We start from the raw sequence: 57,671 nt of genomic DNA, 5'->3' as shown, positions 1-57,671 counted from the left end.
AACAGACCGGTCTGATGGTCGAGGAGGACGATCACGGTATCGTCAGGGTTGAAAAGAGCGCTCTTCATATCGACTTACTCCTGTGCTTGGTGGCTATTGAATCCAAGTCAAAGAGTGCGCCCTGCCGGCTGCTGGGCCATACCCCGTTTCAGGGGTGGATCCCTACCTAGGATCAGCTAGCTTTATGCCTGAGCGCCGAAGTCCGGAAGCTGCATGCCGGACCGAAGGCGTGGCTGCTTCACGATCGCCAGGTGTAGCTGCACAACGAGTCGTTGCTGAGCGCCTGGCTTTGCTGCCTGTGCCTTGCGCAACATCCGCCTGTCCCGGCGGCGACCGCAACCTAGCTGATTTCTAGCGAGGTCCCCCCGGTCCGGAGTGGCATTCGGGTTCGCACGAAAGAACAAGTCTCTGGCGGAGTTCTCCGGGAAACTTGCTATCTGGCCACTTGTTGGGGACCGACATGCTGAATAGATCCGTGGAGAATTTCGGGATGCCGTGGGAGCGGGCCTTTGGATACTGCCAGGCCGTCAGGGTGGGCCAAACCATCTACTTGTCCGGGCAGCTGGCACACGATCAACACGGCAATCTCATAGGGCCGGCAGTGCTGGACGACCAGGGACGCATTATTGATGGGTCCAATAGCGCGATCCAGATGAAAGCCACCTACGCCAACGCAGCGGCGCTTCTGGGGCGCTATGGGCTAACCCTGTCCAATGTCGTTGAAGAAACCATCTACGCGGTGGACTTCGTCGCGGCGTTCGCCGCGGCAGGAGACATCAGGAGGGCAGCTTACGAGTCGGACTGGCCGCAATGCGCGAGTACGATGGTCGGCACCACACGACTGGCACTGCCTGAGCAGTTGATCGAGATCAGCATGACCGCGATCGTTCCGGACTGATCGTCACCGAATGATTCCGCTCTTGAGGGCTTTCGTCACTGCATGCGTCCTGTCGTGCACCGAAAGCTTCTCCATTATGTTTCTCATGTGCGCCTTGACCGTTTCCTCTGCGATCCCCAGTTTTCCGGCCACGACCTTGTTGGCCATTCCCTGTGCAACGCATTGAAGCACTTCGAGTTCGCGCTGACTCAATGATTCGTCGAGCAGATTCTCGGCAATCTGTATGGCGGCATCCGCGGGCACGAATCTTCTTCCGGAATGAACAACCCTGATTGCCTGCAGAAGATCCTTCCTGACAGAGCTTTTCAGCAGGAAGCCGGCCGCTCCGGCTTTTAGCGCCCCGGACGCCTGGGCGTCGCCCGGATATGTAGTCAGTACCATGATGCACGCCGATGGGGTGCCACTCCGGATCTCCCGTATGGCATCCAGTCCGCTCATCCCCGGCATCTGCAGGTCCATCAGCGTGATGTCTGGATGCATGCTTCGGAACAACGTCACCGCCTCATCACCTCGGGTGGCCTCCCCTACCAGGACCATGTCGGGCTCGGCGTTGACAACGGCAGCGATCCCGGCGCGGAGAAGGGGGTGGTCGTCCACAACGATTATCCGGATCCTGGAAGAGACTTCGGACATCACTCGCATCTCCTGGTCGGAATGACTGGTGTCTGACCCGTGGATACCGCACAGGACAATCGGCCGGGCCGCCTGGAAAGGCGTCACGCATACCCCGAATACGGGAGTCAGGGACCGCACGAACGGGGGTGACGCCGCAGAGAGGCAACGCCGCAGCATGGTGGCACCGAAGACGAGGTGCCTGCAATGCCTACCGATACCGCCAACCCGTCAGCACGAAGCATAAGACCACTCTGTGACCGGTCCTGGACCGCGGTAGAAAGATGCATGGACGCCAATCCGGGCGCGGCGCTTCGCCTTCACGAAATGGCCGGAGCCGCCTGCACGAGTCGGTTCCACTTTGCCCGCAAATTCCGGGCGCGTACGGGCAAGAGCCCCATGAAATATGTCATGGAGAAAAGAATCGAGATGGCCAAGGAGGCGCTCGCCTGCAGCGGCTGCACGATCTGCGCGGTGGCCCAGGACCTGGGCTTCCATGACCAGAGTCACTTCTGCCGGACCTTCTCGAGATGGGTGGGCATGAGCCCGCGCGATTTCCGCCTTCTATCGTCCGTCAGTTAGTGAATCAAGGGGAAGTCCATGGGATATCGATTCCTTGAAATAGCCATGACGCCGGGTGTCCAGGCAGCGCAAGAGGAAAATGGCAGCGCAAGCCATTTCAAGAACTTTTCCGGTCATCGGGATTTCGATCGATTCACTTCGCAGGAAGAGAGTTTCATCGAAGCGAGGGACAGCTTTTATCTCGCCACCATTTCAGCAAACGGCTGGCCCTACGTGCAGCACAGGGGCGGTCCGCCAGGATTCCTGCGCGTGATAAACAACCGCACCCTGGCGTGCGCCGACTTCAGAGGGAACCGGCAGTACATCACCGTGGGCAATCTCGCCACGGAGGACCGTGCCTGCATGTTCCTGATGGACTATCCCAACCGGCGACGCCTCAAGATTTTCCTGACCGTGGAGCTCCAGGATCTGGCGGACGATCCCGAACTTGCGGGAAGACTGACGATGCCGGGATATCGCGCCCACATTGAGCGCGCTTTCGTATTCCGGCTAGCTGCTTTCGATTGGAACTGTCCGCAGCACATCACGCCTCGGTACTCCCGGGCGGACTTGGCCAACCTCACTCTCGATGCATAAGGGGCTACCGTGAAGATCTACCTCATCGCGCTTGGCGCCGGTCTGCTGGTGGGACTCGTCTACGGCTTGTTGAACGTTCGCTCGCCCGCACCTCCGGTCGTTGCCCTGGTCGGATTGCTCGGCATCCTGCTTGGCGAACAAGTGGTTCCCCTGGCCAAGCGGCTGACGCAAGGCCATGGCTTCACGGTGGAACTCCTTCGAGACCAGTGTGCCGACCACGTTCTGGGGAGCTTGCCCGGATGCAAGGATGCTTCCCGCGTCCACTCCACCCGGATGGACGATTAATCCAGGTTCGGTGGAGGTCCGGCGGTTCCTCACCTGATCAACAGTCACCTCTGCATCATCCGAGGCGGATTGAACTGCAACTTCGATCAGGATCGTGTCGCTCAAAGCGACCTCAGGAAATCCACCAGCGCCCGCCGGTCCTCCGCGCTCATCGCCTCGAATCGCTGCTTGGCGGCGGTGCCCTGCCCTCCGTGCCACAGCACGGCTTCTTCCAGCGTAGCGGCGCGACCGTCGTGCAGGTAGCGGACGTTGGGATCGATCGCGGCGGCCAGACCCAGGCCCCACAGCGGCGGTGTGCGCCACTCGCGTGCGGTGGCGCGGCCCTCGATGTAGGTGTCGGCCAGGTCCGGGCCCATGTCGTGGAGCAGCAGGTCGCTGTACGGACGGATGGTCTGGTAGCGCAGTTCCGTGAAGCGATGGTGTCCGGTCTGCAGCGTCGGCGTGTGGCAGGTGCTGCAGCGGGCCGCCTCGAACAGTTGTGCGCCGCGCTTGACGCGCAGTTGCCGGGCACGCGCCTGTGCGTCCTGTTCCAGCGGATTGTCGAAGTCGCGCCGCGGCGGCACGCCGAGCAGACTGAGGTAGAGCGTGGTCTGGTGGATGTCGGACGCGGTCAGCTTGGCGCTGCCGGTATCGACCTGCGCGCAGGCCGTGCCCTGGCTGCCACGTGCGCATTCCAGTGACGGCATCTGCGGCGAGGTCACGCCCATGTCGGTGTTGAACGCCAGCGACGCCTGCTGTTCCAGCGTGGCGGCGGCGGCCTTCCAGCCGAAGCGGCCCACGCGGCTGACACCGGCGTCGCGCGGATCGGCGACGATCTGCAACCGCCCGGCCACGCCGTCAGGATCGCCGCGCTGCGCGAGCGCCAGACGCTCCAGCTGCTGTTCCGGTACCGCTTCCAGCAGACCCAGGCCGATCAGCGACGGCGCCACCCGCACCGACAACGCGGTCGGCAGCGCCAGCGGCTGGCCTGCGCGATCGCGCAGCGCGTAGTTCGGCCGGCGCAGCACATAGCCCGTGCCGTCCGCATAACGGCCCGGCAGCTCGGTGTAGCCGGTGAGCACGAGTTCGGCTTCGCGCCCGTCGATGTTCGCACCGGCCTCGCGATATGTGCCCTGTTGCAGGCGCAGCCCGAAGCGCGCGTCCGGCGCCTGCCCCCCTGCCCCGGCGACGCCGACGAAGACGCCCAGCCGGTTCAGCGGTGCACCGACCACGGGCGAACTGCGGCCGTTGCCGGCATGGCAGTCCACGCAGCGCGTCTGCGAGAAGCGCGGTGCGGTCTTGCCCGCATGCGCGGTGAAGACGGTGTTGCTCTCCTCGGAATGGCGACCGCTGGCGAACGAGGTGTGGATCAGCCGGCGCCCTTCCGCCCACGGCTGCATGTTGTAGCCGGCGATGTTGTGAGACGCCTGCTGCAGCATGCGGAACGGTTCGCTGGACGTGTCCTCGTGCAGCGTCATCCACGGACCGGCGCTGAGCGCCTCGCCCGGCATGGCGAGCGAATCCAGCGGACGTTGCACGCCGTAACCGGGCCCGCGGAACCACGACACGATGCCGTGCGACCCGGCGCGGTAGACCAGCGCCTCCGCGTAGTAATTGAAGCGGCCGATCACGTCCGGATTGCCCGCCAGGAAGATGCCCAGCTCGAACTCCACCAGGTCGCCCTTGCGCAGCGGCCGATGGGACTCGTTGGCGGCAGTGCGGATCTCCTTCACCAGCACGAAGGCGTTGCCCGGCGTGCCGGCCGGTGGCGTGTAGTTGCTGTTGGGGTCCTGGCCGAACTGCGCGTAGTTGGCGATGGGCGTCTGCGCCACCACGCCACCGGGCAGCACCTTCATGCCGCCGTTGTCCGCGTACAGGGCCACGGAGGTGGGCTCGAGCGGATCCTCGCTGCGCCGGCCGATGTAGCCGTGGCGGAAGTTGGTGCCGTACCAGTAATGCTGCGGCTTCACCACGACGGTCAGGATGCGCTGTTCGCCGGAGGTGCCGGGCACGGCGTCATCGTGGATGACGATCTCGTGCGTGCGCCGTTCGAAATAGTGCGGCGGGAACACTTGGTAACTGTCGTCGACGATGGGCTCGCGCGCATGCCGGTCGCGTACGCGGCCGCCGACATGCGTGACCAGCGTGCCGTCGTCCTGCGTGTAGTGGATGGGCGCGGCATCGTCCGGCCACAGCAAGGGCTGGTAGGTGGCCGAGGGCGGCACCGGCGGCGGTGGCGGGATCAGCGGTTGCGCCCCGTTCTGCCGCACCGGCTGCGGCTCGCCCGCGCCCAGGCGGAACTGCTGCGCGGCGACCGCGGCGCAGGTGATCTGTTCGACGCTGGCACCAGCCGTCGTCGATGCACCCACGATACCCAGGCACTTGCCGCTGTTGACGTTGACGATGCGGTAGCGGTCGCTGGTGTCCACCCGCTGCAGGCGGAAGCGTTGCGCGCCGCTGCCGTTGTCGTCCCACTGCTGCACGATCACGTGATCGGCACCGGAGCCTGCAGGAATGTCAGCCGACTTCTGCGTGGCCAGGTTGCGCAGGCGGTACTGGCCGGTGGTGGTCTCGCCGATGTCGAAGAACTGACGGTGCAGCGTGGCGTCGCAGGCCGATTGCACCAGCGGGGTGCCGTTGGCCGAGCTACCCTCGCGGATCTCGATGCACAGCCCGCTCGATGCGCTGGCGATGCGGTAGCGACCGGAAGGCACCGGGTCCACGTTGATGTTCTGTGGTGGCGCGACCTGCGCCTGCGCCGCGGCCGCCGTGGCGCCATTGCCCATGGACAGGTGCGGCAGCGCGGACGAGGCGCTGGTCGGCCGCGTACTGCTCCAGAACGGTGCATCGCGCGCCTCGTCGGTCTGCGCGGTGCAGGCGGACAGGGACAGGACGGACAGCAGGACGAACACCACCGGCACGCGGCGGCCGCGTTGAAGGGCAAGGGGATACATCGGGGACCGACTCCGTGGGGACGCGTGGGGAACGCCGGCGACGCTTCCGCTTCATTCCCCAAGCGAAGGCGTGCCATCCGAAGACTGCAGGCGGTATGGTCGCAGAGGCTCGTTACGCTTCACTGTGACCCAGGGCGCATAACCCGTGCGTGCGCACGCATCTACCGTCGCCGGATCGCGTATGTCATGTATTCGTGCCTGTCCTTCGTCGTGCAACGACGCGGCTACCGCGCCGGCGGAACGGAAATGCCGGCCTCCGACTGCACCACCGGCTTCATGCTGCCGTCGGCGTTGTACTGCAGGTGCTCGACCGTGACCGCACGCCGGCCGATGGCGCCGTGCTGGTCGCCGATGGCGAGTGCGGCGTTGTGCAGGAACAGGTACCAGCGTCCCTTGAACTCGGCGATGCCCGGATGGATGGTGAAACTGTACTTGCCCGAGCCGGTCAGTTCGCCGCGATACGTCCACGGGCCCGGTAGCGATGTCGCCGTGGCGTAGGACACCTTTTCGTCGCGGTGGGTGGCGCGGTCGAGCGAGGCATAGGTGAGGTAGTAGAGGTCGCCGCGCTTGTGCAGCCACGGGCCTTCCTCGAAGTGCGGTGGCGTGATCTCGGTGATCGGGCCGTCGATCTCGATCATGTTGGGCTTGAGCCGGGCGATGTAGCACTGCCGGTTGCCCCAGGCGATCCACGTGGTGCCGTCGTCGTCGGTGAACACGGTGGGATCGATGTCCTCCCAGCTGTGCGTGCCTTTTGGCGTCATCGCGTTGGTGATGAGTGCGAAACCCTTCGCATCGACGAACGGACCGGTCGGGCTGTCCGACACGGCGACCGCGATGGCCTTGCCCGGCTGTGTGTCGTCGTGCTCGACCGCGGCGTAGAACCAGAACTTCCCGTCCTTCTCGATGGCCTGCGAGGCCCAGGCATCGGCTTTCGCCCAGGCGAAATCGGCCACCTTCATGATCGGCCCGTGGTCGATCCAGGTCGCCATGTCGGTGGTCGAATAGACCAGCCATTCGCGCATGTTGAACATCTCGTCGCGCTGCGCCTGGTCATGTCCGACATAGAGATACAGACGATCACCGACCACCAGCGGCGCCGGATCGGCAGTGAACTTGTCGCGGATCAGCGGGTTCGAGCGAGGCGCGGGCGGAGCAAGCGCCTGCCCGGCGGCGGCACTTGCCCATGCCAGTGCCAGCAAGGCGACAAGAAGTCGGGCGAACGCGGTGCGACGCGATTTCATGGTGCTCTCTCCCTGATGTTGGCGCGTTGCGCCTCCCCTGCCCGTTCCAGCCAGCCGTGCATCTTCATCCAGCTCGCGAAGGCGTCGAACCAGCCGGTACTCGTCGTCGGCTTCGCGTACATGCCGAAGCCATGCCCACCCTGTTCGTACAGATGGAACTCGACCGGGCGGCGCGCGGCGCGCCACCGTTCGACCAGGCCGAATCCGCCATTGGCGAACAGGCCATCGTCGGCGGCGATCGCCACGAACAGTGGCGGTGCATCCGCCGGCACGTCCAGCGGTGCCAGCGGACCGTAGATGTTGCCGATGAAAGCCGGTTTGGCGTCTTCGCCTGCGAGCGTCGTGGACAGCGTCAGCATCGCGCCCGCAGAGAAGCCGACCATGCCGATGCGCTGCGGATCCACGTCCCACGTTTCCGCGCGGGAACGCACGAGCGCGAACGCGGCCCTTGCATCGGCGATCTGCGGGCCGAGCCGGGCGATCGATGCCGCAGGATCGATCCGGTGCGGCGGCACCGGACCGGACAGCATCTCGCGCATCGAACGCGCGAAGCCTTCGAGGTCTTCCGGCGTCGGTTCCAGCCGGTACTTCAGCACGAACGCGGCCACACCACGGTCGGCCAACGCGCGTGCCACGTCCCAGCCTTCGTTCTGCATGGAAAGCGAGCGGAAGCCACCGCCCGGCGCGACGATCACCGCCGTGCCGGTAGCCTGGTCGGGATCGGGCAGGAACGGCGTGAGCGTGGCCACGCTGACGTTGCGCGCGAACACGCTGCCGTACTGGCGATGCCAGGCTTCGGCATGCCGCGCCGCCGGCAGCGGTCCGGTGCCTAGCACGATCGCCATGGGCTGGTCCGGCGTGGCGATGGCGGTCATCGCATCGTCCTGCGCACGGATCGGACCCGCACTCAGCCATGCCATCGCCACGAGCGCGATGCCCTGGAAGGGCTTCAGTCGAGAGCGGTTCGGGCGCATCGTCATTCTCCAGCGGCAGGAACAGGCAGCGCGAGGTTCACCATGTGCCCTCCCCTCACTCGTCGTCCGTCTGCCAGGCGAGATCGAAGCAAAGCCGGTGCTGTTGCCCCGGCGGCAGCACGCGCGGCGCGAGCGTGAAGGCATCCGGCGGCCCGGTCTGCGGCTCGACGCAGGTCGCATGCGCGGCGGCGTCGTACATGACCCAATGATCAGTGTCGGCGGTCAAATGGAGACGCTGGCCTGCGCGCCTCAGCGCAATCTCGCCACCGGCAATGAAACAGTCGTCCCAAGGACCGGACACGGGCGCCACGCACGGCAGCGTGGCGATACCCTCGCCGTCGCGCGGATACATCGCCGTGGGTGTGAATTCCAGCCGCTCGGGTTTGCGGAACCAGGGATGCCAGCCCAGCACCACGGGCATCGCCTGATCGCCCGCCTGCACGGCGAGCTCGAGATGCAGGCGATCGCCCAGCAGGCGTACCGATTGCGTCGCGGTGCCGCCGAACGGCCAGTAGGCATCGCGCGGAAGCGCCAGTGACAGCGTGGCGCTGTCGGCGTCCAGCGTTTCGATCCGCCACGGCCGCGAGAAGCCGACACCATGGATCGCATGCCCACCGAAGTTCACCGGCAAGGCATGGGACCTGCCATCGAAGTCGAAGCGTCCGCCGCGCACGCGTCCGGCCCACGGCACCATCGGATAGCACCCCCAGGCGATGGTCGCGCGCATGCCGTCGTCCGGTCCGATGAGCCAGTCCACGCCGTTGTAGCGGATCTGCGCGATGCGGCCACCGGCGTCCGGGGCCAGCGCGACCTCCAGCCGCCCTGCCCGCAGCCAGTGCAGCGGGCCGGCCGGCATCGGTGACAGCGCGTCGTCGCGCGGCGAAATCAGCTCAGCCGCCATACGGATCGATGGTGCGGATGCGGCCGTCGGTCTCGTGGTGCAGCGGCGTGCACTTGACCGATCGCAGGTGCGTTACCCCGCCTGACAACAACGCGTCGTGGTAGAACAGGTACCACTGTCCGTCGAACGCGCAGATCGAGTGATGCGTGGTCCAGCCGACGACAGGCTCAAGGATCACGCCGCCGTAGGTGAAGGGACCGTACGGGCTGTCGCCCACCGCATAGCACAGCAGGTGGGTGTTGCCGGTCGAATACGACAGGTAGTAGCGGCCTGCGTACTTGTGTACCCACGGCCCCTCGAAGAACCGGCGCGCGTGGTCGTCGGCGCGCAATGGCTGGCCGTGTTCGTCCAGGATCACGATCTCGCGCGTGGCTTCGGCGAGCGTCGTCATGCCGGCGTCGAGCCGGCCGACGCGCGGTCCCAGAGCAGGCGCATCGTCGACCGGCTCCTCGTGCGCCGCGTCGTACGCATTGTCGCGGTACTTCTGCAGCTGCCCGCCCCAGATGCCGCCGAAGTACAGGTAGTGCGTGCCGTCGTCGTCCTCGAACACGGCCGGATCGATCGAGTACGCCCCGTCGATGGGCGTCGGCTCGGCCGTGAACGGGCCTTCCGGTCGTTCGGCGACCGCCACGCCGATGCGGAACAGGCCGCCACCGTCCTTGGCGGGGAAATACAGGTAATAGCGACCATCGCGACAGGCTGCATCCGGCGCCCACATCTGCTTGTCGGCCCACGGTACGTCGCGCACATGCAGGGCCATGCCGCAGTCGGTGGCCTCGCCGTCCGGGCTGTCCATCCGCAGCACGTGGTAGTCCTCCATGCCGAAGTGACCGCCTTCGTCATCGAAGGCACCACCGCTGTCGATGTCGTGCGAGGGATAGATGTAGAGCCGCCCCTCGAACACGTGCGCGGAGGGATCGGCCGTGTAGATGTGGGTGACCAGCGGTCGGGAGATGGCCCGTTCCGCCAGTTGTGCGAGCTCGGCTTCGCTCGGCAGGGCTTCTTCTTGGATGGCAGTGTCGTTCATGGTCGAAGAGGTAGGGGTCACGCGGCCGCACCGGCGGCACGGCGACGCTGGTCGAGGTCGTGTTCGATGCGCGTCTCCATCCGCTTGTCGATCTCGTAGATGAAGAGCAGCGCCACCGCGACCAGGAAGGGAATGGAGCAATAGACGCTGACGGTCATGCGGATGCCGTCGACGACGGCCGGGGACTGCTCGGCGGCGCCGGCCTGGTAGCCGTAGTGCGCCAGGATGCCGGCGACCAGCGCGCCGCCGACGCTGAGCCCGATCTTCAGGCCGCACAACATGGCGGAGAAGATGATGGCGGTGGCGCGACGATGGTTCTTCCACTCGGAATAGTCGGCCACGTCCGCGATCATCGCCCACAGCAAGGGGATGGTGATGCCGTAGCAGAACCCGTGCAGCATGAAGGCGCCGAACGCCAAGGCTACCGCGGTCGGCGGGAACGCATAGAACGCCAGCAGGAACAGCGTGGACACCAGCAAGGCGCCGCCGAACACGTCGCGCTTGCCGAAGCGGTCGGCCAGCCGCCGCGACATGCCGATGCCCAGGATCATGCAGAGGATGCCGCTGCCGTTGAACAGGCTGAAGGTTGAGGTGGCCGGATCCTCCGGCCAGGTGAAGCCGGCCAGGCCCGCACCGGTGAGCGCGGCATTCACGGCGGCGATGAAACCGTTGAAGCCCGAATTGTCGAGGAAGGCCGCAAGCGCCGCCTCGCTCATGTAGTACTGGAAGTAGTAGATGTAGGTGCCGCCCTTCAACGCCAGGTTGATGAACACCAGCACCGTCAGCGCCAGCATCACCTGCCAGGGTCGGTTGCGCACCAGGTCGGCGAGGTCCTGCAGCACCCCGCCGGACTGTTCCTTCGTGGGCACGATGCGCTCGCGGGTGGTGGCGAAGGTGATCAGGAAGAACACCGTGCCCACCACGGCGAACAGCGTCATCACGCGCTCGAAGCCCTGCACGCGGTCACCGTCGCCCAGGATCAGCACCAGCGGCATCAGCAGCACCTGGATGATGAACTGCGCGATCATCACCGCCACGAACCGGTACGCCGACAGGCTGTTGCGCTGGGCCATGCTGCCGGTCAGCACGCCGCTGAGGGCGGAGTACGGCAGGTTGTTGGCCGCGTAGACCAGCACCAGCAACGTGTAGGTCGCCAGTGCGTAAACCACCTTGCCGCGCTCGCCGAAGTCCGGCGTGCTGAAGGCCAGCAGCGACAGCACGCCGAACGGGATCGCCGTCCACAGGATCCACGGCCGGAACCGGCCCCACCGGGTCGCCGTGCGGTCGGCGAGGATGCCGATGATCGGCGTGAACACGAACGCACCGAGCAGACCCACCACGAAGATGATGGTCGCCGCCGTCGCCGGGGGCAGCCGGTAGACGTCGGTGTAGAAGAACGCCAGGTAGGTGATCAGCGTCTGGAAGATCAGGTTCGCCGCCAGATCGCCCAGGCTGTAGCCCAGCTTTTCCCGGATCGACAACGTGTGGTCAGTGCTGGACATGCGTCAGGGATCCTGGGCGAAGGAGATCGGCGGGAAGGCGGTGGCGCATGCGCTGCGGGTCGCTCATCGCGCCTCCACCTCGAACGTCGCGCGCACGCGGGCATCGGCACTCGAGCCGCCCACGCGCACTTCGTAGCGGCCCGGCGGCACCGTGTAAACGCCACGTGCCTCGTCGTAGCGGCGCAAGGCCTGCTCCGGCTGCAGCTCGAAGGCGACCGTGCGGCGTTCCCCCGGCGCCAGATGGACACGCTGGAAGCCGCGCAGTTCCTGCTGCGGATCACCGGGGCCGGCCTGCAGCGGACGCACGTAAAGCTGCACAACTTCATCGCCCGCGCGCTTGCCGGTATTCGCCACGTCGACCTGTACGCGCACGCGGCCGTCGGCGCGCACCTTGGCCGCGTCGGTACGCAGCCCGCTGTAGTCGAAGCGCGTGTACGACAGGCCATGCCCGAACGGATACAGCGGCGTACCGCGGAAGTAGCGGTAGGTGCGGCCTTCCATCGTGTAGTCATCGAAGGCCGGCATGACCTGGTCGGCCGTGTAGAACGTCACCGGCAGGCGACCCGCCGGGTTCGCGTCGCCGAACAGCGTCTCGCCCACGGCGGTGCCACCGCGCTGGCCCGGATACCAGCTCATCAGGATGGCCGGCAGGTTCGCCTGCGCCCAGTCCACCGCCAGTGCCGAACCACCGGTCAACACCAGCACCACCGGCTTGCCGGTGGCGTGCAGCGCTTCCAGCAGGGCACGCTGCGTGGCAGGCAGGCGCAGGTCGGTGCGGTCGCCACCGGCGAAGCCGGGATAGTTGACTGTCATCTCCTCGCCTTCCACGTCGCCGGTCAGGCCACCGACGAACACCACCACGTCGGCGTTGCGCGCGATGTCGATCGCTTCCTCGAACGGCGCCTTCGCGCCCGGCATGCGCCAGGCCAGCCGCACGCCGGCATCGCGCTCGGCGTCGTAATACTCCAGTCGCAGGTCGTAGGCACGGCCGGCCTGCAGATCCAGTTCCACACCATCGCTGCGCAGGCGGTCGCTGTTGGTCCAGTGGTCGAGCACGCGCTTGCCGTCCACATACAGCCGGTAGCCGTCGTCCGCAGCCGCCTCGATCCGGTAGCGACCGGATACCGGCGGCAGCAACTGGCCGCTCCAGCGGATGCTGAAGCGGTCGTTCGGCACGCCCTGCCCCGGACCCGCCTCGCCGCGCGCCTGCAGGTTGTCGGTCGGCGAACCGCGGTCCCAGCGGAAGCCGATCTGCGCATCGGTGCGCACCAGCGCGGGTGCGCCGGACAGATCCTGGGTGCGGAAGTATTCGCCGCGCAGACCGCGCTCGGGAGAATCGGCGGACGGTCGCAGGTAGGCCGCCTCGATCAGCGGCGTCGCGGCCGGATCGTCGCGCCCTTCCACCAGGTCCACGCCGCGTGCGTAGCTCACCTCGATGCCCTTCGCGGCGTCGCGGATGCCTTGCAGGATCGTCACCGGCGCGGCCGGCGTACCGAAGTAGTTGCCGAGCAGCGCCATGGTGTCATCGGCGGTCGGGCCGACCACGGCGATGCGCTTCAGGTCGCGCGACAGCGGCAGGATGCCATCGTTCTTCAATAGCACCAGCGAGTGGCGCGCCGCCTTCAGCGCCAGCGCATCGTGCGCCGGCGCCTGGTTGACCGAGTACGGGATGCGCGCCCAGCGCACCCGCTCGGGCGGATCGAACATGCCCAGCCGCATGCGCGCGGCGAACAGGCTGGTGACGGCGTCGTCGATCTCGGCTTCGCTGATCAGACCCTGGCGCACGGCAGCGGGCAGCGTGGAATACTCCTCGCCGCACTCCAGCTCGGTACCGTTCTTCACCGCCAGCGCGGCGGCTTCCTCGCGGGTGGCGACGATCTTGTGGTTCTTCCAGATGTCGACGATGGCCCAGCAATCGGAGACCACATAGCCCTTGAAGCCCCAGTCACGACGCAGCACGTCGCGCAGCAGGAGCTTGCTGGCACTGGCGGATTCGCCATAGACGCGGTTGTAGGCGCCCATCACCGCATCCACGTCGCCCTCCTTCACCAGCGCCTCGAACGCCGGCAGGTAGGTGTCGTACAGGTCGCGCTTGCTGGGCTTCGCATCGAAGTGGTGGCGGTCGGCCTCGGGACCGCTGTGCACGGCCAGGTGCTTGGCGGTGGCGTCCAGCTTGCGGTAGACCGGATCATCGCCCTGCAGGCCGCGCACGAAGGCCACGCCCATGCGCGCGGTCAGGTACGGATCCTCGCCGTAGGTTTCCTGGCCCCTGCCCCAGCGCGGATCGCGGAAGATGTTGATGTTCGGCGACCAGAACGTCAGGCCCTGGTAGCGGCCGTGCTGGCCGTCGCGGACGAACTGGTGGTGCTTGGCACGTGCCTCGTCGCTGATCGTGGTGGCCACCTCGCCCATCAGCGGCACATCGAAGGTGGCCGCCAGGCCGATGGCCTGCGGGAACACCGTCGCCTGCCCGGCGCGCGCCACGCCGTGCAGCGCTTCGTTCCACCAGTCGTAGGCGGGAACGCCCAGGCGCTCGATGGCCGGCGCAGCGTTTTGCATCTGCGCCGCCTTTTCCTCCAGCGTCATCTCCGCGACCAGCGCAGCCGCGCGCGCCTCGAAGCTGCGTGAGATGTCGAGCCACGGTTTCGCGTCGGCCGCGTACGCGGAAGGTGCCGCCCACGTGGCCACACAGAGGGCCAGCATGCACAGGCCGGGCGCGATGCGCCGGGCGATGGAAACGGAAGGCTTCGTGGTCATCATTTGCTCCTCGAAGCGCGCTCGTCGCGCGCGAACGGTCCCAGCAGGGCGCCGACGAAACCGCCGGCTCGATCGGTACTCAAGACGGTGCCATCGACCTTGCTGGCCAGCGGTTGCCATCCGCGGCCGTCGCCGATGTCGAAGGCGAAACCGTAGTCGCCTTCGTCGCCCTCGATCTTCAGGCGAAGTGCGTCGGTGGCCGTAACCTCGCGCGTGGCCAGCATGCGCGTGGCGCCGCTGCCATCGCGACTTTCCAGGAAGATCGCCACACGATCACCGTCCATGCGTCGCACGCCAAGGAAGTACCAGTACGCCTCGCTCTGGAACGCCGCCAGGCCGGCGGCCACGCCTGCTGCAGGCGTGCTCATCGCGGTGCTGGCCTCGAAGCGCAGGTGCTGCTGGCGACGGCCGAGGAACGCGGGGTTGCGCAAGGTGTCCAGGCCTTCGGTCAGCGGATGCACCGCGAGTGCGCCGGGACGCGCGGTCAGGTCCGCCCATGCCTGCTTCGGCACACGCACGCGAAACCAGTCTGACGCCAGCGCCGGACCCTCGAACTCGTCGCGATGCACGAAGTTGCCGGTGGACGGCGCCTGCGTGGCCTCCCCGCGCATCCACGAGGGCGCTTTCACGACATAAGGAATGGCCTGGTCGGCCGGCAGGATCTCAGGCCAGCCGTCACGCCACTGCACCGGCAGCAGGTAGGTCTCGCGTCCGGTGTTGTAGTGGCGCAGCTGGTAGTTGCGGCTGGCCAGGAACACCGCCCACCACGAACCATCGGGCCCTTCCACCAGGTCCGCGTGGCCGGCATTGGTGATCGGCAACGGCCGGTCCGCCGGCAGGTCGCGCTGGGTCAAGATGGGGTTGCCGGCGTACGGTACGTACGGGCCCCACACGTCGCGGCTGCGCAGGACGACCTGCGAATGCTGAGGCCCGGTGCCGCCCTCGGCATCGGACAGGTAGTACCAGCCCTCGCGCTTGTAGATGTGCGGACCTTCGATCCAGATCGGATTCTTTTCCGGCTCCACGCCACCATCGATCAGCACCTTGCGCGGCCCGACCGGCTGGAATCGTGTCAGGTCGATCTGCTGCATCCAGATGGCGCGATGGCCGTCGTAGCGCGCCGGTCCGGGCGGCTCGTCGTTGTTGAGCAGGTAGACCTTGCCGTCGTCGTCGAAGAACAGCGATGGATCGATGCCGCCGATGGTCGGCAGCCAGTGCGGGTCGGACCAGGGTCCGGCGGGATCGCGCGCGGTGGCGATGAAGTTGCCGCCGCTGTCGGTGGCCGTGGTGACCACGTAGAACAGGCCGTCATGGAACTCGATGGTCGGCGCGAAGATGCCGCGCGACACACTCAGACCGTCGAAGTCCAGCTGGGTGGGACGGTCGATGACGTTGCCGATCTGCTTCCAGTGCACCAGGTCCGTGCTCTCGAACACGGGGATGCCCGGGAAGTAGGTGAAGCTGGAATTGACCAGATAGAACTTGCCGTTCGCGGCGACGATGCTCGGATCCGCGTGGAAACCCGCCAGCACCGGATTGCGGTAATGGCCGGCCGGCAGCGGCGCCTCGAACGCGACATCGCGACCGCTGTACTCGAACCAGTCGAAATACACCGGCGGCGCGGCGGGCGTCTGTGCGTGCCCGCTTGCCGCCAGCACCAGCAGCGCGCCGGCCAGCACGCCGCGCACGCTGTTCCGTCGCACGGGTGTCTTGCGGCGGTGGTGCTGGGGGATGCGCAGGGAGAACAGCTTCATCGGGACACCTCGGCAGCAGTGAGGGGAAGTTCGAAGGGACCGGCCGGCAGCCCGGCGGTATCGCGCAGCGTGCAGACCGGACCATCGGCCCAGCAGTAGCGCACGTGGGTGGCGGCGTCGGCATGCGGGCCGCGCAGGACAACATGGGCGCCGTCGAGGACGGCATCGGCGTACTCGCAACGCTTCGTGCCGGCATCGCACAGCTCGAAGCCGATGGGCCCGTTCGCACCGGTCGTCACCAGCGCGCCGGTGACGCCATCGAAGGCGATGCTCACGCCCTCCGCCGAGCGCGACGCCGTGCGTGCGGTCGGTCCGGACGGTGCCAGCGCACGCTCGCCATACACGACATGGCGTGCCGCGCGCGCGAGTCGGCGAGCGAGTTCCTGCTTGTTCGGCGGATGGATGTCGTAGGCGTCGCCGATGTCGATGGCGACCACCAGACCCGACTGCGTGTCTTCCGCGACCACCTGCCGCTGCGCGTCGCGCAGTTGCGCCCAGCCGCTGTCGACCGGTGCGGTCGGCGGCATGCCGTAGCCGGCCAGTTGCACGACCAGCAGCGGCATGCGGGCGCCGAACTGACGTCGCCAGTCGTCGCGCAACATGCGCAGCAGCGCGGCGTACGCGGCGGCTTCACCGGTATTGGATTCGCCCTGGTACCAGAGCATGCCGCGCAGGCCGTAGTCCCCCAGCGGCGCGATCATGCCGTTGTACAGCGTCGACAGGCCGGTCGCGGCCTGCCATGGCGCACCCGGCGGCGCCTCGGCGGCCGGCGCGACGCGGTAGCGCCATGGCGCATCCAGCACCGCGCGGGTACCGTCATCGAAGCGCAACGCCTGCGCGTCCAGCGGGCCGGCAAGGCCGCCGTCGCGATAGGTGTCCAGCACGTTGACCACCACGGTATTGACCCCGGCCTTCAACACGCCTGCCGGCAGCGGATACCGCCTCGCCTCGCCCGCGCCATAGCGGCTGCCCACCGCCACGCCGTTCACCCAGGTCATGTCGGTCTCGTCGGCGGCGCCCAGTTCCAGCGTCGCGGCGACCGCGGCCTGCGTGGCCGTCAGCGTCACCTGCGTGCGGTACCAGACCATGCCGTTGTAGTCGGCCAGCGCCGGCACGCCCCAGCGCTCCCATGCGCCGAGCGACGCAGGCGCCTCGTGCCAGCCGTCACCGGATGCGTCGGGTTGCCACGGCAGGTCACCGGGAACGGCGTCCTTGCGCGTGGTCCACCAGGTCTCCCAATGCCGACCCCACTGGGCGATCCCCGCCGACGCATCGTCCGCGTACGTCTCCAGCACATCGAGGACCTCATCGCGGCCACCGCCGGCACGCAGGGCGGCGGCACCGGTCCAGGCCTCGATCCGTGAGCCGCCCCATGCGGCCTGGATCAGTCCCATCGGCACGTCGACCGTCTTCTGCAACTCGCGCGCGAAGTACAGGCAGGCAGCGGAAAAATCGCGCACCGTGTCCGGCGACGCGGGCTTCCATGCGGTCGCGCCGGCGAACGAGGCTTGCGGCGTCACGGCCGCCGCCTGCGGCACGGTGAACAAGCGGATGCGCGGATACGACGCCGAGGCGATCTCGCTGCTGGCATCGAGCGCACGCCAGATCGGCAGTTCCATGTTCGACTGCCCGGAACACAACCACACATCGCCCATCTGCACGTCGCGCACGACCTGGGTCGCCTGCCCTGCCATGACAGTCAAGGTGTGGGAGCCGCCGGCTGCGAGCGGTCGCAGCGCCACGCGCCACCGGCCGTCCGCCGCCGCGCGCGTCGTAACCGTCTGCCGCGCAAGCGTCACCGTGACCGTGTCGCCTGCGCCGGCCGTGCCCCATACCGGGATCGGCCTGTCCCGCTGCAACACCGCGTGGTCCTGGAACATCGCATGCAGCAGCGGCGCCTGCGCGTCGTCCTGTGCACGCGTGCCCGAACTGCAGCACAGCAGCATGAGCGCCAGCGCTTTGCCTGTCATCACACCCGCACGGCTCATCGCCCATCCCCCGGTGCGAACGGAAACTGCAGGGACCGGTAATACGAAAGCGAATGCGGCGGCGCCGCTTCCCCGGCTGGCAGTGCGCGCCCGTTGAGCGACTGGAAGTAGGCCACGCTTGCATCACGCCACCACTGCGCCTCGTTGCGCTGGATGCGCAGGAAGGCGGCAACGTGCGCATGCCGTGGCGCATCCACCTTGTCGCGCAGGCCCTCCCACGTGGCCTGCATCGCCTCGATCTGGCGCACGCCGCGCGTGTAGCGATGCACCAGTTCGTCCCAGAGCGGACGCCCGGATGCCATGCGGTGGTCCCACGGCACATGGTGGAACCACAGCAGCAGCGATTCCGGCACGCGCTTCACGTCGCCGACATCCCGTGCCACCGCAGGCGCGTACTGCGACACCGCATTGCTGCCGCGCGTGGTGCGGTCGAAGCCGATGCCGTCGCGATCGGCGCGGTGGTAGTACACCGAGGTCCAGTCCGCACGCGGCCCGCCGTCCACCCAGGGACCGGGACCGTAGTGGTGCCCGCGCGCCATCACGTGGTGCAGGCCCAGCGGCGTCATGTAGTCCACCGCCGCCTCGCGCGAAGCCATCATCATGTCGACGACCGGCTGCACCACGCCGGGATCGCGCGCGAACGTCATCGCCACCCAGTCTGCGGCGATGGCGCGCGAGGATTGCCTCGGATTCCACGCCAGCCGGCCGAACACGTACCAGTTGGCCTGGTCGAAGTGCGAACCGCTCCAGGTGCGGTCGTCGCCGATGTTGGCCACGCCGGCGATGCCGGTCAGCCTATGGCCGTCCAGCGAGCCGTCGACCACCCGCGCGACGGTGGAACCCGGACCGCGTGCATGCGTGTCGGCGCGCAGGACTTCCTCGTACAGCGGGCCCTGGTAGACGAGGTGCGTGGCGAATCCGAGGTATTCCTTGGTGATCTGGAACTCCATCATCAGCGGCGTTTTCGGCATGGCGCCGAACAGCGGATGGAACGGCTCGCGTGGCTGGAAGTCGATGGGGCCGTTCTTCACCTGCAGCAGCACGTTGCGGCGGAACGCGCCGTCGAGGACGACGAATTCGTTGTAGGCCTGCTTGGCGCGATCTTCCGGCACATCGTGGGCGTAGACGAAGGCGCGCCACATCACCACGCCGCCATGCGGCGCCAGTGCATCGGCCAGCAGATTGGCGCCATCGGCATGCGAGCGGCCGTAGTCCTGCGGACCGGGCTGGCCTTCCGAATTGGCCTTGACGAGGAAGCCGCCGAAATCCGGGATCACCGCATATATTTCGTCCGCCTTCTTCTGCCACCAGCGCTGCACGGCCGGATCGAGCGGATCCGCCGTCGCCAGCCCGCCGATCTCGATGGGCGCGCTGAAACGCGCACTGAGGTACACGCGGATGCCGTACGGGCGGAACACGTCCGCCAGCGCCGCCGCCTTGCGCAGGTAGTCGGGCGACAGGCTCAGCGCGTTCGCGTTGACGTTGTTGAGGACGGTGCCGTTGATGCCCAGCGATGCATTGGCGCGGGCGTAGTCGGTATAGCGCGGATCGCGCCAGTCCGGCAGCGTGTGCCAGTCCCACAGCGAGCCGCCGGCATAGCCGCGCTCGACATAGCCGTCCAGGTTGTCCCAGTGATTGAGCACGCGTAGCCGCATCGCCGGCGACTCGCGGAGGTCAAGCCCTTCCAGCGATGTTCCGGTCTGCAGCAGGCGCAGCAGGTGGAAGACCCCGTAGAGCACGCCGATGTCCTGGCGTGCCGCCACCAGCAGCACGTCGCGCCCTTCGACATGGGCCTGCCGGAGCAGATAGCCCTCGTCGCCCAACACGTCCAGATCATGGCGGAACGGTGCGACCCATCGCGACGAATCCGGGGTGCCCAGGATCAGCATCCGCTGCCCTGCCCCTTCGGCCTGCAGACGCGGCGCACTGCCCAGCAGGCCGCCAAGGCCACGCATCAGTTCTTCGCGTGCGGCGCGCTGGGTAGCGGTCTGGTCAGGCGCGACCATCTCTCCCAGGCGCGTGCGGTACTGCTCGGCCAGGCTGGAATCGACCGGTCCGTAGCGCAGCCACAGGTCGTAGCCATCCTCGGCACGCACGCTGCCCATGCAGCCGAGCAGGAAGAGGAACACCGCCAGCAGCCAGCCCCGCCGCCCGTCGCCGCGCCCGAGGGTTAGCGGTAACATTCGGATGTCCAGGGGACAGGCGGGCGCGAACTGTTCCATCATCCCCCCTGGTACCCGCTCCGTGCCGGCCCATCGCCGTGCGGCGCCGCCATCGTGGAAGAAGGGAACGCGTATTGGACAAGCCGAAGAAGTCGATCCGCCGCAAGAGCAGCGGCGTGACGATCGATGAGGTGGCCGCCCTGGCGGGTGTGTCGCCGATGACCGTGTCGCGGGTGATCAACAACCAGGGCAAGGTCCGTGACGCCACCCGCGAGCGCGTCATGCGCGCCGTCCGGGAACTCGACTACACGCCCAACCTCGCCGCCAGTTCGCTGGCCGCCGCGCAGCACACGCGCATCGCGTTGATCTACACCAATCCCAGCGGCGCCTATCTGCGCGAACTGCTGGTGGGCCTGCTGCGCGTCGCCTCGCGCACCGCCGTGCAACTGGTGATCGACTACTGGGACGACCTGGATGCCGAATCCGAACGCAAGGCCGCGCGTGCGCTGGCCGGGCGCGTCGACGGCGTGATCCTGCCGCCGCCGCTGTGCGAATCGCGCGCGGCGGTGACCGAACTCGTCAAGGCCGGCATCCCGGTGGTCGCCATCGCTTCCGGACGCTTCAGCGACGACATCTCGTGCGTGCGGATCGACGATTTCCGCGCCGGCCGGGAAATGGCCGAACACCTCATCCAGCAGGGCCACAGCCGGATCGGCTTCATCCGCGGACGCAGCGACCTGAGCGCCAGTTCGCGGCGCTACGATGGCTTCATCACCGCCCTGCACGAGGCCGGGCTGGAGGTCGAGCCCGCCCTCGTCCAGCAGGGCGACTATACCTACCGCTCCGGCCTGAAGGCCGCCGAGAAACTGCTGGCCCATCGCAAGCCACCGACCGCCATCTTCGCCAGCAACGACGACATGGGCGCGGCAGCGATCTCGGTGGCGCATCGTCGCGGCCTGGACGTGCCGCGCGACCTGTCGGTGGTCGGCTTCGACGACACCTCGGCCGCCACCACCGTCTGGCCGGAACTGACCACCATCCACCAGCCGATCGCGTCGATGGCCAACGCGGCCATCGACATCCTGCTGCGCGGCATCAAGCGCAGGACCGACAGCACGCGCGTGCTGATGGACCACGTGGTGCCGCACCGGCTGGTCGTCCGCGATTCGGTGGCGGTGCCACCCAAGCGGCGATAGCGCGCGGCGGGCGCTCACGCGGCCCCCGTACCCGGGTCACGCAGGCAGCGCACCGGTGCCCCGATGACGCCGGCCTGCGGCGTCATCGACAACGGAGGCACGGGACTCACGCGCCCGGGCATGCGACGGTGGCCTCGGCTTCGTTCAACGCACCCAGCGCCACGCGCGACACGGAGACCGTCATCGTCCCCGCGGTACCGATGGCCCAGGGGCGATCCAGCTTGCCGACATCGGCGCCGGCCTTGGCCAGGCACTTCAGCGGCACGCCGACGCGCTTCCACTGACCGACCGGCAGCGTGGCCAGCGTGGGCGCGATCGCGATCCGCGCGGTGCAGCCGGCGCCGCAGCCGACGGACAGCCAGGCATCCCCGGTCGGCGCCGCGTCCACGCGCAGCGTGGTCAGCAGCATCACGTCCCCATTGCTTTCGCGCTGAAGGTCGAGCGCGGTGTGCGACGGCAGCGCGACGGTCGCCTCGCCCTTGCCGGACCAGGCGAAGCGACGCGCGTCTTCCTGCGCCAGATGATCCACGCCGGTGGCGCGCAACAGGTCGCCCTCCAAAGCTTCAGGCACCTTGGTGATGGTCACGCCCTGCCCGTCGGCGGTTTCCAGTCGCATCGCGATGCCGGCGCCGGTGTCGCCGCGGGCGAAGAACACGCCCGGTGCACCTTCATCGCCGTTCACACCCGAGTCTTCCGGCAACGCGGCCAGGTCGCCCTTGTCGGCGTAGGTCAGGCCGTAGCCGAACGCGAACAGCGGGTCGTAACCATCCTGTCCCACATTGTTGGCGTACTGCACGGCCGTGCGCGGCCAGCTGAAACTCAGCTTGCCCTTGAAGTCGTGCTGCACGCTGTCGTCGACCTTGCGCAGCAGCACGTCGGCGATGCCCGCACCTTCCGAACCCGGCAGCCACGCCGCCACGAACGCATCGGACGCATTGATCTCGCGATTCATCCACAGCGGGCGGCCGCTGAGGAACACCGCCACCACCGGAATGCCTTCCGCCTTCAGGCGCTTGATCAGCGCCAGGTCGGTGTCGTCGCCCGGCTTGTACAGCAGCGTCGGCAGGTCGCCCTGGAATTCGGCATACGGGTTCTCGCCGAACACCACCACCGCCACGTCGGGCTTCTGCGCGTACTTGCCGTCGACGGCGAGGATCGCTTCGCCACCGGCCGCCTTGGCCTGCTGCGCGATGCCTTCGTAGATCGAGTCGGCGTTGGGGAAGTCCTTGCGCGTGGTGCCGGTGCCCTGCCAGTTGAGCGTCCAGCCACCGGCCTGCTTGCCGACATCGTTCGCACCGTCGCCGGCAACGAGGATGCGCTGCTTCGGCGACAGCGGCAGCACGCCGCCCTGGTTCTTCAGCAGCACCAGCGATTCGCGCACCGCCTGCCGTGCGACCGCACGATGCTCCGGCGAGCCGAGCAGGGCGAACTGGCCACCGACGGCACGCGACGAGGGCTTGCCGGCCTCGAACAGGCCCAGGCGGAACTTCACCCGCAGGATGCGGCGCACCGCATCGTCCAACCTTTCCTGGGTGATGGTGCCGGCCTTCACCGCCGCCAGCGTGCTCTCGTAGAAGCCCTTCCAGCTGTCCGAGGCCATTGCCATGTCGAGGCCGGCGTTGATGGTGGCCGGGCAATCGGTATTCGTGCAGCCCTTCACCTGGCCATGGCCGTTCCAGTCGCCGACGACGAAGCCGCCGAAGTTCATCCGCCCTTTCAGCGCATCGGTCAGGTACGGCTTGTGGCCGTGCATCTTCTCGCCGTTGACGCTGTTGAACGAGGCCATCGCCGTCTGTGCGCCCGCGGCGATCGCCGGCGGGTAGCCGGCGGCGTGGATGCGCACCAGCTCGGCTTCGCCGATCTTCGTGTCGCCCTGGTCCTTGCCGTTGGTGGTGCCGCCATCGCCGAGGAAGTGCTTGACCGAGGCGATCACGTGGCGACCATCAAGGAAGGCAGGCGTGCCGACCTTGCCCTGCAGGCCTTCCACCACCGCCGCCGAGTAGCTGGCCACCACCTCGGGCGATTCGGAATAGCCTTCGTAGGTGCGGCCCCAGCGATCGTCCTGCGGCACCGCCACGGTCGGCGCGAAGGTCCACTCCATGCCGGTGGTACGCGTTTCCAAGGCGGTGATCTCTCCGATCCTGCGCAGCAGTTCGGGGTTGCGCGCCGCGCCCAGGCCGATGTTGTGCGGGAACAGCGTGGCGCCGACGATGTTGCTCTGCCCGTGCACGGCATCGATGCCGAAGATCACCGGGATCGCCTTGCCGCCCTGCGAGGTGTCCATCGAGGCGTCGTAGAAGGCATCGGCCAGCGCCAGCCACTCGGCCGGCGTGGCGTCGTAGCGGCCGCCGGGATCGGAGTTGCCGCCCGCCAGGATCGAGCCCAGACGGTATTTACGCAGATCTTCCGGGGTGATGCTGGCGATGTCGCCCTGCACCAGCTGGCCGACCTTTTCCTCCACCGTCATGGTGGCCATCAGGTCGGTGATGCGCTTTTCGAGCGCGGCGTCCTCGGCCAACGGCCAGGCGACCTGCGGCCACGGGTTGGTGTCGGGCGCGGCAGCGGACGCCGCCGCCTTGTCGTCGCCCTTGCAGGCGCCCAGGGCCAGCACCAGGGCGGCCAGCAGCAGGCCGCCGCGGGCGCGCGGGATCTTGCGGAGGTTCATCGTCTTCATCCTTCCATCTGCTCCAGTTCACGACCTTTGGTCTCGTGAACATACTTCAGCACGAAGAGCACCGAGATCGCAGCCGCCAGCGTGTACAGGCCGTAGGCGCCGGCCAGGCCGATCCCCGTGAGCAGCATGGGGAACGTCCAGGTGATCAGGAAGTTCGCACTCCACTGCGCCAGCCCGGCCACCGCCAGGCCCGAGCCGCGGATCTGGTTGGGGAACATCTCGCCCAGCATCACCCACATCACCGGGCCCCAGGACAGGTTGAAGAACACCACGTAGAGGTTGGCCGCCACCAGCGCCAGCACGCCCATGTTGTCGGACAGCTGCAGCTTGCCGGCGGCATCCAGCGTGCCGGTGGAGAACGCGAAGGCCACCAGCCCCAGCGTCACGGCCATGCCGGCCGACCCCGTCCACAGCAGCGGCTTGCGGCCGATGCGGTCGACCAGCAGCATCGACACGACGCAGGCGCCGATGCTCAGTGCGCCGGAGATGACGTTGATCAGCAGCGCGTCGTTTTCGGAGAAGCCCACGGCCTGCCACAACACCGCGCCGTAATAGAACACCACGTTGATGCCGACCAGCTGCTGGAACGTGGCCAGGCCGATGCCCACCCAGACGATGGGGCGCACCTTGCCGGTGGCCTTGCTGATCAGGTCGGACAGCCGTGGCGCATGGTGGTCCGACGCGAGCGACGCATCGATCTCGGCCAGCTTGCGCACCCCGGTCGCGTCGCCATAGAGCCGCTTCAACACGGCGAGCGCCTGCTCCTTCCTGCCCTTGGCGGCCAGGTAGCGCGGACTCTCGGGGATGAACAGCAGCGCGCCCAGGAACAGCGCCGCCGGCAGGATCTCCACCCAGAACATCCAGCGCCACGCTTCATACCCGAGCCACAGCGGGGCCAGCGAGGAACTGGCGAACTTGGCCAAGAAATAGTTGCTGAGGAACGCCGCGAACAGGCCCGAGATGATCGCGATCTGCTGCACCGTGGCCAGCCGCCCGCGGTACCGCGCCGGCGAAACCTCGCTGATATAGGCGGGCGACATGACGCTGGCGGCGCCGACCGCGAATCCGCCGATGATCCGGTACACCACGAACTCGACCGACGAGGTCGCGATGCCCGAGCCCCATGCGGAGACGAGGAAGAACACCGCCGACCAAAGCAACATCGTCCGCCGACCGTAGCGGTCGGCCAGCGTCCCCGCGAACCACGCGCCCACCGCACAGCCCAGCAGCATGGACGCCACGTTGAACCCGGTCACCGCCGCATCGGACCCGAAGGCCACCTTCAGCCCGTCCACGGTGCCGTTGATGACCCCGCTGTCGAAGCCGAACAAAAAGCCGCCGATCGTCGCCACCAGGCTGATCAGGATGATCAGCCTGGTGTTCTCTCCCCCGGTCATTGCCTGGTTCATCGCCTTCCCCTTCCCCAATGCTGGTGTGTCGATGCGCGGCGCGTTCAGCGCAGCAGGTACTGGTTGAGCAGGTTCTCGTAGCGTTCCTGCTTGCCACTGATCTGCTTCGGTTCGCCCTGCCCGGCCGCCAGCGCCGCCAGATCGGCCAGCCCCAGCGTGCCGTTCTCGAAGTCCTTGCCCTTGCCGCTGTCGAAGCTGGCGTAGCGCTCGGCGCGCCACTGTTCCCACGGCGACTCGGTGAGCAACGCGTGCGCCACTTCCAGACCACGCGCGAACGCGTCCATGCCGCCGATGTGGGCGATAAACAGGTCTTCCAGATCCGTCGATTCGCGACGCACCTTGGCGTCGAAGTTCAGGCCGCCTTCCAGCCCGCCCTGGCGCAGCACCACCAGCATCGCGCCGACCGTGTCGTACAGGTCGGTCGGGAACTGGTCGGTATCCCAGCCGTTCTGCGCATTGCCGCGATTGGCGTCGATGCTGCCCAGCAGGCCGTGGTCGGACGCCACCTGCAGGTCGTGCTCGAAGGTATGGCCCGACAGCGTGGCGTGGTTGGCCTCGATGTTGAGCTTGAAATCCTTCGCCAGCCCGTGTTCCTTCAGGAAGCCGGCCACGGTGGCGCTGTCGAAGTCGTACTGGTGCTTCATCGGCTCCATCGGCTTGGGCTCGATCAGGAAGTTGCCCTTCAAGCCGATGCTGCGGCCGTAGTCGCGCGCCATGGTCAGGAAGCGGGCGAAGTGTTCCACCTCGCGCTTCATCTGTGTGTTGACCAGCGACGCGTAGCCTTCGCGGCCGCCCCAGAACACGTAGTGCTCGCCCCCCAGTTCCACCGTCGCGTCGAGCGCCGCCTTCACCTGCACGGCGGCACGCGCGACCACGGCGAAATCGGGATTGGTGGAGGCACCGTTCATGTAGCGCGGATGCGAAAACAGGTTGGCCGTGCCCCACAACAGCTTCATGCCGGTGGCATCCTGGCGCGTCTTGGCCAGCGCCACCATGTGCTTGAGGTTCTTCTCGTACTGGCCGATGTCGTCGGCATCCGGCGCCAGGTCGATGTCGTGGAAGCACCAGTACGGCACGCCCAGCTTGGTGAAGAACTCGAACGCCGCATCGACCTTGGCTTCGGCCGTCGCCATCGGCGAGCCGGCTTCCCACGGGAAATGGCGCGTGCCCGGGCCGAACGGATCGTGGCCGGCGTTGCAGAAGGTGTGCCAGTAGCAGACCGCGAAACGCAGGTGCTCCTGCATGGTCTTGCCACCGATCTTCTTCTGCGCGTCATAGACCTTGAAGGCCAGGGGATTGTCCGAGCCGCGGCCCTCGAACGGGATGCGGCCGATGCCGGGGAAATATTCCTTGGCGCCGATGAAGGGCTGGGTGCTCATGGTGCGAGGGTCCTGTGGTTAGGCATGTGTCGGGGGGAAACGTCAGCCGCGCTGCAGCGGCGAGACGGCGTCTAAGTAGTGGAGGAAGCGCTGGTAAGCCGCTGCGTACGCCGGCGAACGCGCGGGATCGGGCGTGGCGGACAGCGCGGGATCGATGGCGATGTGTTCGCGGGTGATGTCGGCGATGGAGGCGCCCTGCCCTTGCGCGCGGCCCCGTGCCCACAGCGCCTGCAGGGCCGCACCCAGCGCGGCGCCCTCGGCCTGCGCGGGCACGTCGACCGGCAGCCCGAACACGTCGGCCACCAGTTGCCGCCAGGCCGCGCTGTTGCTGCCGCCGCCGGTCAGCACGATGCGCTCGAAGCGCATGCCCGCACGCACGAACGCGTCGTAACCGTACTTCAGGCTGTAGGTGGCGCCCTCCATGGCGGCGCGGTAGACGTGCGCCGGCGTCATGTTGGTGGTGTCGATGCCGGCCAGCACGCCCTTGCCCCGCGGCAGGTCCGGCGTGCGTTCGCCATTGAGGAACGGCAGCATCACCAGCCCGTCCGCACCGGGTGGCGTGGCATGCAGATGGGCATCGCCCTCGCGCGAGCTGAAGCCGAAGGCGCTGGCCACCTGTTCGGTCGCCACGGTGCAGTTCATCGTGCAGATCAGCGGCAGCCAGCCACCGGTGGACGAACAGAAGGCCGCCCACGCGCCCTGCGGATCCACTACCGGCGTGTCGGAATAGGCGAACAGCGTGCCGGAGGTGCCCAGGCTCATCGCTAGCCGGCCCTCTTCCACGCAGCCGGTGCCGATGGCCGCCATCATGTTGTCGCCGCCGCCGACCGCGACCTTGACCGTGGCGGGCAGGCCCAGCTGAGACGCCGTGGCGGGATCGATGTCGAACAGCGCATCGGGCGCGGCGATCGGCGGCAGGCAGTCGGCAAGATCACGGTCCGGATCGGTGGCCCGCAGCAGATCGGCCGACCAGGTGCGCGTGCGCACATCCAGCCAGCCGGTGCCGGACGCGTCGCCGTACTCGCAGAAGCGCTGCCCGGTGAGCACGAAGTTGAGGTAGTCGTGCGGCAGCAGGATGGTCGCCAGCCGCGCGTAGACGTCCGGTCGATGCGTTTTCGTCCACGGCAGCTTGGACGCCGTGTACCCGGCCAGGATCGGATTGCCGGCCAGGGCGATGGTGCGCGTGGCACCGCCCACTGCGGCCATGATGTGCTCGCACTCGGCCGTGGTGCTGGTGTCGCACCACAGCTTGGCCGGTGCCAGCACCTCGCCGGCCGCGTCCACCGGCACGAAGCCGTGCTGCTGCCCGGAGACCGCCAGTGCGCCGATGCGCGCGCGCACCGCAGGCTCCAGGCGCGCGAAGCAGACCCGCATCGCCACCACCCAATCGGCCGGATGCTGCTCGCGACGGCCATCGTCCCCGCTCATCAGCGCCAACGGCTCGCTGGCGCTGGCCACGATCACGCGCGCGGCGGGGTCATAGACCACCACCTTCAGGCTCTGCGTGCCCGCATCAATCCCGGCGACCAAATCCATCGAACACCGCCTCCGACCCGCGAAAAGTTAGCGCTACCATTTCAGCTTTCAAAAAAAGGGAACCGCCCATCCGCTCCCTTCCTGCGCACCGCCCTGTTGCTCGGCGGCCGCGATGCCGCACTGTAACCAGCAGCCGCAGAAAAAGCCTGCTGCGCCGCAAAAACCATTTCCCCACAATGACTTGCACCACCCCAACACCCGCCCCACTGGCAACGCCGGAGCGTGCAGGTCACCGCGCGATATCGATGAAGGCATTGATCGACAGCCGGCCCTGCTGCGGGTCGGCCGGCAGTGGCCTGCCGCTGTCGATCCGTCCCGAGTGCAGCGAGTTGCGCCGGTACACCACAAGCCGGTTGAACACGCCCTCCACATCGCCGACGCGCTCGTACAGCGCCGTATCGCCATCGATGTATCCGTTGGCTAGCGCGGCCTGTTCGCGGCTCTCCTGCGCGAGGCACTCGAAGTAGGCCGCGTGCCGGCTTTCGTCGACGTACTCGAACCCGCTGCGTCGATGCCGGTAGAAATCCGTGCCACCCCATGGGCCACGGAACAGGTAGTGCACCGTGGCAAGACCCTGCCCGCTGACGGAATCGATGTGCGGCACCCGCTGCAGGAAATGCAGCGTGTCCGGTGGCTGCGTCACCAGCGAGAAGTGGCACATCGGGAACACGAAGCGGCCCGGTTCCAGATCGAAGGTCTCGCGCAGCAGCGGATTCAACAATGCTTCCAGGAACGACTGATAGGACAGCGGTGCCGGCGACCGGATGCCGGGGAACATGCCCGGCATCTTCTCGAACGACCGGCTCGCCGCCTTGCGCAGCATGCGCTCGGGATCGGCCAGCACGTTGTCGACGACCAGCAGCGGCGCATGCTCGCGGCCAATGACGTGTCGGCTGATCCGGATCTCCGGATGCGGCGAGATCAGCATGCGCCAGTGTCCCCGCCCCGGCTATGCGGTCACGGCGCGGGGGGACGGCCACACCTCTGGCGCGGCCTTGCAGTAGCGCTCGATGAAGGCCTGCTGCGACGGCATCTGCGCGACGGCGCGCTCGATGGGTTGCCGGATCGACTGCAGCAACGTGCGCAGATCATCGTCCGCCAGGGCGCGCGCGAGCGGATGCGGGCTTCCCGGCTGGATGCCCTGGCCGAGCAGCACGTGGGTCCAGGAATCGACGCGGAACAACTCGTCCGCATCCTGCCAGGCATGTGCGCGCTCGCGCCAGGCGCGCAGCCGTATCTCCAGCGAATCGGGTAGCGCCATCTCGCGACAGGCCTTCCACATGGGCTCGTCGCGCTGCGTGGCGTGGTAGTGGAGGATGATGAAATCCCGCACGTGCTCCATTTCCGCGCGGCTGACATCGTTGTACAGGTCCACCAGTGACGAGGCGATGCCGTCGAAGGGAAACAGCTGGATCAGCCGCACCACGGCGCTGATGGCCAGATGGATGCTGGTCGATTCCAGCGGCTCGATGAAACCGCTGGCCAGGCCCAGCGACACCACGTTCCTGTTCCACGCCTTCAACCGGCGTCCGGTACGGAACGGCACCAGCCAAGGATCACGCAGGGCCGGTGCACCGACATCGCGCAGCAGCTTGGCGCGCGCCTCGTCATCGGACATGTGCCGGCTGGAGAACACCAGCCCGCAGCCCACGCGGTGCTGCAGCGGGATATGCCAGCGCCAGCCCGCCTCGTGCGCGATGGCGCGGGTGTACGGCACGGGTGGTCCTACCGATTCGGTCTGCACCGCGACGGCGCGGTCGCTGGGCAGCCACTCATTCCAGTCCTCGTAGCCGGTATGCAGCGTCTGTTCGATCAGCAGTCCACGGAAGCCCGTGCAATCGATGAACAGATCGCCTTCGATGACCTGGCCGTCTTCCAGCACCAACGATTGCACCGCGCCGTCATGCGCATGTTGCCTGACCTCGCGGATCTTCCCTTCCACCCGCCGCAGACCGTGGCCCTCGGCGATGCGCCGCAGGAATTTCGCGTACAGCCCTGCATCGAAGTGGTAGGCGTAGTTCACCTGCGGCTGGGTCTGCAGCGAGAACAAGTCGCCGCGCGAGGCGACGGTTTCCAGGCAGAAGTCGCCCAGTTCCGACGTCATGCCGCGTCGCAGGCTGTCCAGCCAGAAATGATGGAACGCCGCCGCCCATGTGCCCTGCCCGGTGATGCCGAACGGATGGATGTAGCGCTCGCCGGGACGGCGCCAGTTCTCGAACGAGATCGAGAGCTTGAACGTACCGGCGACGGCACGCAGGAATTCCTGCTCGTCGATCTGCAGGAAACGATGGAAGGTGCGGATCGGCGGCACGGTGGATTCGCCCACCCCGACCGTGCCGATCTGCTCGGATTCGACCAGGGTGATGTCCAGCCGGTCGCGGAACTGGTGCGCCAGCGCGCAGCCGGCCAGCCATCCCGCGGTACCACCGCCGGCGATGACGACCTTGCGGATGTGTCCTTCGGGTGTCGTTGGAGAGTCCAAGGCAGTGCTCCCGTCAGCGGTTGAGTCGAGCCAGCAGCATGGCGCGGATGCGACGCGCCTGCGTTTCATCGATCGGTCCCAGCAGGTCGCGGGCCTGCTCGGGCAGGTGCTCGCCCGCCCGCTCGCCCGGACCGAATACGTAATACTCGAAGATCTTCGCCCACGCCTGCTTCTCGTGCGCCGGCAGGTCGCGCAGCGTCCACAGCGCGTGATGCAGCGCGGGCAGCGGCGAGGACAGGAACGCAGGTGAACGGCGCCACCAGTAATTCACCAGAACGTTGAACGGCTCGAGGCTGCGCACGTGGTGCCACCACATGCTGGGGATGAAGAGGGCATCGCCGGGTTCGAGCAGTGCCGTCCGTGCAGACGCCAGCGCTGTACGGAAGCGCGGATAGCGCGCGAAGTCGGGCCTGTCGAAATCGACCACGCTGACGACCTGCCCGCCCGGCGTGGGCTCGAACGGTCCCGGGTAGAGATTCTCGATCTGCTCGGGCGGAAACAGGGTGAACTGCCGCCTGCCCACCGCGCAGCACGCCAGGTTGTCCGGCGCATCGAAATGACAGGACGCCACCACGCGATTGCCGATCCAGATGCTGGGCGGCGCCTCGATTCCGCGTGCGGCCAGGCCCAGATCATTGGCTTGCGAAAAGCCCGGCAGCGCCCGATCAATCAGCAGCGAGGCGATGTAGTACGTCGGCGGCCGGGCATCCTGCAGATGGTCGGTGATCTCGTCCAGCACCTGCGCCAGCAGGCCGCGCCGGACCTCGAAATTCAAGCGGGTGAAGTCGTCGTTGTAGAACGGGCGCCCCTCTATCTCGGGGCCGCCGAACGAGTACTGGATCGGCACGCCCGCATCGAAGCCGCGGAGATAGGCCATGGCCTCCTGCGTGGAGCGCGATCCCGCGTGTACCAGGCCCCAGTCGCGCGCGATGCCGCGCAGTACCACCGGTTCTCCGTCGGCCAGCAACGCATCCAACGGCAGCGCGTCGGCATCGACGGCCTCCAGCGTGCGTATCGGGCTGCCGTCCGCCATGGGTCAGTTCTTGCCGGCGGAAGGCGCGGCGTCCTGCGTGCGCAGGCGGCGCTGCTTCTCGGCCATCAGGCGGCGCATGTTGTGCAGCGATGCCAGCATCAGGTACGCACCCTCCAGGTAGCCGGCACGGTTGAGCTCCAGCAATGCCGGACCGTCCAGCGCGGCCAGCCGCTCGCGGTCGATGCCGTGCAGACCGTTGACGACCACGCGGTGACGCTCGTCGACCTGCACGTCCAGGTTGACGGGCTGTATCAGGCCCTTGGCGTCGAGCGCGGCGAACATCGCCGTACCGTAGGCGCTGCCATCGCGGATGCCACGCAGCACCGTTGCGATGTGGTCCAGATAGGGGCTGGTACCGCCCTGCGGCAGGAACACCGGTTCGCCGCTCGCGGTATTCACGCGCGGATGATCCAGATCCACGTGCATCACCGCTTCCTGAGTGAGCTCGCCATCGATGCGCTGCTCCTGGAAGCCGATCAGGAACGGACCCTTGGCCACCGCACCCGGCAGGTAGGTGGCATTCCAGCGGCCGTCCTGAAGGAAGAGGTTCTCGCGCTGCTCGAAACCCAGCAGCACGACGGACTGCCAGTCGCCGGTCGTGGCGTCCTTGCGCAGGAAGATCGGGTATTCGCGCTGCAGCTCGGCGAACTCGCTGGGGAATGCCGGCACCATGCCCACGTCGTCGCCGTATTCGGGACCGAAGGCGGTCGCGACGCGCAGGTCGCGGTGCGCGATGTTGTTGAGAAGTTCGTAACGGCCCATCGTCATGTCCAACTCCATCATGAGGCGTACGTCGCCATGTTACCGCCAGGCCGCCTCCACCGCGCCAGCACGCTGGCGCCCCTGGAAAAAAGGACCGCTGCTTGCGCAGCGGCCCCCTTGGCGACATCCGGAGAGGGCGTCTGTCGCCAAACTCAGAACTTGTAGCGCACCCCCACCATGTAGCGCGGGCTCTGGTCGGCCAGTTTGACGATCATCTGATCGGTACGGGCGTGCCAGCGCACGTCCTCGCCGGTCAGATTGATCGCTTCCAGGCCAAACGACCAGTGATCGTTGAGCGTGTAGTTCACGCTCAGGTCCCACTGCTCGTACTCTTCCACGTAGTACGGATTGCGGCTGGCACCCTGGTTGGCGAGGATCAGGTACTCGTCGCGCCAGTTCCACGCCAGGCGCACCGACCAACCGTACTTCTCGAACATGAACATCGCGTTGGCCGTGTCGCTGAGACCGGTGAGCGCGAACTGGTCGATGCCCGGATCGCCGGCGTTGTTGTAGCCCACATCGCCGTTGACGACGGTGTAGTTGGCCAGGATGCCGAAACCGCTGTCGCCGAAGAAGTACTGCCCGCCGATCTCCCAGCCGCTCAACTTCGCCTGGTTCTGGTTGACCGGACGGTTGACGTTGAACAGGTACAACGGATCGTCGGCTTCGCCCACCAGGTTGTAGGCCGCTTCCGTCGCCAGCGCTTGTGCTCCGGTGCCGTCGAACGCAGCCAATCCGGCAGGATCGTTACGCAACAGCGCCAGCGCGGTGAACAGCGAGGTGTCGTTGCCTGAGCAGGCGGCCGCATTGGCCGGGCCCACCTGGACGGCACAGGCGGCGCTCTGCAGGAAGGCCAGTGCCGCCTGGGCATCCGGGCCGGACGTCGGGTCGGTCAGGCCGTACAGCGATTGCTGGTTCACGCCGTTGCCGATGAAGTTGGCGACCGACTTGTTCCAGTACGTCACCGACAGGTAGCTCGCGTCCGCGAAGTACCATTCCAGCGCCAGATCCAGATTGTCCGATTCCAGCGGCTTCAGCATCGGATTCTGATCGTTGCCGCTGGCGCGAACCGAGGGATCGAGCAGCACCGAGCCGAACGGCTGCTGGGCAGTACCGGGGCCGGCATAGAGATTGCCGTACGGTGCGCGTGCGATGCTCTTGCCGAACGAAGCACGGCCCTTCAGCTCGTCAGTGAAGTCGATGCTGAAATCCAGGTTGGGCAGCACGTAGCTGTAGCTGGCCCTTTCGCTGAAAGGCTGCTTCTCATCGGAAAGCACGATGCGGAAGTCGTTGTTGGCCGACCACTCGATGGCCTCGGGAATGGCGATGACCGAGCTCGATACCACCTTGGTCGTCTCGTAACGCACGCCCACGCGGGTATTGGTCCGCATGCCGCCCAGTTCGCCCTCGAACTCCACCTGCACGTATGCGGACTTGGTGTCTTCCTCCACCCGGTCGTCGGCCGAGTTCTGCGGACTCACGCCGATGCCGGCGCCATAGTTGTCGGCGGCCCACTGCGCCAGTTCACCGGCGTCGCCCCGCCATGCACCATTGCTGCTGCCGACGCTGTAGTCGTTGAACAATCCGGCTATGTCGTACGGCTTGATCAGATCCATCAGGCCGTCGGCGACGTCGCCGTTCACGTTACCCACACCCCAGTCGCCCAGGGTCGAATAGTTTTCTGCGGCCTGCAGCCGGTGCGTCGAGGACTTTGAGCTGTCGACACCGAACTGGAAGCGGCCGCTGTCGAAGTTCCATTCGCCGTCGATGCGGCCCTGCTTGATCTCGCTGACCTGGGTCTGCGCGTTGATGCGCAGCACCTGCGAGCCGATCTCGCCTTCCACGAAGCCCGGATTGACCACGCCGTTGGTACCGGCGATCGCGTCGGCATTGGTCGGATACCAGGTCTGCGTGCCGAACGGCAAGCCATTGTTGAACTGCAGCTCCTGCACCCAAGTGCCGCCACAATGCGGGCCGGTGGTGCAGTTGTTCGTGCCCGCGATGCTCATGAAGATCGAGCCGCCACCGGTCAGCGGATCGTTCGGCCGGCTCTCGTTCTTCGAGTTGTGCGCATCGAAGCTGAGGCGCAAGCGGTCGTTGACGTCCCATACCGCGTTCAGGCCCAGCGAACCCAGCTTGTACTTCTGCATGGTGCGCTGCTGCTCGAGGCCGAAGTCCTTGGTACCGGCGATTTCGCGGATGTAGATCGGCGTGGCCACCGCACCACTGGTGTCGAACTCGATATCGGTGTAGTTGCTGTTCTGCAACCACATCGCCTGCTCGCCGCGGTTCTCGGTGATCTCGTTGGTCGAGTAGGTGTAGTCCAGCGTCAGGGTCAGGCTGTCGGTCGGGGCGAACTGCACCACGGCCTGGCCGTTGACGCGGTCGCGCTCGAACTCGGAGAAGGCATAACGCAGGTCGTTCGGCCGCGCGTACAGGTCGCCGACGCCAGGCGCGTTGACCACGGTCGGATTGCCCGGCATCGTCCCGGTCCACGGCTGCACGTTCCAGTAGTTCTCGGTCGCCTGCACCGAGCCGCCCTTGCGCTTCTGCTGGCTCGCGCTGAGGCTGACACCGAAGGTCTTGTCGGGGTTGCTGTAGCTGAAGATGCCGGACAGCTCGGGCGTCAGATCGTTCTCGAACGGCTGGCTGCGGTCGGAGACCAGCTTGGCACCGGCGTTGGCGACGAAGCCGTCGTAGTTGAACGGGCGCGCGGTCAGGATGTTGATGGTGGCGCCGATGCCGCCGCTGGGCACCTGGGACTGGCTCGTCTTGTAGACCTCGATGCCGTTGATGGCTTCGGCGGCGAGCTGGGCGAAGTTGAACGCGCGGGTACCGCCGTCCACGCCGCCGATGGCGACCTGGCCGGACGCACCGAACGCATCCGCACCCGGCATCTGGCGACCGTTGAGGGTGACCATGTTGAACTGCGGGCCGAAGCCGCGGGCGGTGACCTGCGCGCCTTCGCCGTCGCGGCGCTCGATCGAGATGCCGGTGATGCGCTGCAACGACTCGGCCAGGTTGGTGTCAGGAAACTTGCCGATGTCCTCGGCACTGATCGCGTCGACCACGCCGGCCGAGTCCCGCTTGATGTCCATCGCCTGGCTGAGGCTGTTGCGGATGCCCGTCACCACGACCGTGTCCAGATCGGTGGCTTGCTGGGACTGCGTCTGTTCCTGCGCGGCCGGCGCCGGTGCGGGCGCGTCCTGTCCGAAAGCAGGGTTGATGACCAGCACGCCCCCGACGAAGGTGAACATGGCCCTCGATTTGAATTTCGCCAGCTTACGGCTCATTGACGTGCCCTCAGGTCTGGAGTGGTACGGAAACTGCACGCGTTCATGGATCTCCCCTCTCGCTACGGTCTATGTGATGTACCGCCCCTCCCGGGGGCGCCCACGGGCAGTGCCCGTCTTCCAGGCCGGAGGGCGGAGGTGGGCTCCCGAAGGCCCCTGCTCCGCATTCCGGATTCAAGCGTGGTAAGACGACGTTCGCGCGATGGACAGGCAACCGCTGATCCCGTTGGGTGGTGATCGAGTGGTAGCGCTACCATCGCGTTGGAGCGCAGACTAATCACGCGTGTTCGTGCTTGTCACCATGCAGCGCAACAAAGCGCTCGTGGCCGCATGCCGCCACGCCGGAATAAGCATCAAGGCCGCGTGGAAACCCGCTTCCATCGCGGTCCATGCGCAAGTAATGCCGATTTCGCCAGCCCGTCAACACAGAAGCCAACGGAAGTAATTGCGTGAAGAAGACCAACAAAGCAGTGCGCAGGAAGGGCGGCGCCGTCACCATCGACGAGGTGGCGGCGCACGCCGGCGTGTCGCCGATGACGGTCTCCCGCGTGGTCAACGGCCATGCCGGTGTGCGCGATGGCAACCGCGAGCGCGTCATGCGCAGCGTGCGCGAACTGGGTTATCGCCCCAATCTGGCCGCCAGTTCGCTCGCGGCAGCGCAGCACACCTGCATCGCGTTGATCTACACCAATCCCAGCTCCAGCTACCTGCGCGAGCTGCTGGTCGGTGCACTACGTGGCTCGGCGCGGGCGGCGGCACAACTGGCGATCGCCACCTGGGATGGCCTGGACGCCGACGGCCGCCGCGCCGCAGCCCGGCAGCTGGCCACCAGCGTGGCCGGCGTCATCCTCCCGCCCCCGCTCTGCGAATCGAAGGCGATCGTGTCGGAGTTCCGGCATGCCGGCGTGCCCGTCGTGTCCATCGCGTCCGGCCACTTCAGCGACACCATCTCCTGCGTGCGCATCGACGACCATCGCGCGAGCCATGACATGGTCTCGTACCTGATCGCACGTGGTCACTCGCGCATCGGCTACATCAAGGGCGACCCCAACCAGACGGCCAGCGCGCACCGCTGGCAGGGCTACCGCGACGCGCTGGCCGAGGCCGGCATCGCCTACGACGACAAACTGGTCCAGCCGGGCTACTTCACCTACCGGTCCGGCCTGGACGCGGCGGAGAAGCTGCTCGCGCTGCGCCGCCCTCCCAGCGCGATCTTCGCCAGCAACGACGACATGGCCTCGGCAGTGGTGTCGGTGGCCCATCGTCGCGGCCTCGACGTGCCGCGCGATCTCTCCGTGGTCGGTTTCGATGACACCTCGGCGGCGACGATGGTGTGGCCGGAACTGACCACCATCCACCAGCCGGTCGCCGCCATGGCCGACGCCGCCATCGACATCCTGTTGCGCGAGATCCGGCGCACCGCGCCGTCCCCGCGCGTGATCGTCAACCATGTGGTGCCGCACCAGTTGGTGGCGCGCGACTCGGTCGCCGACAGGACCGGCGCCTGAAAGGAATCCGCCCGGCAGGGACGCCGGACAAGCGATGAGCGCACCAGTTGCGCAATCATGGGCGGCAAGCCGCGGCGACTAGCCCGGCAGCCGGATGCTCAGGAGGCCGCCAAGCGCCACGCATGGCTGTAGACCACCTGGCGTTGCGTGCGCACGAAGCCGGCCAGGGTCATGCCGCATCCGTTCGCGAGATCCACCGCCAGGGCGGTCGGCGCCGACATCGCCGCCAGCAGTGGAATGCCAGCCATTGCCGCTTTCGCCACCATCTCGTAACTCGCCCGGCTGGTGACCAGGGCGAATCCTGATCCGGCGTCGATGCCGCACCGCTGCATCGCTCCGATCAGCTTGTCGAGCGCGTTGTGGCGACCGACGTCTTCCCGCACCAGCACAAAGGTACCGTCCGCCTGCGCCCATGCGGCGGCGTGGATGGCGCCGGTGGCGGCATTCAGGGGTTGCCGCTGCTCGATCCCGACCAGCGCGACCTGCAGTGCGGATGGATCGACGACCCTGCCCCGCGGCACGTTCTCCAACGTCCTGACCACATCTTCGAGATGACGCTGACCGCAGATGCCGCAGCCACTGCGCCCCGGCAGCCAGCGTTGTTGTTGCGCGCCGCGCGGAGCCACGGAATGGCGGGTGCGCAGATCGAGCCGGATGCCTTCCAGCAGCGATTGCGTCTCCACCGCAACCAGCTCATCCGCCGCGATGCCGAGCTCGGTCAGCGCGAAGCCCTGGCCGAAATCCTCCAGGTCGCACGGCGACACCATCATCACCGCCAGCGGTTCGCCGTTGCAGTGGATCGCCAGCGGCACTTCTTCGGCCAACCGGTCCTCGCGCATGGTCGACACGCCGTCGGTGACGTCGACCACCTCGCGCCGCGCCAAGCCCTCGATGCGATCAGCCGGCATCGACATGCGGGTCGCGCAGCGTGCGTATCGTCACCGGAATCGACTTGTAGGCCGGCGTACCGGATTGCGGGTCGTGGCTGTCCAGTGGCACCAGCCGGTTGCCTTCCGGGTAGTACATCGCCGCCGATCCGCGCGGCAGGTCGTATTCGACCGCGATGAACCCCGACACCGTGCGCGACGCGCCTGCCGCCTGCGACACGATCTCGATCGGATCGCCGTGCGCCACGCCGCGCGCCTTCATGTCGTCGCGATTGAGGAACACCACGTCGCGCCGGCCGCTGACGCCGCGATAGCGATCATCGAAGCCGTAGATCGTGGTGTTGTACTGGTCGTGCGAACGGATCGTGGTCAACGTCAGCAGCTCGGGTGTGCCGCCGACGGGATCCTCGCCCAGTCCGGGTGCGACCAGGAACCGGGCCTTGCCGCGCGGCCCCCAGTCGCGCTCGGATGCGCCGATGTACAGGCGGAAGCCGCCGGGCTCGCGCACGCGGCGGTTGAAGTCGCGGAAGATCGGGAACACCGCTTCGATGTCGTCGCGGATGCGGTCGTAGTCGCCGACCAGTCCGTCCCAGTCCACCTTCGTCTGCGGCAAGGTGGCCTTGGCGATGCCGGCGACGATGGCCGGTTCCGACAGCAAGTGCTCGGAGGCCGGTGCCAGTCCGCCCTGCGAGGCGTGCACCATCGACATCGAATCCTCCACCGTCACCGATTGCAGGCCGCTGGCCTGCACGTCGCGCTCGGTGCGGCCCAGGCACGGCAGCAGGAAGGCCTGCCTGGCCGGGATCAGGTGCGAACGGTTCAACTTGGTGGCGATGTGCACGACCAGGTCGAGCGTGCGCATCGCGGGGATGGTCGTTTCCGGGTCGGGCATGGCGACCGCCAGATTGCCGCCCATGCACACCAGCGCCCGCGAGCGGCCATCGCGGATCGCGCGCACGGCTTCCACCGCATCATGGCCGTGGGTGAGCGGAAACTCGAAACCGTAGGTCCGTCTGATCGCATCGACCAGCGCCTGCGTGGGCTTTTCGGTGATGCCGACCGTGCGGTCGCCCTGCACGTTGGAGTGCCCGCGGATCGGCGCGATGCCGGCACCGGGCTTGCCGATGTTCCCGCGCAGCAGCATCAGGTTGGCCATCTGCTGGACGTTCTGCGTGCCACGGCGATGCTGGGTCATGCCCATGCCGTAGCAGAGGATCACGCGTTCGGCGTTTGCGTAGAGCTGAGCAGCGGCGGCGATATCCTCGCGCGTCAGGCCGGCATGCTCGACGATCTGCTCCCACGTCGTATTCGCCAGATCCTCGCGCAACGCCTCCAGGCCTTCGGTGTGTTCGGCGATGAAGGCATGATCGAGTACGCCCTTCCCGCCAGCAGCGAGATCGTCCGCATCGGCGTCCAGCAGCCACTTCATCATGCCCTTCAGCAGCGCAATGTCGCCGCCGATCTTCACCTGGTAATACGTCTGCGCGATCGGCGTGGCGGTGTTGGTCAGCATCTCGGCGGGATGTTGCGGCGAGGTGAAGCGCTCGAGACCGCGTTCGCGCAGGGGATTCACCGCGACGATCGGTACGCCACGCTTCGATACCTCGCGCAGCGTGGACAGCATGCGCGGATGGTTGGTGCCGGGGTTGTGGCCGAAGCTGAAAAGCAGATCGCAGTGGGCGAAATCGTCCAGCGTCACCGTGCCCTTGCCGACGCCGATGGACTCGGGCAGGCCCACGCTGGTCGCCTCGTGGCACATGTTGGAGCAGTCCGGGAAGTTGTTGGTGCCGTACTCGCGCACCATCAGCTGGTAAAGGAAGGCGGCCTCGTTCGAGGTGCGGCCGGAGGTGTAGAACTCGGCCATGTCCGGATGCGGAAGCGCACGCAGCGCGTCGCCGATGCGGCTGAACGCGTCGTCCCAGCTGATCGGCAGGTAGCGGTCTGCTTCGGCGTCGTAGGCCATCGGATGCGTCAGCCGGCCTTCGTCTTCCAGCGCGTGGTCGCTCCACTCCCACAGTTCGGACAATGTGTGCTCGGCGAAGAAGGCAGGCGTGGCGCGCTTGCCGGTCGCTTCCCACGACACGGCCTTGGCGCCGTTTTCGCAGAACTCGAACGACGAGGTGTGCCGGGGATCGGGCCATGCGCAACCCGGGCAATCGAAGCCGGCGGGCTGATTGACGCGACGCAGGGCCGAGGTCTCGCGACCGACCGCCATCTGGCTTTTCACCGCACGCGCCACCGCGGCAAGCGCACCCCAGCCGCCGGCAGCGCCCTCGTAATCATCGATGCCCGGAATCTTGCGCTCAGTCATCGGAATCTCCCCCCTTGCATGCCATCGCCGCTATCGCCGCAGGATACCCGATGGCATCGCGGCTCACGCGCGCAACCAAAGGCATGGACGCCTGTGAACCGGCTGCTCAGCATCGGGTTGTTACCATGCACAACGTCATTCGCCAGGTACCGCCCCGACGTCGTGCTGAAGATCCTGCTTCCGATCACCGCCCTGCTCGCCAGTGTCGCCCTGCTGCTGGCCGGCAACGGACTGATGGGCACACTGCTGGCGATGCGTAGCCAGGCCGAGGGATGGGGTGAGCGCACGACCGGTCTGGTGATGTCGGGTTACTTCGTCGGCTTCTTCCTGGGAACGTTCACCGCGCCGCCGCTGATCCGGCGCGTCGGCCATATCCGTGCCTTCGCCTTCCATGCCGCGCTCGCCGCGGCCGCGGTGCTGGTCTACCCGTTGTGGCTGGAGCCCGCCGGCTGGATGGCGCTGCGCGTGCTCACCGGCATGGCGCTGGTCGGGCTGTGCACGGTGATCGAAAGCTGGTTGAACGCGCAGGCCGCGCCCGAGCACCGCAGCCGTGTGTTCGGGGTGTACATGGTGGTGTCGCTGCTGGCGCTGGCCGCGGGCCAGTTGTTGCTCGACCTGCAGCCGCCGCGCAGCCCGGTGCTGTTCAGCGTGGTGGCCATCCTGTTCGCGCTGGCCATCCTGCCCGTCAGCGCAACGCGACTCTCTCCGCCGGTACTGACCGTGGCACCGAAGATCCATCTGCTGGAGATCTGCCGTGCGGCGCCGAGTGCCGCGGCAGGCGCGGTACTGGCGGGCCTGGCACTGGGGGCCTTCTGGGGTTTGGGTGCGGTGTATGCGGCCTCGCTGGGGCTGGATCGTGCCGGCATTGGCGTGTTCATGGCCGTCACCATCGTCGGCGGTGCCGCGCTGCAGTTGCCGATAGGGCGCCTGTCCGACCGTGGCGACCGCCGCAGCACGCTGGCGCTGGTCGCCGCTGCCGGCGCCGCGACGGGGTTGCTTGTCCTTCGCTTCGATGCGCAGGCGCAGCTGCTGTTCTTCCTGTTCGGCGGGCTGGCGTTCGCGCTTTATCCGCTGGCGGTGGCGCACCTGCTGGACCGCCTGCCGGCCGAGCAGTTGCTGGCCGGCTGCAGTGCGCTGCTGCTGCTCAACGGCATCGGCGCGGCGATCGGGCCTGCCGCCGCCGGCGCGCTGATGCAGCGCTTCGGTGCGGAGGCACTGCCGCTGTTCTTCGCCAGCACCCTCGGCCTGCTCGCGGTGGTGGCGGGTGGGCGACGCCTGTTCAAGGTGCGCGAGCTGCTCCACTCCGCCCGCTTCCATCCGATGCTGCGCACCACGCCTGCCGCGCTGGAGATGCTTCCCGAAATCCCGGATGCCGCCCCCGAGGCCAAGGGCGACGATCCACGCGCGAATTGATCCCGATCAATGCGGCCGTGGCAGCGGCGCCCTAGCCTGTGCGGCATGGGCATCGTCTCTCCTTCCCCGCTGTTCGATGCGGACCTGCTGCGGCGTTACGACACGCTGGGGCCGCGCTACACGTCCTACCCGACCGCGCCGCAGTTCAGCGACCGCTTCGGGGCGAAGGAACTGCGCGAACATGCATCGGCGACCAACCGCCGCGAGCACCCGCGTCCACTGTCGCTGTACGTGCACGTCCCGTTCTGCACCAGTCCCTGCTTCTACTGTGGCTGCAACCGTGTGATCACCCGCGACAAAGCGCGCGGCGAGCTGTACCTGGACTACCTGTACCGTGAAATCGCACGGATGGCACCGCTGTTCGACAGCGGCAGGCCGGTGGTGCAGCTGCACTTCGGCGGCGGCACGCCGAACTTCCTGACCCCGGCACAGATCGCGGACTGCGTGGCGGAGCTGCGAAGCCAGTTCAGTTTCGCGGCGGCCGCCACGATGGACTTTTCGATCGAACTGGACCCGCGCTTCGTGACGCCGGCGGACATAGGCGAACTCGCACGGATCGGTTTCAATCGTGCCAGTCTGGGCGTGCAGGACTTCGATCCCGTGGTGCAGAAGGCGGTGAACCGCTTGCAGGGGATCGACGAGACGCTGGCCATCATCGCGGCGTGCCGTGAGCACGGCATGCGCTCGGTCAACATCGACCTGATCTACGGCCTGCCCCGGCAGACGCGCGAAGGATTCGCGCGGACACTGGACATCGTGGTGGGCGCGCGCCCGGACCGCATCGCGGTGTACAGCTATGCGCACCTGCCGCGACTGTTCAAGCCGCAGCAGCGCATCGCGCCGGAAGACCTGCCGGATGCCGAGACGAAGCTGGCGCTGCTGCAATGCGCCATCGAACGCCTGGGCGCGGCCGGCTATGTCTACATCGGCATGGACCACTTCGCCCTGCCCGGCGACGAACTGGCCCGGGCGCAAGCGCGTGGCGACCTGCACCGGAACTTCATGGGCTACACCACCCATGCCGAAAGCGACCTGGTCGGGTTCGGCGTGAGTGCGATCAGCCATGTCGGCGACAGTTTCAGCCAGAACCCGCGCGACATCCCGGGGTGGGAGCGGGCCATCGACGACGGCAGGCTGCCGGTCTGGCGCGGAATGCCGCTGGATCGCGACGACGTGCTGCGCGCCGAGGTGATCCAGGAACTGATGTGCCACGGGCGACTGGACTATGCGCGCATCGGCAACCGGTTCGGCATCGACTTTGCCACGTACTTTGCCGATGCCCTGCCCCGCCTGCAGGCGCTGGCGGAAGACGGCCTGCTGGCATTCACGCGGGTCGGCTTCCAGGCCACGCCGAAAGGGCGGCTGCTGCTGCGGGTGATCGCCATGTGCTTCGACCGTTACCTGCCGCCAGCGATGGAGGCGGACGCGACCCGGTTCTCGCGCACGATCTGAACTGCAGTGTCAGCGACAGGCCGCATTGACGCGGTCGTCCAGTTTGCGGCTCGTCGCGAAGTCCCGCTTCAGGCCGAGCCTGGCATAGGTCTGGTCGCGCGCCTTCTTCGCACGTGCGCAGGCGGCCGCATCGCGATGCATCGAGATCACCGCGCCGCTCGGCGATGCGCTGGCGCGGCGTACTCCCTTGCGGGTTGGCTTGCGTGGACTTTCCGCGCGTCGCGCCGTGCGCGCTTCCTGTGGTGACGTCACGGCGGCGACGGGAGCCGGCGGATCGGGCGGGTACGCGCGTACCCATTCCGTGCGCTGCGTGGATGCGCACGGCGCCGACTGGTAGTGCGCCTGCCCGTCCGCACCGCGGCATTTGTGGACGGGATCGTTGCCCCAGGTGGCGCTGCCGGTGGCCACGAGCACACACGCCAGCACGATGCGCCATGCGCAGGAGGAGGATCGGGACACGGCAGGCTCCTTCGGAAGGAGTCCTCAGCATCCGGTCCGGGCAGATGGCGGGGGATCGGCGCATGCCGCGCGGTGTTGTCGGGGTTTTCCGCACTTCACCGGCTCATAACCTGTCGCCGTGCGAGATGTGCCGGACCCTCCCTCCGGTACCTCCCATGACGGCAGCCTATCTCTATCTCAACGCGGTGGTTTACCTGCTGCTCGCGGGCTGGTGCACGCTTGCACCCGCGCGCACGGCCACGGCGCTGGGCTACACCACGCTCAGCCGCTCGGGCCAGACGGAGTACCTGACGATCTACGGTGGCCTGCAACTCGGGCTGGCATTCCTGTTCGCTTGGCTTGCCTGGAGCCAGCAGATGCGTACCGGCCTGGTGCTGGCGCTCGCGCTGTACCTGCCCATCGTGCTCTACCGCAGCTTCAGTCTGCTGCGCTGGTGGCCGGTGGAATCCACCACGCTGCTGCTGGCGGCGACCGAATGGCTGATGCTCGCGGCGGCGCTGTGGCTGTGGTGGCAGGGCCGGGCCAGCTGACCTGACAGGTCAGAAGTTGATCGGCAGGCGCGCGGTGAAGGTCACGTCCGGCGTGTCGCGGGTGACGCCCACGCCGAGTGCGACGTTCAACGACATGCGGTCGCTGAAGCGGTACGTCCCGCCCAGCAGCAGCGTGCCCAGCGTCGTGCGCACGGCGCCTGCGACCTCTTCGCCGTCCTGCTCGGTCTTGTCGACGATGCTCTGGTCGTAGCCGATGCTGATGGCGGCCTTCTCGTTGAGCGCCAGGCCCATGCCCAGGTTGAAGCCGAGGATGTCGCCGGCCTTGATGTCGCCGAGAAACTCGGTCTGCCCGCCCAGCACGCGCCGCGACACGTCGCTGCGCTTGAAGTTGTGCAGATAACTGAGGCTGCCGAAGAACACCACCGGATCGGAGGGATACAGCCAGGTGATGCCGGGTTGCAGCGCATTGAAGCCGCTGCCGGTCGGCAGGTCCAGCGGCAGGCCGGTGCCGGTGGTATTGGCGACGCAGCGGGTCACGCAATCGGTGGTGACGTCGAACAGATCGCGTCCGGTGCGGCTCTTGTAGCGCAGCCACGCGATGTAGAACGGCTTGTCCGCACCGCCACGGTTGAGCTGGTAGCGCCCGGTGACTTCCACGTCGCCCATGCCGCTGCCGCGCGCATTGAACACGCGGTCCTGCGCGGAACCGGTGAAGATCTCGCGGCTGACGGTATCGCTGTGGATGTAGACGTAGGGCAGCTTGGCTTCCAGCTCCATGCGCCGGCTGAGTCCGTAGCGCCCGGTCAGCGTGGCGACCGCGGTGGTGGTCTTGACCTGGCGCACATCGATCAGGCCGATCAGGATGGCCGGAATGATGGTGTAGCCGACCAGGGCGACGCGGTCGTTCGCCGAATAGCCGTACTGGATGGCCGGCTCGAGCACCAGCTTGCCCTTCGGTGTCAGCACGCCGGGCTGGTCGAAGATCTGCGCCACTTCCGGCGGCCGCGAATCGCTCTCCGGCGCCTGTCCTACCCGTTGCGGCGTCTGCGCGTCGCCGCCGGACGCGGCCGGGGATTGCGCCTGCGCGCTCGCCGTCGACGGGGTGCCGCGGGGCGCCCCGGACTGCGCGACCTGCGTGGCGTCATGGGCGGCAACGGTTGCCTCCGAGGGTGCCGGTCGTTCCGATGCAGCCTGCGGACCGACGACGATGTAGCCCGGCGCGCCGGCCGGCGTATCACGGAACGTCGGGGCCTGGTTCAGCGATGGCACGATCACCGGCGCCGGCGCGCCACGTGCGCGCGCATTCGCGAGGATCTCCTCGTTCAACGCATTCTGCAGGCCGAAGATCTGCTGCTCCTGTGCCTGCATCAGCTCGCGCATCTGCTGCAGGCGCTGGGTCTGCTCGTTGAGCTGCCGTTGCAGGGCGTCCAGCCGCGCATCGGCAGTGATCTCGTAGGGTTGCGTCGGGATCGGCGCGGGCGGTGTCGCGGGTGCGGCCACTTCCTGCGCGGTCGCCTGCCCCGCATGCACGCCCAGCCCGACCGCCAGTGCCAGCGGTGCCACGTCCATCAGAGACGTCCCTTTCATGTCCTTCCCCTTGTCGAGTGCGAGGTTCGCCAAGCGTGCGTCACGGCCCGCCGGGCGCACGGATCAGCGCATCGGTCAATGCGCCGCCGGCGTTGAGGTTCTGGTAGGCGCCCAGCGTGTCGACGCCGACATCGATGCGGGTGAGCGTGCGGATGTCCTGGTCATCGAGCGTGTTCTGGATGACCAGGCCGCCGGCGGCCTGCGCGGGATCGAAGCGGTTGCCCTCGCCGATCTGCACGACGAGGCCGCGATTGAAGTCGGCCAGGGCCTGCGCCTGTTCCGGCGTGATCCGCGCCACATCGGGAATCTGCACGGCGATGCGCGCGGTCAGTTCGCCGTTGACCAGCACCACGCGCTCGATGCCGAACGAGAGCATCATGCCGGACGGCATCTGGAAGCCGCCGCGCATCTGCGCCAGCCGGCCGGGATCCACCGGCTGCCATTCACTGCCGAGGTCGCCGCCCTGCCCGCGTGCGCCGGCAGGCGCCAGCAGGATGACGGCGAGCAGGATGGCGCGCCCCATCGGATGTCGATTGGCATGCATGTCAGATGTCTCCCGGCCCGCGCCGCGGCACGGTGATGTTGCGCAGGCCATCGCGCTGGATTCCCATGTCGAGCGGCGCCGGAGGTGCGGTCTTCCAGTCGCTGGCCTGGTTGAAGCGGGCACGTTCCCGCTGGTTGTGCACCACGAACATCACGCGGTTGTCCCACAACGCCTCGAAGCGCGAGCGCGGCATCGCCCGCGTGCCACGCGCGGGGTCGCCGAGCAGCACGCGTCCATCGCGCAGCCCCTTCACCACCACGAAGTGCCGGTAGCCGCGGTCGTTGAGCAGCACGATCGCCGGCACGTTTTCCTGCTGCAGCTTGTCCAGCGGCAGCTCGAAGCCATCGGCTTCATAGCCTTTCGAACGCAGGTAGCGACGCATGTCCAGCAGCGAGAAGCCTTCCTTGCGGATGCGCGCCTGGTCGCCGTTGTTGTACATCTGCACGAACACGTCCACCTCGGTGACGGGATGCCCGTACTGGTGCGTCAGCAGCGTCGCCGTCGCCGCCGAGCCGCAGCTGAAGTCGTACTGCTGCGGCAGCGTGGTCTTGAAGCGCGCTTCCTTCAGGCTGGTCAGGCGGACGCTGTAGGCGCCACCGGGCACGCGCAGGTCGCTGGTCGCGGCCGAAGCCCCGCCCAGTGTCGCAAACGCGCAGGCCAGCGCGACATGCGCCAGCCAATGCGCGCGCCGTACGCCGCCTTTCATTGCGGACCGCCGGCAAAGTCGACCGTCACGATCATCGCGTTCTGGATCAGCACGTTGCTGCCGGTGTTCTGGATGACCGTGTTGATCCCGCTGGCGTTGCTGAAGGCGCCGTCGGCGATGCTGTTGGAACCGCTGACGATGTGGTGCGCCGTGTTGCCATCGACGGAACCGTCGACGTCGATCAGATTGTCCAAGACGTCGCTGTCGCCACCGCGCAGGACGGAAAGGCGCTCGATGGCGACCGCCCGTCCGAGCTCGCTGACCGCGATGTCCGGCAGTTCTGCGCCGACGTTCGCGACGTCGGATACGGCTGCGGCGGCGACGGGATGTGCGACTTCGTCGGTGGCCCACGCGCCGACGGCGACGAAGAAACACCCTCCGGCCGCGACGCGCAGCCAGGTCTGTTGGTGCGTATGCATGGTCATTGCTCCCTTGCCATGCGTCCGCCACGCGACCGTGCGGTGTCCTGCACCAGGCAGGACACCGTCGCCCACGCGGGATGTCCCGGCCAAGACGGCCGGGACATCGGCGGAGCGCTTACGGGCCGACGGTCAGGTTGGCCTGGACGGTGATGCCCTGCTGGATCAGCGAGGCCATGCCGCTATTCTGCGCGGCCACCATGATGCCGGCCGCCGACTGGCCGACGCTCGTCATGTTGTTGGACATGTCGAACGCGCCCGCATCGACCGCGACGGAACCACCTGCGCCACCGGCACCACCGGTCGCGCCGTTGCCGACGCCGCCGTTGCCGTCGCCCCCCATGCCGTCGCCGCCGTTGCCGACGCCGCCGGCACCGCCGGTCGCACCGACCGCGCCACTGGCGCCGTTGCCGGCCGTGGCATCGCCGTTGCTGGCGGTGGAGGACGCGCTGCCGTTGCTGGCATCGCCGTTGCTGGCATCGCCACCGTCACCGCCGTCGCCCGCGGTCGCGGTCAGCGTGCCGCCTGCGCCACCGGTGCCAGAGCCTGCGCCGCCGCTGCCCATGGCGTCGCCGCCCGTGCCGGAACCGGCGCCGCCGGTGCCCATGCCGTCGCCACCGGTGCCGGTCGCGTCGCCCGACGTTCCCGTGCCGGCGGTCGCGGTGCTGGCGCCGCCCGTGGCGGTTGCAGCACCGGACGTGCCTGCGCCACCGGTCGCGGTGCCGTCGCCGCTAGTGCCGTCACCGGCGCCGCGCTCGCGCACGTTGCCGCTGCCCGCACCGGCATCACCACCGGACGCACCGGCGATCGAACCCGTATCGCCGCTCGAACTGCCGGCATCGCCACCGGAAGCGCCGGTCGCGCCGCCGCCGTCACCGCCCCAGCCACCGGCATCGCCACCACGGCCACGACCGTTGCCGGCCGTCGCATCGCCGTCGCCGCCCCAGCCGCCGGCATCGCCGCCGTTCGCGCCGCGGGTGTCGTCGGTATTGCCGCCACGTCCGCCGTTGCCTGCGGTGGCATCGCCGATGGTGGCGCTGCCGTTCGACGAGTCGCCCGCCGTGGCGCTGCCATTGTTGGCGTTGCCACCGCTGCCGCCATTGCCGCCATTGCCGCCGTCGCCGCCATCGCCACCGTTGCCGGTGCCGCCCGCAGCGCTGCCGCCGTAGCCCTTGCCGCCATAGCCCGCGCCGCCCTTGCCGCCGTCGCCACCGTTCGCATCGCCCCAGTTCTTGGCGACGTTGCCGATGTCGTGCACGGTCACGCCCGAAACGGCGCCGATCAGCTTCGTTTCGGCCACGGCCTTGCTCTGGTTGAACGAGTTGGAGAACGTCGAGGTCGCGGTGCTGCCGTTGTTCGCCGCGGTGGAGCCGTAGCCCTCCGCATTGGCGCGTCCGCGGTTGTCGCGGTTGTCACCGTCGTAGGAACGGTTGTCGCTGTTGTCCGAACTGTCGGAGTTGTCCGAGTTGTCGCTGTTGTCGGAATTGTCGGTGTTGGTGCTGTTGTTGCTCATGTCCGCCGCGAGGTTGACCAGGATGTCATCTCCCCGGCCGTTCTCGGTGTTGGTCTGTTGCGCGAATGCCTGTCCCGTCGTGCCGAGCGCCAGCAGTACCGCCGATGCGATCAGTGTCTTGCGAATGCTCATGTGGAGTCTCCTTGTGGCCGCTCCGGAGCCCAGGGGAAGCTCCTAAAAAGCGACGCGGGTCACGGTTGCATGGCAATCGTTAGCCCCAACCCGGTGCAAGGTTAAATTTTTGTTCCGGCGCAGACCGCTCGTCCGCACGGTACCGGGGACTGTCATACAAGAGGACACCATGGCCGGCCACGCGATGGGCGGACGTTCTGCCCCTACCAGGTGGGCGCGCGGACCGCGCCGGCGACACGCGCACCCAGCCACACCAGCAGCAGCCCCAGCGCCAGCGTGACGGCGAGATAGCCGAGCGCACTGCCCTGCCGGTCGGATCGCGCGAACAACAGGCATTCGACCATCAGCGCGGAATACGTGGTCAGCGCGCCCAGCACGCCGACCATCAGGAACGCGCGCCAGTAGATCGCCGACGGACCGCGCGCTTCCAGCCAGATCGCAAGGAAGCCGGCAGCGAACGATCCGATCATGTTCACCGCGAACGTGCCCCAGGGGAATCCGCTGCCGAGCTGCCGCAGCAGCATGCCGCCCAGCCAGAAGCGCATCGCCGCGCCCAGCGCGCCGCCGGCCATCACCAGCGCCAGTTGTTGCCACCACACGGCTGCTTGCACCGGCATCGTCGTGTCCTGTCGAAAGGTTCAGTCGTCGCGAACGGCGTCGCGTGCCTGCTGGCGTGAGGCGCGCAGGCGATCGAGCTTTTCCTTCAGCTTGATTTCCAGCCCGCGTTCGACCGGCGCGTAGTACACACGCTCGCCCATGGCATCCGGAAACGCGGTCTGGCCCAGCGCGATGCCGCCTTCCGCGTCGTGGTCGTACTGGTAGCCGGTGCCGTAGCCGAGCGACTTCATCAGCTTGGTCGGCGCGTTGCGCAGGTGCATCGGCACGTCCTGGGTACCGTACTCGCGCACGTCGGCCTTGGCGGCGTTGAACGCCATGTAGCCTGCGTTGGATTTCGCGGTACTGGCCAGGTAGATCACCAGTTGCGCCAGCGCCAGGTCACCCTCGGGACTGCCGAGTCTCTCGTACGTGTCCCACGCATCGATCGCCATCTGCAGCGCGCGGGGATCGGCCAGGCCGATGTCCTCCACCGCCATCCGCGTCATCCGCCGCGCCAGGTAGGCCGGATCGCAGCCACCGTCCAGCATGCGCGCCAGCCAGTAGACCGCGCCATCGGGATTGGAACTGCGCACCGACTTGTGCAGCGCCGATATCTGGTCGTAGAACTGCTCGCCGCCCTTGTCGAAGCGGCGCGTGCGATCGGCGAGCACCTGCGCCAGCGTCTGCGGCGTAATCTTCCCGCCCTCGTCGGCCGCCAGTTCCGCCGCGATTTCCAGCAGCGTCAGCCCGCGGCGGACGTCACCGTCGGCCGCCGTGGAGATCTCCAGCAGCGCCGCGTCATCGACCTCCAGCGCCAGATCGCCGAGCCCACGCTCTGCATCGGCCAGGGCCAGGCGCAGCGCGTGGCGGATGTCCTGCGGCGACACCGCTTCCATCACATGCACACGGCAGCGCGACAGCAGCGCGGAGTTCAGTTCGAAGGAAGGGTTTTCCGTGGTGGCACCGACGAAGATGATGGTGCCGCGTTCGATGTGCGGCAGGAACGCATCCTGCTGCGCCTTGTTGAAGCGGTGCACTTCGTCGACGAACAGCACCGTGCGTCGCCCGCCGGCGAACCGCTGCGCGGCCTCCGCCAGCACCTGCCGTACCTCGGGCAGGCCCGACAGCACCGCCGATATCGCCTTGAATTCGGCATCGGCGTAGCGCGCCAGCAGCAGCGATAAGGTGGTCTTGCCGCAACCGGGCGGGCCCCACAGGATCATCGAATGCACGTGACCGGATTCGACCGCGCGTCGCAACGCGCTGCCCGGTGCCAGCAGGCGCCGTTGCCCGACCATGTCGTCGAGCGTGCGCGGCCGCATGCGCTCGGCCAACGGCCGCAGCGCGTCGTTGTCCGTGCTCAGCAGGTCGGTCTGCGGTTCGAGGGGGGTGCGTGTCCTGGCCACGCGTCATTGTAGCGTCGCGTGCGGCCGGGGCCTGCACGCGACGGTGACGTCAGGGACCGCCGACCACGTCCACGCCCTTGCCGGGCGCGTACTTGAAAGTGCCGGCAGCGAAGGACGGATTGCGCTTCCAGCCGGCAAAACTGATCTCGGTGCGCTGTCCCACCGCATCCTTCACTTCCATCTTCACCAGCGTGCCGCCGGTAAAGGCAAGCCGCGCGGTCTGGAAGCTGGCATCGCCTTCCTGCTTCGGCGTCAGCGTCAGCCACTGCACGCCACCCTGCCCCGCGGCTTCGGCGACGTTGAACTGCTGGTCCAGCTTGCCCGGGTCGACCAGCGCGGCCAGCGGGCTGTTTTCTTCCTCGATGCCCTGCTCGCGCACCGTGGCCTGCTGAAGGTCCGGATCGTAGACCCACACCTGCTTGCCGTCGGCGACGATCAACTGCTCGTACGGCGCTTTGTATTCCCAGCGGAACAGGCGCGGCGCCGACAGCGCGACGCGGCCGTTGGAGGTTTCCTTGAGCTTGCCGCCGCCGTCATAGACCTTCTGGGTGAACTGACCGTCCAGACCCTTCAGGCCGAAGGTGAAGGTCTTCAGCTCATCGCGTGCGCCGGCAAACGCGCTGGTGGCCAGCATGGCGGTGGCAAGGACGGCAAGGCGTGCGGTACGGAGCATGGTGCGTTCCGGGGGTGAGGGACGTTGCGGCGAAGTGTGGCCGGGTGAAACTGAATGGGGGGTGGGCGCCCGGCCTCTGCGGGCGCGACGTCACTCGCGATGAAGCGCTACAGGAGGTCGATCGCGACTGACGTCGCTCCCACAGCATCCCGCCTCAGCGCGGCGGCGGGGGCGCGAGCACCTGGCGATCGCCGTTGTGTTCGGGAGGCGTCACCACGCCGGCGGCTTCCATCGCTTCGATCAGGCGCGCGGCGCGGTTGTAGCCGATCTTCAGGCGACGCTGCACGCCGGAAATCGAGGCTCGACGGCTTTCGGTGACGATCTTCACCGCCTCGTCGTACAGCGGATCGGATTCGTCGCCGCCACCGCCGCCGGACTCCGGCAGGCCGGTCGGCCCGACGACGACGCCGTCGCCCATGGTCTGGATCTCTTCCAGCACGCCTTCGATGTAGTCGGCGGTGCCGCTGGCCTTGAGGTGCTCCACCACGCGGTGCACTTCCTCGTCGCTGACGAAGGCGCCGTGGATGCGCTCGGGCATGGCCGTGCCCGGCGGCAGGTACAGCATGTCACCGTGGCCGAGCAGGGTTTCCGCGCCGGACTGGTCCAGGATGGTGCGAGAGTCGATCTTCGAACTGACCTGGAAGGCGATGCGCGTGGGGATGTTGGCCTTGATCAGGCCGGTGATGACGTCCACCGACGGACGCTGCGTGGCCAGGATCAGATGGATGCCGGCCGCACGCGCCTTCTGTGCCAGGCGGGCGATGAGTTCTTCGACCTTCTTGCCGACGATCATCATCATGTCGGCGAATTCGTCGATGAAGATGACGATGAACGGCATCGGCTCCAGCGGACGCGGCGCTTCGGCCAGGTCGGGATTGGGCTTGAACAGCGGGTCCATCAGCGGCTGGCCCGCATCCATCGCGTCCTTGACCTTCTTGTTGAAGCCGGCCAGGTTGCGTACGCCCACCGCGCTCATCAGTTTGTAGCGGCGCTCCATCTCCGCCACGCACCAGCGCAGGCCGTTGGCGGCCTCCTTCATGTCGGTGACCACCGGCGCCAGCAGGTGCGGGATGCCCTGGTAGACGCTGAGTTCCAGCATCTTCGGGTCGATCATCAGCATGCGCAGGTCTTTCGGCGAGGCCTTGTACAGCAGGCTCAGCACCATCGCGTTGACCGCCACCGACTTGCCCGAACCGGTGGTGCCGGCGACCAGCAGGTGCGGCATGCGGGCCAGGTCGGCCACGGTCGGCCGACCGGCGATGTCCTTGCCCAGCGCCAGCGTCAGCGGACTGCCGGACTTGTCGTATTCCTTCGAGCGCAGCAGCTCGGAGAGGAAGATCATCTCGCGGCTGGTGTTGGGGATCTCCAGGCCGATCACCGACTTGCCGGGGATCACGTCGACCACGCGCACCGACTTCACCGACAGGCCGCGGGCGATGTCCTTGTCCAGCGAGCTGATCTGGCTGACCTTCACGCCCGGCGCCGGCTCCATCTCGAAACGCGTGATGACCGGGCCCGGGTAGGCGCCGACCACCTGCACGTCGATGCGGAAATCCTTGAGCTTGAACTCGATCTGCCGCGACAGGGTTTCCAGGGTTTCTTCCGAATAGCCCTTGGTCTGCGGTTTGGGATCGTCCAGCAGCGACAGCGGCGGCAGGCCGGATTCGTCGCCCCCGGTACCGTGGAACAGCGGGATCTGCTGCTCGCGCTTGGCGCGCTCGCTCTTTTCCACCACGGCCGGCGCGGGCGGCTCGATCTTCACCGGCTCGCGCCTCGCGCGCTGCACGGCATCGGTCTTGCGGACGACTTCGCGCTCTTCGCGCATCGCCCGGGTCTGCTGCCACTCGTTCGCCTGTTGGCTGCCACGACGGAACAGGTCGGGCAGCATCAGCACGTACTTGCCGATGCGCTCCATCACCGCGAACCACGACAGGCCGGTGGCCAGCGTCACCGAGGTCAGGAACAGCACCAGCAGGAACAGGTTGCCACCCAGCCCGCCGAACAGCTTGAGCAGCGACTTGCCCACCAGCGTGCCGAGGATGCCGCCGGCGCCATCGGTGAGCGCCTCGGCGGGCACGCCGCGCATGAACAACAGGCCCGTCGACGAGATGAGGAAGGCCACCATGCCGATCAGCCGCAAGGCCGGCCCCAGGTCCGCCTGTCCATCACCATCGGTGTCCAGGCCGAACAGGGCGATCCACGCGATGGCGCCCAGGATGAAAGGCAGCACGAACGCCACATAGCCGAACAGCGACAGCAGCAAGGCCGACAGATACGCGCCCGCCAGCCCGCCCATGTTGTGCACCGGGGCGGTCAGGCTGCCCGACTGCGACCAGCTCTGGTCCTGTGGCGAGAAGGTGAAGAGGCTGGCCAGCAGGTACAGCAGCAGCGGCGCGATGGCGATCAGCGCGAGGTCGCGCCACAGGCGCTGACGTCGTGGATTCGGCGGCGACGCCTGCTTGCGCGCGGCCGCATTGCCACCCTTGGATTTGCCGTTGTCCGGGAGCTGCTTCGCCACCTTTGGACCAGACCTTAGGAAATTTCTGTTAGTGATTGATAGTAAACGAATCGTCTGCGCTGCAACAGCAGGCCATGCGGGCCATGGCCAGTCGGCATCGAAGACCTCATAGCAAAAACGCCGCGCGGTCGCGCAGCGTCTTGATTCGATCCGTCCGGGGCCCGGCCTGCATCACCGCTTTCCATCTGCGCGCCTTGATTCGCCGGATACGCACCGCCACTCTATGTGCCTGCGGACGATGCGCCAAGGTGTCGTTGCCTGCCCGATCACCCTTTTTCGCGAGTATACATGAGCACTTCGAAGCACTGCCGCCTGTTGATCCTGGGCTCCGGCCCCGCCGGCTGGACCGCGGCCGTCTACGCCGCCCGCGCCAACCTCAAGCCCGTCGTGGTCACCGGTCTGCAGCAGGGCGGCCAGTTGATGACCACCACGGAAGTGGACAACTGGCCCGGCGACGCGCACGGCCTGATGGGCCCGGACCTGATGGCGCGCATGCAGGCGCATGCCGAGCGCTTCGAGACCGAAGTGATCTTCGACCACGTCCACACGGCCGACCTGTCCCAGCGCCCGTTCAAGCTGATCGGCGACAGCGGCGAATACACCGCCGACGCGCTGATCATCGCCACCGGCGCCACCGCCAAGTACTTGGGCCTGCCGTCCGAAGAAGCCTTCAAGGGCCGCGGCGTATCGGCCTGCGCCACCTGCGACGGCTTCTTCTACCGCGACCAGGACGTGGCCGTGATCGGCGGCGGCAATACCGCCGTGGAAGAGGCGCTGTACCTGTCCAACATCGCCCGCAAGGTCTACCTGGTGCACCGCCGCGACACGCTGCGCGCCGAGAAGATCATGCAGGACAAGTTGTTCGCCAAGATCCAGGCCGGCAAGATCGAGCCGGTGTGGCACCACACGGTGGACGAGGTGCTGGGCAACGAGGCCGGTGTCACCGGCATCCGGGTGAAGTCCGTGCAGGACGGCAGCACGCGCGACATCGACGTGCACGGCTTCTTCGTGGCCATCGGCCATACGCCGAACACCGGCCTGTTCGAGGGCCAGCTGGACATGAGCAACGGTTACCTGAAGATCCGTTCCGGCATCGAGGGCAACGCCACGGCGACGACCATCCCCGGCGTGTTCGCCGCCGGCGACGTCACCGACCAGCACTACCGCCAGGCCATCACCTCCGCCGGCTTCGGCTGCATGGCGGCGCTGGATGCCGAGCGCTTCCTGGACAAGGACGGCTGATCCCTGCCCTGCCGCTGCCCGCATGGACAAGCTGCTGATCAAGCAATGCCTGTTCTACGGCAGCTGGCTGGTCTGGCCGTTCATCGCCTGGCTGCTCTGGCGGCTGCGTGAGCGACGCGGCCGCTGGCTCGTCGCACTGCTGCTCGCGGCCTGTCTGCTGTTCGCTTGGGCGCGCTTTGTCGAACCGCAACGCATCCATGTGCAGGAGACCGCACTCACGGGCACCGGCGCGCGCGTGCGCCTGCTGTTGATCAGCGACATCCACCTGGGGGTCTACAAGGACAGCACCTATCTGCAGCGCCTGGTGGACCGGATCAACACGCTGCAGGCCGACGCCGTGGTGATCGCGGGCGACTTCACCTACGAGCCCGATGGCCAGTCGCTGGACGCCATGTTCGCGCCGCTCGGCGGACTCCGCCTGCCGGCCTATGCCGTGCTGGGCAATCATGACCAGCAGGCTCCCGGTCCGGACATCGACGCGGAGCTGCGCGCCGCGCTGGCAATGCACCGGGTCGAGGTGATCGAAGGCAAGACGGTACGGCTCGGTGGTTTCCGGCTGGCCGGACTCGGTGACCGCTGGGCGAACAAGGACGATCCGGCGTTCCTGGCGGCGCCGTCTTCGTCCCTCCCCACGCTCGTGCTCAGCCACAACCCCGACAGCGCAATCGACCTCGGCCCTGACCTGGCCACGCTGGTACTGGCAGGCCACACGCACGGTGGCCAGATCCGCATCCCCTGGCTTTACCGGCACGTGATCCCCAGCAGGTACGGCTTCGACCGGGGCGAACAGTTCCTGGCGACGCCACGAGGCCGCGTCCGCGTGTACACCACGGTCGGCACCGGCGAAGTGGGCCTGCCCTTGCGGCTGTTCAATCCGCCGACCATCGACGTGCTGGACCTGCGTCCGTAGCCCCGCCGCCGATGACCGACATCCGCTTCCTTCCCTCGCTGGCCGAGGCCCCAGCCTCTGCGTGGGACGCGCTGCACGACGGAAGCAATCCCTTCGTATCCCATTCCTTCCTGCACGGCCTGGAAGCCCATGGCTGTCTGCGTGAGGACTGGGGATGGACACCGCACCACGCGACGCTTTGGGAAAAAGAGCGACTGGTCGCCGCCGCGCCCGGCTACCTGAAGGACAACTCGCACGGCGAGTTCGTGTTCGACCACGCCTGGGCGCACGCCTATGCCCAGCACGGACTGGGCTACTACCCGAAGTGGCTGGGCGGCGTGCCGTATTCGCCGGTCACCGGCCCGCGCCTGCTTGCGCGCGATGACTCCGCACGCCTGCGCCTGCTGGCGGCGATACAGGACGAAGCCAGCCGGCTGGAGCTGTCGTCGGCCCACATCAACTTCCCGACGCCCGTCGAGGACGCGGGGTTTCCGGCGTCGTGGCTGCCCCGCATCGACGTGCAGTACCACTGGCGGAATCCCGGCCACTGGCAGGATTTCGACGGCTTCCTTGCCGACGTCGAGCGCAAGGCCCGCAAGAACATCCGCCAGGAGCGCGCCAAGGTGCAGCGGGCCGGCGTGACCGTCCGCACCGTGCACGGCGACGAGGCCAGCGACGCGGACCTGCAGGCCATGTTCGGCTTCTACCTGCAGACCTTCCACGATTACGGCAACTCGCCGGCGCTGACCCTCGCCTTTCTGCGGCATCTTGCCACCGCCATGCCGCGCAACCTGGTGATGTTCCTGGCCGATCACGACGGCCGCACCGTCGCCGGCGCCCTGTGCCTGCGCGGCGGCGACACGCTATACGGCCGTTACTGGGGCGCCCTGGCCAACATCCCCGGGCTGCATTTCGAGACCTGCTACTACCAGGGGATCGACTACTGCCTGCGCGAAGGCCTCGCCGTC

Annotated in this window: 45 protein-coding genes (2 of these 45 only partly in view); 12 read left to right on the top strand and 33 right to left on the bottom strand. The window is 67.5% G+C overall.

Annotation, left to right across the window (positions count from 1 at the left end):
• Positions 1 to 68, bottom strand: partial view of an isochorismatase family protein gene (locus MMG85_RS00995; protein WP_241044172.1) — the beginning only. The gene continues 565 nt to the left of window position 1, outside the view; the window shows 68 of its 633 coding nt (coding positions 1–68); it begins with the start codon at positions 66 to 68; its stop codon lies beyond the left edge, outside the window.
• 392 nt (positions 69 to 460) lie between these two features.
• Here MMG85_RS00995 and MMG85_RS00990 point away from each other — a divergent pair, with 392 nt between their 5' ends.
• A complete protein-coding gene (locus tag MMG85_RS00990) occupies positions 461 to 898 on the top strand; it encodes a Rid family hydrolase (protein ID WP_241044171.1) in 438 nt (145 codons plus the stop codon).
• A 3-nt stretch (positions 899 to 901) separates the two neighbouring features.
• Here MMG85_RS00990 and MMG85_RS00985 read toward each other — a convergent pair whose 3' ends face one another.
• A complete protein-coding gene (locus tag MMG85_RS00985) occupies positions 902 to 1,531 on the bottom strand; it encodes a response regulator transcription factor (RefSeq protein ID WP_241044170.1) in 630 nt (209 codons plus the stop codon).
• 267 nt (positions 1,532 to 1,798) lie between these two features.
• On the opposite strand from MMG85_RS00985, the gene MMG85_RS00980 reads away from it, so the two are divergent.
• Genes MMG85_RS00980 through MMG85_RS00970 form a run of 3 tightly spaced genes read left to right on the top strand, consistent with a single transcriptional unit; the run spans position 1,799 to position 2,953 of the window.
• Positions 1,799 to 2,092, top strand: coding sequence for a helix-turn-helix transcriptional regulator (locus MMG85_RS00980; RefSeq protein ID WP_241044169.1), 294 nt, complete (start codon positions 1,799 to 1,801; stop codon positions 2,090 to 2,092).
• 18 nt (positions 2,093 to 2,110) lie between these two features.
• The gene (locus tag MMG85_RS00975) at positions 2,111 to 2,668 is read left to right on the top strand and encodes a pyridoxamine 5'-phosphate oxidase family protein (RefSeq protein WP_241044167.1); all 558 of its coding nucleotides are present in this window, start codon (positions 2,111 to 2,113) and stop codon (positions 2,666 to 2,668) included.
• Between the two features lie 9 nt (positions 2,669 to 2,677).
• Complete coding sequence (locus MMG85_RS00970; protein WP_241044165.1) at positions 2,678 to 2,953, top strand: DUF1427 family protein; 276 nt, start codon at positions 2,678 to 2,680, stop codon at positions 2,951 to 2,953.
• Positions 2,954 to 3,054: 101 nt separating this feature from the next.
• Here the strand turns inward: MMG85_RS00970 and MMG85_RS00965 are convergent, their stop codons facing one another.
• From MMG85_RS00965 to MMG85_RS00920, 10 genes are all read right to left on the bottom strand, one after another.
• Positions 3,055 to 5,886, bottom strand: a complete 2,832-nt coding sequence (locus MMG85_RS00965) for a di-heme oxidoredictase family protein (RefSeq protein ID WP_241044164.1) — start codon at positions 5,884 to 5,886, stop codon at positions 3,055 to 3,057.
• Positions 5,887 to 6,110: 224 nt separating this feature from the next.
• Positions 6,111 to 7,127: a glycoside hydrolase family 43 protein gene (locus MMG85_RS00960; RefSeq protein WP_241044161.1), complete on the bottom strand. Its 1,017-nt coding sequence runs from the start codon at positions 7,125 to 7,127 to the stop codon at positions 6,111 to 6,113.
• The gene (locus MMG85_RS00955) at positions 7,124 to 8,101 is read right to left on the bottom strand and encodes an alpha/beta hydrolase (RefSeq protein WP_241044159.1); all 978 of its coding nucleotides are present in this window, start codon (positions 8,099 to 8,101) and stop codon (positions 7,124 to 7,126) included. The genes MMG85_RS00960 and MMG85_RS00955 overlap by 4 nt, the downstream gene beginning before the upstream one ends.
• A 55-nt stretch (positions 8,102 to 8,156) precedes the next feature.
• On the bottom strand, positions 8,157 to 9,002 hold the full coding sequence (locus tag MMG85_RS00950; RefSeq protein ID WP_241044158.1) for an aldose epimerase: 846 nt from the start codon (positions 9,000 to 9,002) through the stop codon (positions 8,157 to 8,159).
• Positions 8,992 to 10,029 (bottom strand): glycoside hydrolase family 43 protein, encoded by a 1,038-nt coding sequence (locus MMG85_RS00945; protein ID WP_241044156.1) that lies wholly within the window; start codon positions 10,027 to 10,029, stop codon positions 8,992 to 8,994. The genes MMG85_RS00950 and MMG85_RS00945 overlap by 11 nt, the downstream gene beginning before the upstream one ends.
• Before the next feature lie 17 nt (positions 10,030 to 10,046).
• On the bottom strand, positions 10,047 to 11,531 hold the full coding sequence (locus MMG85_RS00940) for an MFS transporter (RefSeq protein WP_241044154.1): 1,485 nt from the start codon (positions 11,529 to 11,531) through the stop codon (positions 10,047 to 10,049).
• 63 nt (positions 11,532 to 11,594) lie between these two features.
• A complete protein-coding gene (locus tag MMG85_RS00935; protein ID WP_241044296.1) occupies positions 11,595 to 14,234 on the bottom strand; it encodes a glycoside hydrolase family 3 protein in 2,640 nt (879 codons plus the stop codon).
• A gap of 53 nt (positions 14,235 to 14,287) precedes the next feature.
• Positions 14,288 to 15,976: a glycoside hydrolase family 43 protein gene (locus MMG85_RS00930; protein ID WP_241044295.1), complete on the bottom strand. Its 1,689-nt coding sequence runs from the start codon at positions 15,974 to 15,976 to the stop codon at positions 14,288 to 14,290.
• A 62-nt stretch (positions 15,977 to 16,038) separates the two neighbouring features.
• Positions 16,039 to 17,988: a sialate O-acetylesterase gene (locus MMG85_RS00925; protein WP_241044293.1), complete on the bottom strand. Its 1,950-nt coding sequence runs from the start codon at positions 17,986 to 17,988 to the stop codon at positions 16,039 to 16,041.
• Between the two features lie 38 nt (positions 17,989 to 18,026).
• On the bottom strand, positions 18,027 to 20,135 hold the full coding sequence (locus tag MMG85_RS00920; RefSeq protein WP_277399687.1) for an alpha-glucuronidase family glycosyl hydrolase: 2,109 nt from the start codon (positions 20,133 to 20,135) through the stop codon (positions 18,027 to 18,029).
• Positions 20,136 to 20,326: 191 nt separating this feature from the next.
• Between MMG85_RS00920 and MMG85_RS00915 the strand changes: the two genes are divergently transcribed.
• The gene (locus MMG85_RS00915) at positions 20,327 to 21,388 is read left to right on the top strand and encodes a LacI family DNA-binding transcriptional regulator (protein WP_241044150.1); all 1,062 of its coding nucleotides are present in this window, start codon (positions 20,327 to 20,329) and stop codon (positions 21,386 to 21,388) included.
• Between the two features lie 106 nt (positions 21,389 to 21,494).
• Here the strand turns inward: MMG85_RS00915 and MMG85_RS00910 are convergent, their stop codons facing one another.
• From MMG85_RS00910 to MMG85_RS00870, 9 genes are all read right to left on the bottom strand, one after another.
• Complete coding sequence (locus tag MMG85_RS00910; RefSeq protein ID WP_241044148.1) at positions 21,495 to 24,062, bottom strand: exo 1,3/1,4-beta-D-glucan glucohydrolase; 2,568 nt, start codon at positions 24,060 to 24,062, stop codon at positions 21,495 to 21,497.
• Positions 24,059 to 25,471: a sugar porter family MFS transporter gene (locus MMG85_RS00905; RefSeq protein WP_241044147.1), complete on the bottom strand. Its 1,413-nt coding sequence runs from the start codon at positions 25,469 to 25,471 to the stop codon at positions 24,059 to 24,061. The genes MMG85_RS00910 and MMG85_RS00905 overlap by 4 nt, the downstream gene beginning before the upstream one ends.
• A gap of 44 nt (positions 25,472 to 25,515) precedes the next feature.
• Entirely contained in the window at positions 25,516 to 26,850 is a 1,335-nt protein-coding gene (gene xylA / locus MMG85_RS00900) for a xylose isomerase (RefSeq protein WP_241044145.1), read from the bottom strand.
• 42 nt (positions 26,851 to 26,892) lie between these two features.
• Positions 26,893 to 28,386, bottom strand: coding sequence for a xylulokinase (xylB, locus tag MMG85_RS00895; protein WP_241044143.1), 1,494 nt, complete (start codon positions 28,384 to 28,386; stop codon positions 26,893 to 26,895).
• A 229-nt stretch (positions 28,387 to 28,615) separates the two neighbouring features.
• Positions 28,616 to 29,314 (bottom strand): DUF6445 family protein, encoded by a 699-nt coding sequence (locus tag MMG85_RS00890; RefSeq protein ID WP_055943229.1) that lies wholly within the window; start codon positions 29,312 to 29,314, stop codon positions 28,616 to 28,618.
• A 21-nt stretch (positions 29,315 to 29,335) separates the two neighbouring features.
• Positions 29,336 to 30,868 carry a tryptophan halogenase family protein gene (locus tag MMG85_RS00885; protein WP_241044142.1) on the bottom strand — a complete coding sequence of 511 codons (1,533 nt, stop codon included), beginning with the start codon at positions 30,866 to 30,868 and terminating at the stop codon, positions 29,336 to 29,338.
• Positions 30,869 to 30,881: 13 nt separating this feature from the next.
• Entirely contained in the window at positions 30,882 to 31,901 is a 1,020-nt protein-coding gene (locus MMG85_RS00880) for a cupin-like domain-containing protein (protein WP_241044140.1), read from the bottom strand.
• A gap of 3 nt (positions 31,902 to 31,904) precedes the next feature.
• Positions 31,905 to 32,663, bottom strand: coding sequence for a SapC family protein (locus MMG85_RS00875; RefSeq protein WP_241044291.1), 759 nt, complete (start codon positions 32,661 to 32,663; stop codon positions 31,905 to 31,907).
• A gap of 152 nt (positions 32,664 to 32,815) precedes the next feature.
• The gene (locus tag MMG85_RS00870; RefSeq protein WP_241044139.1) at positions 32,816 to 35,956 is read right to left on the bottom strand and encodes a TonB-dependent receptor; all 3,141 of its coding nucleotides are present in this window, start codon (positions 35,954 to 35,956) and stop codon (positions 32,816 to 32,818) included.
• Between the two features lie 449 nt (positions 35,957 to 36,405).
• Here MMG85_RS00870 and MMG85_RS00865 point away from each other — a divergent pair, with 449 nt between their 5' ends.
• Positions 36,406 to 37,464 carry a LacI family DNA-binding transcriptional regulator gene (locus MMG85_RS00865; protein ID WP_241044138.1) on the top strand — a complete coding sequence of 353 codons (1,059 nt, stop codon included), beginning with the start codon at positions 36,406 to 36,408 and terminating at the stop codon, positions 37,462 to 37,464.
• Between the two features lie 98 nt (positions 37,465 to 37,562).
• Here the strand turns inward: MMG85_RS00865 and fdhD are convergent, their stop codons facing one another.
• Together fdhD and MMG85_RS00855 are read right to left on the bottom strand one after the other, a co-directional pair.
• Positions 37,563 to 38,378 (bottom strand): formate dehydrogenase accessory sulfurtransferase FdhD, encoded by an 816-nt coding sequence (gene fdhD, locus MMG85_RS00860; protein ID WP_241044137.1) that lies wholly within the window; start codon positions 38,376 to 38,378, stop codon positions 37,563 to 37,565.
• Positions 38,362 to 40,662: an FdhF/YdeP family oxidoreductase gene (locus MMG85_RS00855; protein ID WP_241044136.1), complete on the bottom strand. Its 2,301-nt coding sequence runs from the start codon at positions 40,660 to 40,662 to the stop codon at positions 38,362 to 38,364. The genes fdhD and MMG85_RS00855 overlap by 17 nt, the downstream gene beginning before the upstream one ends.
• Positions 40,663 to 40,836: 174 nt before the next feature.
• On the opposite strand from MMG85_RS00855, the gene MMG85_RS00850 reads away from it, so the two are divergent.
• Both MMG85_RS00850 and hemN read left to right on the top strand, forming a co-directional pair.
• Positions 40,837 to 42,075 carry an MFS transporter gene (locus MMG85_RS00850; protein WP_241044289.1) on the top strand — a complete coding sequence of 413 codons (1,239 nt, stop codon included), beginning with the start codon at positions 40,837 to 40,839 and terminating at the stop codon, positions 42,073 to 42,075.
• 45 nt (positions 42,076 to 42,120) lie between these two features.
• Positions 42,121 to 43,527 carry an oxygen-independent coproporphyrinogen III oxidase gene (gene hemN, locus MMG85_RS00845; protein ID WP_241044135.1) on the top strand — a complete coding sequence of 469 codons (1,407 nt, stop codon included), beginning with the start codon at positions 42,121 to 42,123 and terminating at the stop codon, positions 43,525 to 43,527.
• Between the two features lie 9 nt (positions 43,528 to 43,536).
• Here the strand turns inward: hemN and MMG85_RS00840 are convergent, their stop codons facing one another.
• The gene (locus tag MMG85_RS00840; RefSeq protein WP_241044134.1) at positions 43,537 to 43,986 is read right to left on the bottom strand and encodes a hypothetical protein; all 450 of its coding nucleotides are present in this window, start codon (positions 43,984 to 43,986) and stop codon (positions 43,537 to 43,539) included.
• A gap of 155 nt (positions 43,987 to 44,141) precedes the next feature.
• Here MMG85_RS00840 and MMG85_RS00835 point away from each other — a divergent pair, with 155 nt between their 5' ends.
• Positions 44,142 to 44,516, top strand: coding sequence for a DUF4345 domain-containing protein (locus MMG85_RS00835; protein ID WP_241044132.1), 375 nt, complete (start codon positions 44,142 to 44,144; stop codon positions 44,514 to 44,516).
• Positions 44,517 to 44,525: 9 nt separating this feature from the next.
• On the opposite strand, the gene MMG85_RS00830 is transcribed toward MMG85_RS00835, so the two are convergent.
• The 9 genes from MMG85_RS00830 to MMG85_RS00790 all read right to left on the bottom strand — a co-directional run bounded on the left by MMG85_RS00830 (position 44,526) and on the right by MMG85_RS00790 (position 54,572).
• Positions 44,526 to 46,064 carry a transporter gene (locus tag MMG85_RS00830; protein WP_241044130.1) on the bottom strand — a complete coding sequence of 513 codons (1,539 nt, stop codon included), beginning with the start codon at positions 46,062 to 46,064 and terminating at the stop codon, positions 44,526 to 44,528.
• Positions 46,065 to 46,104: 40 nt separating this feature from the next.
• Positions 46,105 to 46,608, bottom strand: coding sequence for a hypothetical protein (locus tag MMG85_RS00825; RefSeq protein WP_241044129.1), 504 nt, complete (start codon positions 46,606 to 46,608; stop codon positions 46,105 to 46,107).
• A gap of 1 nt (position 46,609) precedes the next feature.
• Entirely contained in the window at positions 46,610 to 47,314 is a 705-nt protein-coding gene (locus tag MMG85_RS00820; RefSeq protein WP_241044127.1) for a C39 family peptidase, read from the bottom strand.
• The gene (locus tag MMG85_RS00815; protein ID WP_241044125.1) at positions 47,311 to 47,808 is read right to left on the bottom strand and encodes a hypothetical protein; all 498 of its coding nucleotides are present in this window, start codon (positions 47,806 to 47,808) and stop codon (positions 47,311 to 47,313) included. Before MMG85_RS00815 ends, MMG85_RS00820 begins: the two co-directional genes overlap by 4 nt.
• 43 nt (positions 47,809 to 47,851) lie before the next feature.
• The gene (locus tag MMG85_RS00810) at positions 47,852 to 49,378 is read right to left on the bottom strand and encodes a hypothetical protein (protein ID WP_241044123.1); all 1,527 of its coding nucleotides are present in this window, start codon (positions 49,376 to 49,378) and stop codon (positions 47,852 to 47,854) included.
• A 203-nt stretch (positions 49,379 to 49,581) separates the two neighbouring features.
• Positions 49,582 to 49,989 carry a fluoride efflux transporter CrcB gene (gene crcB / locus MMG85_RS00805; RefSeq protein WP_241044288.1) on the bottom strand — a complete coding sequence of 136 codons (408 nt, stop codon included), beginning with the start codon at positions 49,987 to 49,989 and terminating at the stop codon, positions 49,582 to 49,584.
• A gap of 27 nt (positions 49,990 to 50,016) precedes the next feature.
• Complete coding sequence (locus MMG85_RS00800; protein ID WP_345778827.1) at positions 50,017 to 51,381, bottom strand: replication-associated recombination protein A; 1,365 nt, start codon at positions 51,379 to 51,381, stop codon at positions 50,017 to 50,019.
• 49 nt (positions 51,382 to 51,430) lie between these two features.
• On the bottom strand, positions 51,431 to 52,054 hold the full coding sequence (gene lolA, locus MMG85_RS00795) for an outer membrane lipoprotein chaperone LolA (protein WP_241044121.1): 624 nt from the start codon (positions 52,052 to 52,054) through the stop codon (positions 51,431 to 51,433).
• 154 nt (positions 52,055 to 52,208) lie between these two features.
• Positions 52,209 to 54,572 (bottom strand): DNA translocase FtsK 4TM domain-containing protein, encoded by a 2,364-nt coding sequence (locus MMG85_RS00790; RefSeq protein ID WP_241044119.1) that lies wholly within the window; start codon positions 54,570 to 54,572, stop codon positions 52,209 to 52,211.
• Positions 54,573 to 54,860: 288 nt separating this feature from the next.
• On the opposite strand from MMG85_RS00790, the gene trxB reads away from it, so the two are divergent.
• The 3 genes in view from trxB to MMG85_RS00775 are tightly spaced (at most 22 nt apart) and all read left to right on the top strand, a layout consistent with a single transcriptional unit that may run on beyond the window.
• Positions 54,861 to 55,814 carry a thioredoxin-disulfide reductase gene (gene trxB / locus MMG85_RS00785; protein WP_241044117.1) on the top strand — a complete coding sequence of 318 codons (954 nt, stop codon included), beginning with the start codon at positions 54,861 to 54,863 and terminating at the stop codon, positions 55,812 to 55,814.
• 22 nt (positions 55,815 to 55,836) lie between these two features.
• Entirely contained in the window at positions 55,837 to 56,724 is an 888-nt protein-coding gene (locus MMG85_RS00780) for a metallophosphoesterase (RefSeq protein WP_241044115.1), read from the top strand.
• 11 nt (positions 56,725 to 56,735) lie between these two features.
• Positions 56,736 to 57,671 carry the 5' portion of a GNAT family N-acetyltransferase gene (locus MMG85_RS00775; protein WP_241044113.1) on the top strand. The gene runs 201 nt beyond the window's last position, so only the first 936 of its 1,137 coding nucleotides appear in the window; the start codon lies at positions 56,736 to 56,738; the stop codon falls past the right edge of the window.

The organism is Pseudoxanthomonas sp. LH2527, from assembly GCF_022539275.1.
Lineage (GTDB): Bacteria > Pseudomonadota > Gammaproteobacteria > Xanthomonadales > Xanthomonadaceae > Pseudoxanthomonas_A.
This window is presented reverse-complemented; position numbering and strand designations above follow the sequence as displayed.

Coding starts and splice junctions, on each gene's coding strand:
- MMG85_RS00875 (WP_241044291.1), bottom strand. CDS start 32,663: ATGGGCCGTTACGAACTTCTCAACAACATCGCGCACCGCGACCTGCGC.
- MMG85_RS00990 (WP_241044171.1), top strand. CDS start 461: ATGCTGAATAGATCCGTGGAGAATTTCGGGATGCCGTGGGAGCGGGCC.
- MMG85_RS00905 (WP_241044147.1), bottom strand. CDS start 25,471: ATGAACCAGGCAATGACCGGGGGAGAGAACACCAGGCTGATCATCCTG.
- MMG85_RS00965 (WP_241044164.1), bottom strand. CDS start 5,886: ATGTATCCCCTTGCCCTTCAACGCGGCCGCCGCGTGCCGGTGGTGTTC.
- MMG85_RS00820 (WP_241044127.1), bottom strand. CDS start 47,314: ATGAAAGGCGGCGTACGGCGCGCGCATTGGCTGGCGCATGTCGCGCTG.
- MMG85_RS00935 (WP_241044296.1), bottom strand. CDS start 14,234: ATGCTGGCCCTCTGTGTGGCCACGTGGGCGGCACCTTCCGCGTACGCG.
- MMG85_RS00940 (WP_241044154.1), bottom strand. CDS start 11,531: ATGTCCAGCACTGACCACACGTTGTCGATCCGGGAAAAGCTGGGCTAC.
- MMG85_RS00985 (WP_241044170.1), bottom strand. CDS start 1,531: ATGTCCGAAGTCTCTTCCAGGATCCGGATAATCGTTGTGGACGACCAC.
- MMG85_RS00975 (WP_241044167.1), top strand. CDS start 2,111: ATGGGATATCGATTCCTTGAAATAGCCATGACGCCGGGTGTCCAGGCA.
- MMG85_RS00880 (WP_241044140.1), bottom strand. CDS start 31,901: ATGGCGGACGGCAGCCCGATACGCACGCTGGAGGCCGTCGATGCCGAC.
- MMG85_RS00950 (WP_241044158.1), bottom strand. CDS start 9,002: ATGGCGGCTGAGCTGATTTCGCCGCGCGACGACGCGCTGTCACCGATG.
- xylB (WP_241044143.1), bottom strand. CDS start 28,386: ATGGATTTGGTCGCCGGGATTGATGCGGGCACGCAGAGCCTGAAGGTG.
- MMG85_RS00855 (WP_241044136.1), bottom strand. CDS start 40,662: ATGACTGAGCGCAAGATTCCGGGCATCGATGATTACGAGGGCGCTGCC.
- fdhD (WP_241044137.1), bottom strand. CDS start 38,378: ATGTCGATGCCGGCTGATCGCATCGAGGGCTTGGCGCGGCGCGAGGTG.
- trxB (WP_241044117.1), top strand. CDS start 54,861: ATGAGCACTTCGAAGCACTGCCGCCTGTTGATCCTGGGCTCCGGCCCC.
- MMG85_RS00910 (WP_241044148.1), bottom strand. CDS start 24,062: ATGAAGACGATGAACCTCCGCAAGATCCCGCGCGCCCGCGGCGGCCTG.
- MMG85_RS00825 (WP_241044129.1), bottom strand. CDS start 46,608: ATGCATGCCAATCGACATCCGATGGGGCGCGCCATCCTGCTCGCCGTC.
- hemN (WP_241044135.1), top strand. CDS start 42,121: ATGGGCATCGTCTCTCCTTCCCCGCTGTTCGATGCGGACCTGCTGCGG.
- MMG85_RS00945 (WP_241044156.1), bottom strand. CDS start 10,029: ATGAACGACACTGCCATCCAAGAAGAAGCCCTGCCGAGCGAAGCCGAG.
- MMG85_RS00920 (WP_277399687.1), bottom strand. CDS start 20,135: ATGGGCAGCGTGCGTGCCGAGGATGGCTACGACCTGTGGCTGCGCTAC.
- MMG85_RS00960 (WP_241044161.1), bottom strand. CDS start 7,127: ATGAAATCGCGTCGCACCGCGTTCGCCCGACTTCTTGTCGCCTTGCTG.
- MMG85_RS00870 (WP_241044139.1), bottom strand. CDS start 35,956: ATGAGCCGTAAGCTGGCGAAATTCAAATCGAGGGCCATGTTCACCTTC.
- MMG85_RS00980 (WP_241044169.1), top strand. CDS start 1,799: ATGGACGCCAATCCGGGCGCGGCGCTTCGCCTTCACGAAATGGCCGGA.
- MMG85_RS00955 (WP_241044159.1), bottom strand. CDS start 8,101: ATGCGCCCGAACCGCTCTCGACTGAAGCCCTTCCAGGGCATCGCGCTC.
- MMG85_RS00925 (WP_241044293.1), bottom strand. CDS start 17,988: ATGCTGCTGTGCTGCAGTTCGGGCACGCGTGCACAGGACGACGCGCAG.
- xylA (WP_241044145.1), bottom strand. CDS start 26,850: ATGAGCACCCAGCCCTTCATCGGCGCCAAGGAATATTTCCCCGGCATC.
- lolA (WP_241044121.1), bottom strand. CDS start 52,054: ATGCTCCGTACCGCACGCCTTGCCGTCCTTGCCACCGCCATGCTGGCC.
- MMG85_RS00835 (WP_241044132.1), top strand. CDS start 44,142: ATGACGGCAGCCTATCTCTATCTCAACGCGGTGGTTTACCTGCTGCTC.
- MMG85_RS00780 (WP_241044115.1), top strand. CDS start 55,837: ATGGACAAGCTGCTGATCAAGCAATGCCTGTTCTACGGCAGCTGGCTG.
- MMG85_RS00890 (WP_055943229.1), bottom strand. CDS start 29,314: ATGCTGATCTCGCCGCATCCGGAGATCCGGATCAGCCGACACGTCATT.
- MMG85_RS00810 (WP_241044123.1), bottom strand. CDS start 49,378: ATGAGCATTCGCAAGACACTGATCGCATCGGCGGTACTGCTGGCGCTC.
- MMG85_RS00830 (WP_241044130.1), bottom strand. CDS start 46,064: ATGAAAGGGACGTCTCTGATGGACGTGGCACCGCTGGCACTGGCGGTC.